We start from the raw sequence: 50,753 nt of genomic DNA, 5'->3' as shown, positions 1-50,753 counted from the left end.
GGGGGCCGGGGGGGGCCGCCCCCCCCCGGCCGGCCCCGCCCGGGGGGCGGGGCGGTGTGGGGGGGCGACCGGGCGCACGGAGGCGGCGAGCGCCTCCAGGTCGGCCTCGCTGGCGCCACCCGAGCCGGCGCCGTCATCGATGATCACGACCGCGTCGCCGACGGCGCGGGTCAGCGCCAGGTGCCCGTCGTCGGAGCGGCGCTCGTCCCAGGTCTGGCCGTCGATGGCGCGGTGGCCGGTGACCGGGCGGTTGCCGAGCAGGCGCTGCACGGCGTCCGGCGCGTTGCTCACCTCGTACCGGGCGTACGCCCGGTCGTCCTCGCGGTCGACCACGTAGCCGATGGACAGGGTGGCCACGTCCGGGTCGGCGCCGGCCGTCGAGCCGGGGACCTGGACCCGGAGCGAGGTGGGCTTCCACAGGTCCTGGCCCAGGCCGCTCGGCGCGAGTACCTCGTAGGGGGCCTGCCGGGCGAAGGCGGTGACGGTCGTCGAGGTGTTCTCGACCACCTTGACGGCGTCCTCGCCGTCCCCCCGCGGGAGGACGAAGATCACGAAGAGGAACACGCCCGCCATCACCACGGCGAGCGAGAGCACCATGTCCCGAACGGTCTCCTGACCACGCGTGCGCGCCACGCTCCCATCATCCCGGTTGGTGGCGCGCCGGGTGGCCGGGGGAACGTGGTACGGGCCACGCGGCTGGCGACGCAACCATCCGGCCGAGGCCGGCGTCTGACCGGTCGCGTGGGTGACCGTCGCGCGGAGGGGGCATGACGGTCGCCCACGCGGCCGGGTGGCGGGTGGCTGGCCGGGGTGGTAGGTGACGGTCACGACCAACCGGGGGCGGCTGACGGCCGCGCGAACTAGGCTTTCCGCTGTGGCTACTGAACCCGGGGCCGTCCCCGAAACGCTTGCCGTGCAGGGCCAGGCGCCCGACCGCAACCTGGCGCTCGAACTGGTCCGGGTGACCGAGGCCGCCGCGTTGGCCGCCGCCCGGTGGGTGGGCCGCGGTGACAAGAACGGGGCCGACGGCGCCGCCGTCGACGCGATGCGCCGCCTCGTGGGCACCGTCTCCATGCGTGGCGTCGTCGTCATCGGGGAGGGCGAGAAGGACGAAGCCCCGATGCTGTTCAACGGCGAGGAGGTCGGCTCGGGCGAGGGCCCGGAATGCGACGTCGCCGTGGACCCGGTGGACGGCACGACCCTGACGTCCAAGGGCATGAACAACGCCGTCTCGGTGATGGCCGTCAGCGAGCGCGGCACGATGTACGACGCGAGCGTCTGCTTCTACATGGAGAAGCTCGTGACCGGGCCGGAGGCGGCCGGGGCCGTGGACATCGACGCCCCCGTCGAGGACAACATCCGGGCGGTCGCGAAGGCCAAGAGTGTCCACCCGCGCGACGTCACCGTCGTCGTGCTCGACCGCCCGCGGCACGCGGACCTCGTCGCCGAGATCCGGGCCTCCGGCGCCCGGGTCAAGCTGATCTCGGATGGTGACGTGGCGGGCGCCGTGATGGCTGCCTCGCAGGACACCGGCGTCGACCTGTTGCTCGGGATCGGTGGCACGCCGGAGGGGATCATCGCGGCGTGCGCGGTGACCTGCCTCGGCGGCGTCATCCAGGGCCGCCTCTGGCCGCGCGACGACGTCGAGCGGGCGAAGGTCGTGGCCGCGGGCCTCGACGTCACCCGGGTGCTGACCACCCGCGACCTGGTGAACAGCGACAACGTCTTCTTCGTCGCCACCGGAATCACCGACGGTGAGCTGCTCGCCGGGGTGCGCTACCGCCCGGGCGGCGCGAGCACGTCGTCGCTGGTGATGCGCTCCCGCAGCGGGACCATCCGCCGGGTCGACAGCCAGCACCAGCTCACCAAGCTGCAGGCGTACTCGACCGTCCCGTTCTGATCGGCGCTCGCCGCCTGGCGTGGGTCACCGGGCGTCCGGGTCATCGCTGCCGCCTGTGGCCGCGCGTTCGCGCGATCAACCGGGTGTCCTCGCCGATTCCCTCCTCGCGGCGCCATCCGACGCGCGGGGGGCGTTCCTTCGCGGGACGGTCAGGTTCGGCGGATCCGGCCGAGGCGCCCGCGCGCCGGGAACCGCCGCGGTGACCCTGCTCGGCGCGCGCGAACGGCAGCCGGGACAGGGACATGGTCACCTCCGACACCCGGGACAGGGACATCGTGACGTTCGCGTCCACCAGGCCGGAGTGCTGGGGCAGGACCATCGAGGGCAGGGGAGTGGGCCGCCAGGTCAGCACCATGGTCTCGTGGGTGTCGGACGCGGCGGCCGGCGCCGGGACCGGGGCGGGCGCGCGGTCGCGGGCCTCGTCGAGCAGCACGCCGAGTGTGACGACGACATGCGCGGCGGCCCAGGCGAGCCCGGCGCCCGCGAGACCCACCAGCTGGCACAGGGCGAGCGCGCCGGCGGGCACGAGCACGGCGAGCGCGAGGTGGACCCGGACCACCCAGCCGATCCGTCGCTCGGCGCGGGCCGCGCACATCGCCAGGACGACCAGCGCGCGCGGCACGGACGCGAGGATCAGCAGCCGGAACACGGTGGTCGCGTCATCGGCGTACTGGGCGCCGAACACGCTCAGCAGGAGCGGGGCGCCGAGCTCGCAGACGGCGACGATGCCGCCCAGCATGAGCAGGACGCGGCGCCGCAGCGCCCGGTACAGGGCCCGGACGTCGGCACCCGGCTGGGAGCCCTCGACGACCAGCGAGGAGCCCATCCCGTACACGAGCGCGTCGAGCGCGTTCGTCATCATCCAGGCGAGGCCGAACGCGGCGCCGGCCTCCGACCCGACCATCGCGACGACCAGCACGGGCAGCAGCGTCGTGCCGAGCTGGTCGAGCACCATCGCGGTCGACTCGCCGGCCAGGAACCGCCGGAACGCCGTGGCGTCCGAGCCGGGCAGCGGCGGCTCCTTGCTGGGCAGCACCCTGGTGAAGAGCAGATAGCTGACCGGCAGCAGTGCCAGTGCCGCGGGTGCCACCCACGACTGGATGACCGCGAGGGCCGAGCCGCCACCCAGCAACGCCAGCAGGCCGAACTTCGAGACGTTGTACGCGGTCATCTCGATCGGGACCCAGGTCGCCCTGCGCAGCCCGGTGAGCACGGAGTCCTGGAGCGCGAAGAGGGACCAGACGGCGACGCCGACGCCGAAGAAGACCGCCAGCCGGGCGTCGTGCAGCGAGCTGAACGAGGAGCTCACCCGGGGCGCGACGACGGCGAACCCGAAGCCCAGCAGGAGGCTGATCGTCACCGCCGCGAGATAGCTGCCGCCCACGAGCCGGGCGCGGCGGCTGCCGGCGACGGGGAGGAAGGCGGCGAGCGCGGGGCCGAGGTTGAGCTGGCCGAGCATCGACAGGCCCATCAGCGCCGAGACCAGCGCGGTCGCCTGGCCGAGCTCCGCCCGCGGCACGCTGTGCGCGGCGAAGACCCAGAACCCGGCGCCGAGCACGGCGTTGAGCGCGCTCGCGAGCGCGAGCGCGAGCCCGTTGCGGTACAGCGAGCGTTGATCGGCCTTGGTGGCCTGGTCGGCCTTGGCGGTCTGGTCGCCGTTGGACGGCGCCGCGGGTGACTCGGCTGCCTGCCCGGCCTCGAGGCCGGGCAAGCGCTCCTCGGCCCGGCGGCCGCGTCGAGGACGCGGGGCCGGCTGCCCGGGCGCCTCGTAGAGCGGCTCGAGCATGTCGTCCATCCCGCTCATCCGTGCTCCGCGCCGGGGGTCCTTGCCAGGGCGCGGCGGATGTCGTCGAGCAGGACCAGTGCCGAGAGCGTGCCCAGCGCGAGGCCCGACGCGACCGGATACCACTGGCGGGTCCACACCATGAGCAGGCTCGCGACTATGGCGACGGCAAGGCTGAGCGCCATGGCGAGCCCGAACCAGACCGCCAGGTCGGCGGTGCGCAGCCGGGTGAGGATCGCGGCGCCGGGGAGCAGGACCACGGCCACCAGGGTGGCCACCAGCCGGACCGGGCCCGTGACGTCCATCGCCGCCAGGCCCGCGGCCAGCGCGAAGACGGCGACGAGGCCCGCGTGCAGGGCGACTCTGATGCGCGTGTCGGTCATGATGCGACGGCTCCGAGATGACGTGCGCCGGCCGGCGGCGTGCCGGGCAACGGCCGGGGTACTGGGTCCGGGCGCTGGGGTGGTGGTCCTGGCGGGCCGGCCGGCGGCGTCACCGGGCCGATGGCCTCCCCGGCGCGGACCGTTTCCTGAGCTGGTGGGGCACGCCGGCCGCGAGGGTCGCCCGCGGGCCGGCGGCGGTCCGCGCGGCGCCGGGCGAGCCGTTCGGCCTGGCCACTCCGCCGGTGCGCAGGGCCACCAGGCCGCGGCCGTAGCCGGCCGCGGTGACCGCGACCCCCGCCACGACCGCCCCGGCGCGAGGCCAGTCCTCGCGTGCGCGCAGACTGCGCGCGACCGCGCGCGGAAGGGTGCGCCGGACGTAGGCCCGCTCGGCCTCGAGCGCCGCCGTGGCGCCGACCGAGTCGGTCACGATCGCCTTCGAGATGCCCTCGGCGAAGCAGCGTCGCTGGAAGTAGGTCCAGCGGGCGCGGGCGCCCGGCACCCGGTGGTGAACGACCGCGCCCGGCACGTGCAGCACGGAACAACCCGGGAGGGCCCGGCGAAGCCGGATGTAGAACTCGGTCTCCTCGCAGCCAAGCGGAAGGGCGCCGACCCGGCCGATGCCGTCGGAGAACCCGCCAACCAGCGGGTACACCCTCCGGCGGAACGACATCGCGGCGCCGATCGGGTTGCGGATCTCGCTCACCGTCGTGGGCAGGCCCACGTAGCTGCACCCGACGACCCAGTCGAACTCGGGGGGAAACCAGTCGGGGCGGCCCGTCACCCAGTCCGCCGTGACGGTTCCGCCCACACCGACGACATTCGGGTCGGCATAGGGCGCGGTCAGCTTGCTGAGCCAGTCCGGGGCCGCGCGGGCGTCGTCGTCGATGAACGCGACGATGTCGCTCGTGGCGCGCTCGACGCCGGTGTTGCGTGCGCCCGACAGCCCACGCGGCTGCTCGTTGGGGACGACGGTGCTGCCCGGAAACGCGGCCCGCGCGCGCCGCAGCAGCGCGTCGTTGTGGTCGATGACCAGGATGACCTCGGCCGCCGGCCGGTCCTGGGCCCGGATGCTGCCCACCGCGGCGGCGATGTCGCTGAACCGCTCCTCGGTGTAGGCGCAGATGATGACCGACACGGTCGGCGCGGGGAACTCGTTGCCTGCCTCGTTGCCCGCCTCGGCGGGTGCCGCGGGGCCGTCCGGCGCGGCCCGGCCGGCGGCCGTCATGCCGGCTCCGACTGCGCGACATCCGGGGCCGTCCCCGTGTGCGACGCGGGCAACGCGCTGGTCGTCGGCCGGGTCCGCTCAGCCGCGGCGGTGGAGCCGTTCTCGCCGTGTGGCGAGCCCGCCGGGGGATCGACCAGGTTCAGCCGGCGCCGAGTCTTGAGGCGCGCGAGCACGACCTCGCGCCGGGCGCGGGCCGGCACCGGCCGGAACGCCTCGGCGAAGATGGTCCGCAGCACCCGCAGGCCGTCGGAGGCGGCGTTGAGGTTGCTGACCCCGATCAGCCGCGGGTACTCGTAGCTGGGGACCTCGACGATGTTCAGCCCGCCCAGGGCCGCGCGGATGTTGATGAGAGTCTCGATCTCGAAGCCGTCGCCCCACCGCGGCTCGCCGCCGCGCTCGCCCGGCTCCAGGCCGAGAACCGGCAGGCAGTACCGCCAGAACGCGTTGTAGCCGTAGCACAGGTCGGTGAACCGGTGCCGCAGCAGGATGTTGACCAGGGTGCTCAGCCAGAGGTTCCCGCGGCCGCGCAGCCTGGTGATGTCGCTGCTGCCCCCACCCTGGACGAAGCGAGATCCCTTGGCGAAGTCGGCGCCGTCGACGAGCGCCCGCACGAAATACTCGATCTCCCTGGGGTCCGCGGACCCGTCGGCGTCCAGCATGACGATGATGTCGCCGGTCGCCGCCGCGAATCCGGAGGCCAGCGCGTTTCCTTTGCCCCTGCGGGTTTGGTGCACGACGACACAGTCCGGCCGCATGGCCCGGGCGACGTCCTCCGTGCCATCGGTCGAACGCCCGTCCACGACCACGATCTCGGCATCGGCCGGCAGAATCTGGAAGACGTGCGGAAGATTGCGTGCCTCGTTCAGCGTCGGGACGACTATGCTGACCGTCGGCCTTCCTGGTGTGGCTGACAAACTTATATCCCCCATGTTCGCCCGGAATCCCCCGCGGCCGGGCGGTCAAGGTCGTGCCGGCGAGCCCGGCCCGGAACCGACGCCATCCGAATGAAAGCAGAAATCGCCTCGCCCAGTGCCGCCGGCGCGGAAATGGCCTGGTGTGTGCCGACGGTTACTGAGGGAGGTAAAGCGGCCACGCCCAAGATTGTCCGGAGGGTGATGTCACCTGCACGCTTCGGAGTCGAAGATCTGTGTGCCGCGGAAGTCCGTCGCCGTGCGCAGCCACCTTTCTCCGTTACTTTTCCCGCGACTCCTGGCCCCGGGTATCCCACGGCAGGACACGGTAGCAGCGATGTTCCGCGCGTTCACCGACTCGTGATCTGGCTGGCTGATCGGCCCAGGCCCGTGGCCAGGCGGCGCGGGCCGGACGCGAATATCCCTCCGGCGCTGGTCCCATAACTATCCCGCCGCGTCGCCGCGGCGGAGGCCGGGACACCGCTCGCCCCGCGGGTGACGTTTGGCGACCGGCCCGAGATGGCGCGCCGCGCGGCGCGGGCTATCCGGGCGGGACCGGGCGGTCCGTGGCGCCGTCGCGGTCGGGACGCGCGGGGTGCTCGGCTGGCGGGCGCCGCGTGGTCCAAGGCGCCGAGACCTGTCGTGGAAATACCCTGGAAAGGCCGCGCGGTGGCGTTCCCGCGAGTTTCTCGCCCGTGGGCGCCCAGGCCGCGCCACCCGCCGGCCTCCGGGCCGGAAATCTCCCGCGGAGACGCGAAAAACCGGCGCAGCCGCACGCGCCGCAGTCCGCCCCGGGGCGGTAATGGCGGTGCACCTGGCGCACATGGCCGCAGGAACAGGTCCGCAGCCAGGTCGACACCGGCCCCCACGACGGGTCCGGGCCCGGAGATTTCGCGGACACGTCTTCATGCATAACATGCCGCCTGGCACGGGACGGGCGGTTTTGGAGGACCGCATGTTGTCCGCGTGTGCCCCCGCCGGCGGGCGCCGGCGGCCGGGCGTCAGCGGTGGCCGGGCGGATGCCCGCCCGGGCCGCTCAGCGCGAGGGGCCGCCCTCGCGGCGGGCGCGGGCCGCCATGGCGCGGGCGCGCTCGCGGCGGGCGACGGTGGCGCGCCGCGCCCGCACCAGCGCGATGACGATCACCAGCAGCTCGGCGATGAGCAGGCTGGGCGCGCGCAGGATGAGCTCGGAGCCGATGTCGATGGCCTTGGTTCGCAACCCGCCCCCGCTGCCCGTGGCCGGGTGCAGGAAGCCGACCGCCACGGTGATGGCCGCGTAGGCCAGCGGCGGCATGATGACGACGCCGACGAGGTCGTCGACATGGGTGCGCAGCGCGGTCCCGAGACACGCGAGCACGAACAGAACCCCGAAGATCCACCCGAGCGACCCGAAGACGGCCACGTCCGCGACCGCGCCCACGGCGCCGATGATCAGCGTGACCAGGGCGGCCCCGAACGCGGTGAGCCCGCGACGGTTGTTGCTGATGACCGTCGTCGGCTGCAGGGTGGGGCGCCGCCGTTGCCCCGAGGAGAAGCGGTCGGCGGGCCCGCGGGGTCGCTCGGCACGGCCACGCGGACCAGCGGGGTGCCTGTCGGGCAGACTCACGTGGGCAAGGTACCGCTCCATGTTTAAGAGTGCGTCAGAACGATAGGTCGGCGCTGTACCGCGTACCGAACAACTCAACCATCGGTGTGGTTGTAGCCACCGTGGGTGGCCGTCTCCACGGTGGGTGCGCCACCGGTGTCGGCCCGTGTCAGAGCCGGCTCGGCTTCGGCGGGCGCCGTGGCGCCCATGAGCAACTCGGCGGCCGTCAGCGGCCGGATCCCGGAGTCGACCGGCTTCGGACTGGTCAGCTCGCTCTCGACGACCTCCAGCGCGGCCAGCCGGCGGGCCGTCACCAGGACCCGGCCCTCCAACGACCCGACGGCCGCGTTGTAGTCCTTGACAGCCCGCCCGAGCGAGGACCCGAGCCGGTCGACATGCTCACCGAGCGTGCCAAGCCTGCCGTACAGCTCCCGGCCGAGCTCGTAGACCTCCTTGGCCTTGGTCGTCAGCGCGTCCTGCGTCCAGGCGTACGCGACCGTGCGCAGCAGCGCGATCAGCGTGGTCGGCGTCGCGATCACCACGCCCTTGCCGGCGGCGTACTCCAGCAGGCCCGGGTCATGGTCGAGCGCCGGCGCGAGGAAGGCCTCGGCCGGGATGAACAGGACCACGAACTCCGGTGAGGACAGCCGGCGCCAGTACGCCTTGGACCCGAGCGCGTCGACGTGCGCCCGGACGTGCCGGGCATGCGCGGCCAGCCGCCGCGCGCGGGTGTCCTCGTCGGCGGCCTCGGCGGCGTCGAGGAACGCGGCCAACGGCACCTTCGAGTCGACCACGATGCTGCGCCCGCCGACCAGGTGGACGACCATGTCCGGCCGCTGCGTCGCCTCGCCGTCCTCTCCGGCGACCGTGTGCTGCTCGCTGAAGTCGCAACGGGCCAGCATGCCGGCGACCTCGGCCACCCGGCGCAGCTGCAGCTCCCCCCAGGCACCGCGGGCCTGCGGCTTGCGCAGCGTGGTCACCAGTTCGGCGGTCTGGGCGCGCAGCGCGTCGGAGGCGTCGCGCACCGAGCGGACCTGCTCGACCAGCGTGGCGTACGCCTCGGTCCGGGCGGACTCCAGCTCGCGCAGCCGCTCCTCCATCCGGGTCAGCGTCTCCCGCAGCGGCGTGACCAGGTGCTCCACGGCGGTCCGCCGGGCGTCGAGGTCGGCGGACGCGCGGACGCCGGCCTCGTCGAGGCGGGCGGTGGCGAGCTCCAGGAACTGCCGGCTGGCCCCCTCGAGCGCCCGGGCCGACAGCGCCTGGAAGGTCTCCGCGAGCCGGCGCTGGCTCTGCTCGACGAGCGCGACCCGCTCGGTCGCGGACTTCCGCTCGTAGTCGAGCGCGGTCCGCAGGCCGGCGAGGTCGGCGTCGTCCGCCGCCCGCCGCGCGGCGAGCCGGAGCACGGCGGCCCGTCCGCCCACGATGTACCCGCCGGCCGCGCCGACCAGGAGGCAGATCAAGGCGACCAGCGCCCCCGAGGCGTCCATGGTCACAGGCAACCATGCCGGACCGACACCCCCCGTCCCCGGGTGCCACCCGGCGCGTGCTGGTGACGGCGCATCGGCGCTGTGCCAACGCAACCACCTCACCGACCCGGGACGAGCCGGGCCACCGTCATATGCGCCGGCCCGGGACCAGGAGGGGGTGGGCGCGGAGCGCCCGACAGGACCGGGCGCTGCGCGCCCGATCCGTAGACTCGGCCGCATGGGTCTGTCGATCGGCATCGTCGGGCTGCCCAACGTCGGTAAGTCGACGCTGTTCAACGCGTTGACCCGCAACGACGTGCTGGCGGCCAACTACCCCTTCGCGACGATCGAGCCGAACGTCGGCGTCGTCGGCGTCCCCGATTCCCGGCTGGGGCGGCTGGCCGAGCTGTACAGCAGCCAGCGGATCGTGCCGGCCACCGTGAGCTTCGTCGACATCGCGGGCCTGGTGCGCGGCGCCTCCGAGGGGCAGGGCCTCGGCAACAAGTTCCTCGCCAACATCCGCGAGTCGGACGCCGTCTGCCAGGTGGTCCGGGTGTTCTCCGACCCGGACGTGGTGCACGTCGAGGGCCGGGTCGACCCGGCGGACGACATCGCCACGATCAACACCGAGCTGATCCTCGCCGACCTGCAGACCATCGACAACCGGCTGCCCAGGCTGACGAAGGAAGCCAAGCTCGACAAGACCAAGCAGCCGCTGCTCGCCGCCGTCGAGGCCGCCAGGGCGGTGCTCGACGAGGGCCGGCCGCTGTCCGCCGAGCCGTCCGTCGACCGGGCGCTGCTGCGCGAGCTGTTCCTGCTGACCGCCAAGCCATTCCTGTATGTCTTCAACGTCGACGAGGACGTGCTCGCCGACGACGCCAGGCGCAAGGAGCTCGCCGGCCTGGTCGCGCCGGCCGACGCGGTCGTGCTGTGCGCCAAGGTCGAGGCGGAGCTGCTGGAGCTGCCGGAGGAGGACGCCGCCGAGCTGCTCGCCTCGCTCGGCCAGACCGAGAGCGGCCTCGCGGCGCTGGCCCGGGTCGGCTTCCACACCCTCGGCCTGCAGACGTACCTCACCGCCGGTCCCAAGGAAGCCCGCGCCTGGACCATCAGGAAGGGCGCCACGGCGCCCGAGGCCGCCGGTGTCATCCACACCGACTTCCAGCGCGGCTTCATCAAGGCCGAGATCGTTTCCTTCGACGACCTCATGGCCGCCGGTTCCATGGCCGCCGCTCGCGCCGCGGGCAAGGTCCGCATGGAGGGCAAGGACTACGTCATGGCGGACGGCGACGTGGTCGACTTCCGCTTCAACGTCTGACCGGCGGGCGTGTTCGCGGGTCGCGACGGGTGCCGCCGGCCGGGCGGGCCCGGCCGCGGCGGTCGACCACCGGGGGCCGCCCCGAACGTGGACCGGCTGGCCGCCGGCGAGAGCACGCTCGCCGGCGACCAGCCGTCGTCACGCGGGTCGTCCGCACGCGGGTCGTCGTCACGCGGTGGTCGTTGTCAGGCGGATCGTCGTCAGACGACGGGCGCGCCCTCGCCCTTCTGCCGGGCGCCGCGCTCGATGTGCTCGCGGTAGGCGGCCTCGACCTCCTCGGTCGTGATCAGGCCGTCGGCGGCGCGCATCGCCGCCTCGTCGACCGGGCCACCGTCCGCTCCGGTCACGGACTCGTCCCTGCGCCGGCCCTCCTCTGCCTCGGCAAACGCGTCGGGGTTACGGAAGTCGAGATCGCGGTCCGGGTTCGGCATCGAATCGGCTCCTCTTCCGGAAGGCTGTGCCGGATGGCTGTGCCCACGTGTCTGCGCACCTTCCCGGCAACGCCACCGTCAACCCGGTCGGAGCCGGTGATTCCCGACCACCCGGGCTCCGGCCCTACCGGCCGCCGTCACCGGGCCGGTCGCCGGCGCCCCGCCCCCGGCCGTCGCCGGCCGGCGGGGACACGCCCGTGGTGGCGACCTGGACGAAGGCCGCGACGGCGGCTTCCAGCGGGCCGCGCAAGCCGGTCAGGCGCCACAGGGACGCGATGACCAGCGCCGGAATGATCTGCCGCAGGTACAGCTCGTCGTAGCCGCCACCCTGGGACAGGTCCGTGGACATCAGCCAGGCGTGCAGCGTGTACCAGGTCAGCGTCATCGCGCCGAGGCCGGCCAGCGGCCACAGCGCCACCCGGCCGGCCGCGCCCAGGTGGGCGACGAGCAGGGCCACCCCGAGCAGGGCCGCCGCCGTGCCGGTGGTGTGCAGCAGGTCCAGCGGCGCGGTCGTGTGCGGCGAGTCGACCGCCAGCCACCACCAGGACTGCGTCGGCGTGCTGCCGTACAGGCCGCCACCGTCGAGCACGTGCCCGACGTCCTGGGCCGACATCAACCCGACGCCCGGGATCACCGAGTCCGAGGCGAGCAGCGCGTCGCGGCCCCCGAGCGGGCCGAGCAGCAGCGACGACAGCCCCGCCGCCGCGACGGCCAGCGCCGCGCCGCCGCCGACCAGCCAGCCGGCCACCCGCGCCGAGCGCAGGTCGAGCCGGCCGATCAGCATCCCGGCGGCGAGGTAGCCGATCCAGGCCAGCGCCGGGTAGTAGCCGGTCAGCGTCAGCGTCAGCGTCAGGTTCACCGGCGAGAGGAACGGGGTGCTCAGGCTGGGGTTGGTCAGCAGCGGGTCGGGCAGATGCGGCCGGACGAGCTGGCTCAGCACGGGCTCGACCGCGAACGCGCCGGCGACGACCGCGGCGAGCACCCAGCGGGGCGCGCGCAGCAGCGGCAGCGCCAGCAGGAAGTAGACCGCGTAGTACGGCAGGATCACCGCGAGCGGGGTCTGGGTCATCCCGAGGACCAGGCCGACGATGCCGATGCACAGCGCGCGTATGAACGTCGAGCCACGCGGGTGCGCGGAGCGGGCCGTCACCAGGGTGAGCGCGACCCCGGCGAGCAGCGCGAACGCCGCCGCGGCCCGGCCGCCGGCGATCAGGTGCGCGGTGGTCAGCTCGCCGTCGTCACTGAGTTCCGGCACGATGTGGGTGGCCGCCATCCCGAGCAGCGCCGCGCCGCGCGCGGCGTCCACCCCCACGATCCGGCCGCGCGTCACGGCCGCGCTGGCCACGGCGCTGGCCGAGGCTGGCGCGGGGGCGGGGACGGCTCCCCAGGGGGCCCGCTCGGGCACGTCCGACATGCCGTTAACCCTCTCAGCCCTGCTTCCCTTTGACCATGCTCTCGTGGTCAGCATCCCGGTCGTCGCCGCGGGGCGCGGCGCTGTTCCAGGAACGGCGGGCGCTGTTGGGTCATTGGTCCCGGTTGGGTGAGGGTCGCTACACGTGGTGCACCGGCGGTCTGGGAAAGTCACCAGTCATGGAACCCGAGCTGGAGGCTGGTCCCGTGCTCGACGACGCCGCCGCCGCCGACGCCGGGTCCGAGGCCGCGGCCCCGAGCGGCGGTGTCCAGCCAGGACGGGACCGCGCCAGGCAGCCCGGCAGGACAGGCGCCGCGAGTGCCGCGGACGCCGGGGTCTCTGCCCGGTCCTCCTCGCCGGCAGGGGAGGCCCGCGCCGGTCGCGGCCGGCTGGTCGTCGCGGTGGCGCTGGTCGACGAGGCGCGCCGGGTGCTGGCCGCGCGGCGCACCTCACCGTCCGCCTACGCCGGCATGTGGGAGTTCCCCGGCGGCAAGGTCGAGCCGGGGGAGGACGAGCTGGCCGCGCTCGCGCGCGAGTGCCGGGAGGAGCTCGACGTCCAGATCGAGGTCGGGCCGGTGCTGGGCCAGGTCGACCTCGCGAGCCCCGGCTGGCGCCTGCGGGTCTGGATCGGCCGGATCCGGGCCGGGATGCCGCGTGCCGTCGAGGGTGGCGAGCTTCGCTGGCTGTCGGCCGCCGAGCTGGACGATGTCAGCTGGCTGCCCGCCGACCTGCCGCTCGTCGAGAGCCTGCGGCAGCGGCTCGCCGACCCGGAGCCGATGGCCTTCGGGGCCGGCTGACGCTCCGGAGCCCTGGCCCGTCGCGCCGCCGGTCTCGCCGCCGGCCCGCGGCCCGGCGGTTCGCCCCGCCTCGCCCGCTCAGGGTCGTCCTGTTGTTGAAATCTCGTTGGCGAACGAGTGTCCAGGCTCTCGCGTGAGGTAGCGCCGGCACACGAGTCCGTACCATGGAAGGCGCGCCCTGACCGGAACGGCTGACCAAACCAACTCCGTCCGCCGTTCGGCGGTGGCTCAGCCTGTTCGCCGCCCCTGTGGGGAGGCTTCCGTAGCCCGGACGGGGCTGCACGTTCCAGTCAAGACCATCTCGGGGTCGAGTGCCCCCAGTCCGCCCCGGAGCTCACCACCGTGTCCACCAGCAAGCCGAGCGCCACCGTCAGCCGCGACGACCTGCGCAACATCGCGATTATCGCCCACGTCGACCACGGCAAGACAACCCTGGTCGACGCGATGCTGCGTCAGTCCGGCGCCTTCAGCGCGCACGCGAGCGAGGACCTCACCGACCGGGTGATGGACTCGATGGACCTGGAGCGTGAGAAGGGCATCACGATCCTCGCGAAGAACACCGCGGTCCGGCACGGCGACAGCACCATCAACATCATCGACACCCCGGGCCACGCCGACTTCGGCGGCGAGGTCGAGCGTGGCCTGGCGATGGTGGACGGCGTGCTGCTGCTCGTCGACGCGAGCGAGGGCCCGCTGCCGCAGACCCGGTTCGTGCTGCGCAAGGCGCTCGCCGCCCGGCTGCCGGTGATCCTCGTCATCAACAAGGTCGACCGGTCCGACGCCCGGATCGCCGAGGTCGTCGACGAGACCTACGAGCTGTTCCTCGACCTCGACGCGGACGAGGAGCAGATCGACTTCCCGATCATCTACTGCAACGCCAAGGCGGGCCGGGCGTCCACCACCCGCCCGGCCGACGGCGAGAGCCCGGACTCCCCGGACCTCAAGCCGCTGTTCGACCTGCTGCTCGAGACCATTCCGGCGCCGACCTACACCGAGGGCGCGCCGCTGCAGGCGCTGGTCACGAACCTGGACGCGTCGCCCTACCTGGGCCGGCTCGCGCTCTGCCGGGTGCACAACGGCACGATCCGCCGCGGCCAGCAGGTGATGCTCTGCCGCGCCGACGGCTCCCAGGAGCGGGTCAAGCTGTCCGAGCTGCTGATGACCCAGGCGCTGGAGCGCTCGCCCGCCGAGGAGGCCGGCCCCGGCGACATCATCGCGGTCGCCGGCATCCCGGACATCATGATCGGGGAGACCCTCGCCGACGTGGACGACCCGCGTCCGTTGCCGGTCATCACCGTCGACGAGCCGTCGATCAGCATGACCATCGGGGTCAACTCGGCCCCGCTGGCCGGCAAGTCCGGCAAGAAGCTCACCGCTCGTCTCGTCAAGGCGCGTCTCGACGCGGAACTGGTCGGCAACGTGTCGATCCGGGTGCTGCCGACCGAGAGGCCGGACACCTGGGAGGTCCAGGGCCGGGGCGAGCTCCAGCTGGCCGTCCTGGTCGAGCTGATGCGCCGCGAGGATTTCGAGCTCACCGTCGGCAAGCCGCAGGTCGTCACCCGGGAGATCGACGGCAAGGTGCACGAGCCCGTCGAGCGGCTCACGATCGACGCGCCGGAGGAGTTCCTCGGCACGCTCACCCAGCTGCTCGCCGTCCGCAAGGGCCGCGTCGAGCAGATGGTGAACCACGGCACCGGCTGGATCCGCCTGGAGTACCTGGTGCCGGCGCGCGGCCTGATCGGCTTTCGCACCGAGTTCCTGACGGAGACCCGGGGCACGGGCCTGCTGCACCACGTCTTCGAGGGATACGAGCCGTGGTTCGGCGAGCTGCGCACCCGGCCGACCGGCTCGATGGTCGCCGACCGGTCCGGCCCGACCACCGCCTACGCCCTGTTCAACCTGCAGGAGCGCGGGACGATGTTCGTCGGCCCGATGATCGAGGTCTACGAGGGCATGATCGTCGGTGAGAACTCCCGGGCGGACGACATGGACGTCAACCCGACCAAGGAGAAGAAGCTCACCAACATGCGTTCCTCGACCGGCGACGAGCTGGTCCGGCTGACCCCGCACCGCCAGCTCTCCCTGGAGCAGGCGCTGGAGTTCTGCCGCGAGGACGAGTGCGTCGAGATCACCCCGGCCGCCGTCCGGCTGCGCAAGGTCGCCCTGGCCGCCGCCGAGCGCGAGAAGCTGCGCTCCCGCCGCCGGGTGAGTTGACCCGGGCGGCCGCTGGCCCGCTTGGCGGCCGGTGGTGGGGGCCGTGCGGCGGGGCTCACAGGGCCGGTCGGTACGGTCGACCTGGTTTGCTGGCATCCGGCGTGCAATGACGCCGCCGGACCGGAGAAACGGGTGAGCTGTGTCATCGGTGGCCAAGAGCGGGCCGGAGGGCGCGACGCCGGGGAGTGCGACGCCGGGCGAGACGGTGTTGGTGACGGGCGCGGCCGGGTTCATCGGGTCTCACACCTGCGTCGACCTGCTGACCGCCGGCTATCGGGTGGTCGGGGTCGACAACTTCGTCAACAGCTCGCCTCGAGCCGTCGAGCGGATCCGCGAGGTCGCCGGACCCGCCGGCGCGAACCTGGAGTTCGTCGAGCTCGACGTCCGCGACAGCGCGGCCCTCTCGAAGCTGCTTGCCGTGACGCCGGTGGCCGCCGTGGTGCACTTCGCCGCCCTCAAGGCGGTCGGCGAGTCGGTGGCGCTGCCGGTCGAGTACTACGACACGAACCTCAACGCGACGCTGCGCCTCGTCGACGCGCTGCGCGAACACGGCCCGCGCCGGTTGATCTTCTCCTCGTCGTGTTCGATCCACGGCGACGTCGACGTCCTGCCCATCCGGGAAGACGCGCCGAGCAGGCCGACGAACCCCTACTCGCGCACCAAGGCGATGTGCGAGCAGATCCTGGCCGACCTGTGCGTGGCCGAGCCGGACTGGCATGTCGTCGCGCTGCGGTACTTCAACCCGGTCGGCGCCCATCCGTCCGGGCTGCTCGGTGAGGACCCGCGCGGGACCCCGAACAACCTGATGCCCTACCTGCAGCAGGTCGCGGTCGGCCGGCGGGAGTTCCTGACGGTGTTCGGCGACGACTACCCGACCCCGGACGGCACTGGCGTGCGCGACTACATCCACGTCGTGGACCTGGCCGAGGGACACCGGGCGGCGCTGGAGCACCTGGCGGACGCGGCCGGTTTCCGTGCCATCAACCTCGGCACGGGCGTGGGCACGTCGGTCCGCCAGCTGTTGGAGGCGTTCGGCGCGGCCTGCGGCCATGAGCTGCCGTACCGGGTGGCCGGCCGGCGCGCCGGCGACGTCGCCGAGCTGTACGCCGACCCGTCCCACGCGGCCGAGACGATCGGCTGGCGCGCGAGCCGAGGGCTCGCCGAGATGTGTCGTGACGCGTGGGAGTTCCAGCGGCACAACCCGGGCGGCTACGACGGGGCCGGGGCATGAGTGTGCCGTCCGCCCCGCCGCCCGCCGGTCGGCGAGCGGTGAACCCGGCGCGCCGGGTGCTGTTCGTCCATGCCCACCCGGACGACGAGGTGATCGCGACCGGCATCAGCATCGCCGCCTACGCCGCGGCGCCCGACACCCGGGTCACGCTGGTCACCTGCACCCTCGGCGAGCTGGGCGAGGTGCTCGTGCCGGAACTGGCCCACCTGCGCAGCGACCTCGGCGACCAGCTCGGCGGCTACCGGATCGCCGAGCTGGAGCGCGCCTGCGCGGCGCTCGGCCTGACCGACCAGCGTTTCCTCGGCGGAGCCGGCCGGTTCCGCGACAGCGGGATGATGGGCACCCCGGGCAACGACGACCCGCGCTGCCTGTGGCAGGCGGACCTCACCGAGGCGACCGTCGAGCTGGTCCGGGTCGTGCGCGCGGTCCGGCCCCAGGTGCTGGTCAGCTATGACGCGAACGGCGCCTACGGTCATCCGGACCACATCCGGGCGCACCAGATCACCGTCGCGGCCTTCACCGCCGCCGCCGACCCCGGGTTCGCGCCGGCCGCCGGCCCGCCCTGGGCGCCGTCGAAGCTGTACGAGACGGCGACGCCGAAGTCGTTCATCCAGGCGGGCATCGAACACTTCGCGAACGATGAGAACAGCCCGTTCCCGGGGGTGGCCGACGCGGACGAGGTTCCGATGGGAGTGCCCGACGAGCTGATCACGACCAGGATCGAGGCGCCGGAGTTCCTGGGCGTGAAGATGGCGGCGATGCGCGCGCATCGCACTCAGATCGCCGTCGATGGGTTTTTCTTCGCGCTCGCCGACGGGGTCGGCCAGGCCGCCTTCGGAACCGATCACTACGTCCTTACCCGTGGCACGGCGGCTCCCGCCACCGAGGGCCCGAACGCCGGGTACGAGACCGACCTGTTCGCGGGCCTGGAGCTCTGACGCCGGGAACGGGCCATTCCGGCGTGTCCGGGTCCTCGCGGGTGTCCTCGGGGCCGCCGGGCGGCCCATTCCGCGGGCGATACTGTCGACGTATGCCTCGCCCCAGCACGGGTTCGTCGTCACCCGCGCCCCGCGGGACCGGCGCGGGCGCTGGCGCCGGCGACCCGGCCTCCTCGGTCGCCGCTCGGGTGGTGGGTCTGGCCGATCCGCCGCCGCCCGGCGCCCCGTCGTGGGTGTTCCTGGGCGTCGCCTACCTGTTCGCGCTGGTGGCCGGCGTCCTGCTGGCCGTCTACGGGGTGGTCTCGGTGCCCGTCGGCCTCCGCTTCAGCGGGCTGTTCGTCTCGCTCGGGGTGCTGGTCGCGGGAGTGGGGAACACGGGCGTCTCCCTGCTGACCCGCTGGCTCACCGGCACGCGGCTGGGACCGGTGATCGTGCTGGTCGGCTGGGTGCCCGTCGCGCTCGCGCTCGGGTCCGCCCGTCCGGAGGGCGATCTCATGCTGCGCGCCACGCTCTCCGGCTACCTGTTCCTGGGGGTCGGGCTGCTGGCCCCCATCGTGGTGGCCGTCGTCGGCCCCGCTCGCCGAGGGCTGACCGCGTTCACCCTGCCCCCGCCCGGAGGCGGCCGGCGCGGGCCAGGCACGCGCTAGCGGGCCGGGGCCGGCCCGTCAGTTGAGGCGGGCACGGGCGGCGATCGCCGCCGCGCGGGCCGCCGCGGCGGCCGTTGGCTCGGCGACCTCGACCGCGTCGGCGAAGGTGACGAGGTCGCGCGCGCCGCCGAGGAAGTCGCCCCGGCGGATCCGCAGCTCGCCCCGCTCGCGGCGCAGGCTCGCCGGGTGGTGTGGCAGCAGCAGTGACAGCTCCACTGCCCACAGCCTGGTCACCGTCGCGTCGGCGCGGGCCGCCAGCACCCGGATGTTGCCGAGCACCCGGGCGAGCAGGTCCTCGGAGCTCATCGGCGCGAGCTGCGTCCGGCTGAACGGCACCCCGGCGGCCCGAACCCGGGCGGCCGCGTCGTGCACCGTGATCCGCCGGCCGCCGACGAAGGGGTCGACGAGGACGTTCTCCCGCGGGGTGCCGATGGCGACCACCATGTGGCCAGGCAGCCCGACCGGGTACGCCGGCACGTCGAGCCGAGCCGCGACCTCCAGCCAGATCACCGACAGAATGATCGGAAGGCCGTGCCGGCGGCGCAGCACGGCGGGCAGCAGCGAGGACCGCAGGTCGTCGTAGTCGCCCTCCAGGCCGGCGAACCCGGCTCGCAGGCCGAGCGACTCGTGCAGTGTCGCGGCGGCGTCCAACGGGTCCGGGACGGGCGCCCGCTCCGCGCCCTCGCCTTCCGCCCGCTCCGCGGCCCCTCCGCCGGCCCGGCCCGCGGCCTCGCCGCCCGCCTGGCCCGTGGACGCCTCGCCCCCCGCCTGGCCCGTGGACGCGCGGTCCGACCGCGTCGCCGCGAGTCTGGCGGCCAGCAGCGGCCGCGCCTCGTCCGCGAGCCGGTCGAGCGCGCCGGCGACGTCGGCCGTCTCGGCGTCCGGGTCGGCCTCGGCCGCGATCAGCTGGCAGGCCAGCGCGAGGTCGATCGGTGTCCGCCGCACGACATCGGCGAAGCGGGCACGGCTGCGGACGCTCATCGGCGGACCTCCACGGTGGCCTCGGCCGCGATCAGCTGGCGGGCCGGCGCGAGGTCGATCGGTGTCCGGCACCCGACATCGGCGAGGTGGGCATGGCCGCGGACGCTCATCGGCGGACCTCCGCTCCCGGGCCCTCGGGTCCTGAGCCCTCGGGTCCCGAGCCCTCGGTGCCCCGGTCACGGTCCCGCGCCGGGTCCCCGACCTGCTGGTTCGGCTCCACCAACCCAGCGGTCCTGGGCCGCCGCGCGGGGGGTGGCGGGACGACCTTGGCCGCGACGAGGTCGCTCTCCGGAACGGTGATGACCTGGCCCTCCGCGTCCGTCACGCTCAGGACCCCCGCTGTCCACGACGTCAGGGTTCCGATAACGTCCGTCAGCGGCACCGGCCCCGCGATGCGGCGCCGGATCACGACCCGCGCGCCGATGTCGGCCCGAGTGATGCGGACGACATACACGACCAGCGAACGCCCTTGCTGTCGACACGGAACGGTCGAGGTCGATACTAAGGAATCAGTCGCCCGTGAGCCGAGGAGGAACATCCGGTGACCTACGTCATCGCTGAGCCCTGTGTCGATGTCAAGGACAGGGCTTGCATCGAAGAGTGCCCGGTCGACTGCATCTACGAAGGCGGACGGATGCTCTACATCCAGCCTGACGAGTGCGTCGACTGCGGTGCGTGTGAGCCGGTCTGCCCGGTTGAAGCCATCTACTACGAGGACGATGTGCCCGATCAGTGGAAGTCGTACACCGAGACGAACGCGGGCTTCTTCGAGGAGCTCGGCTCGCCTGGTGGCGCGTCCAAGGTCGGTGCCCTCGACTTCGACCCGCCGGCCGTCGCCGCGCTGGCGCCGCAGGGTGAGCACTGAGCGCAGGAGGCAACGAACGTAGGTCACGTCTGAGCGGAGCGAGGACGGGGCAGGAGTTCGTTGCGGACGGAGCGAAGCGGTGGCGCTGAGCGGCCCCACGGGGGCGCCGACATCCTCCCGGCTGGCGAGCGGGCGGGCCAGGGTCCGGCTGCCCGACTTCCCGTGGGATCTCCTTGCCCAGTACAAGGAGAAGGCCGCCCAGCATCCGTACGGTCTGGTCGACCTGTCCGTGGGAACGCCGGTCGACCCGGTACCGGCGGTGGTTCAGCACGCGCTGGCCGCCGCGGCCGACTCGCCCGGCTACCCGCTGACGTGGGGCACGCCGGAGCTGCGGGACGCGGCGGCCGGCTGGCTCGCCCGCCGGCTCGGCGTGCTCGTCGACCCGTCGGCGGTGCTGCCGGTGATCGGTACCAAGGAACTGGTCGCCCACCTCCCCAGCCAGCTCGGGCTGGGGCCGGGCGGCCGGGTCTGGGTGCCGACGCCGGCGTACCCGACGTACGAGGTCGGCGCGCTGCTCGCCCACTGCGAGCCGGTCTACGGGCCGGCGGACGGTGTGGGGCTGGTCTGGCTCAACTCGCCGTCCAACCCGACCGGCCGTTGCCTGACCGTCGACGAGATGCGCGCGGTCGTCGGCTGGGCGCGCGAGCGCGGCGTGATCGTCGCGAGCGACGAGTGCTACATCGAGCTGGGCTGGGAGGCCCGGGCGGTCTCGGTGCTGCACCCGGACGTCTGCGGCGGCTCGCACGAGGGCCTGCTCGCGGTGCACTCGCTGTCGAAGCGTTCGAACCTTGCCGGCTACCGGGCCGGGTTCGTCACCGGGGACCCGGCGCTCGTCCGTGAGCTGCTGGAACTGCGCAAGCACTCCGGGCTCATGATCCCGGGGCCGGTTCAGGCGGCGATGACGGCCGCGCTGGCCGACGACATGCACGTCGCCGACCAGCGCGCGCGCTACGCCAACCGGCGCGCGGTCCTGGCCGCGGCGCTGGCCGTCGCCGGGTTCACGATCGAGAACAGCGAGGCCGGCCTGTACCTGTGGGCCACCCGCGGCGAGGACTCGTGGGCGACCGTGGATGCCCTCGCCAGCGTCGGCGTGCTGGTCGCGCCCGGCGCGTTCTACGGCGAGGCCGGCCGTCAGCATGTCCGGGTCGCGCTCACCGCGCCGGACGCGCAGGTGGCGACGGTGCCGGAGCGGATGGCCATGCTGCCGCCGCCGGGTCCGTCCGGGCCGCGTACGGGCGGGTATCCCGTCCCGGCCGCCGGCCAGGCGCCGACGGCCGGCCAGCGGCCCGACCCGCCCGTGGCCTACGGCGGTCCCGGGCCGGGCGGGCAGCCGCCCGGGTATGGCCCTGGCGTGCCCAGGACGGGCGGCCAGCCGGGGTACGACCATCCCGGCCAGCCGGGTCACGGTCATGCCCAGGGCGGGCCGTGGATGGGAGCGGGTTCCGCGCCGTCGGCGCAGGGCCACACCCCACACGGGGCCGGCCCCGGCCACCCGTCCGCGCAGGAGGCCGGCCGCCGCGCCGGCCAGCGCGGGCAGGGCCCTCCGGTGTTCGACAACATCGCCGGGCTCGCCGACACCTACGGGGCGGCCCCGGCCGCCGAGGCGGGCTGGCCGGCGGAGCCACCCCCCGACATCCGCTGATCCCCGGCGGGTGGCCGCCGACGGAGCTGCGCGGTCGAAGCGATGATCGCGCAGCTCGTGGCGTGCCCGGGCCGGCCCGGGCGGGCCGCCACGACGGGTGGCCGGACAGCTAGGGTCGGGCGGGTGAGCACCTCGTCTTCATCCTTCGTGTCCCCGCTCGACCCAGGCATCGACGAGCTGTGGGAGCGCCGGGCGGACATCACCCCGGACGACGCCGACGCCCGCAAGGCCGTGGTCGCGGCCGTCGACGCCATCGACGCGGGCGAGGCCCGGGTGGCCCAGGTCGCCGCCGACGGCTCGGTCGTCGTCGACGAGCGCGCCAAGCGGGCGATCCTGCTGTCGTTCAAGGTCCTGCCGATGGTCGAGTCCGCGGCCGGGGGCTTCCAGTACCACGACCGCATGCCGCTCAAGACCCGCTTCGACGGTGTCCGGGTGGTTCCCGGCGCGATCGTCCGCTGGGGCGCGCACATTGCCCCTGGCGCCGTGCTGATGCCGAGCTACACCAACATCGGCGGCTACGTCGACGCCGGCACCCTCGTCGACACCTGGGCCACCGTCGGCTCGTGCGCGCAGGTCGGCAGGAACGTCCACCTGTCCGGCGGCGTCGGCCTCGGCGGCGTGCTCGAGCCGCCGAACGCGGTGCCGGTCGTCGTCGAGGACGACGCGTTCATCGGCAGCCGGTGCATGGTCGTCGAGGGCGCCCGAGTGCGCCGCGGGGCGAAGCTCGGCGCCGGCGCGATCCTGACCTCCTCGACGCACGTGTTCGACGCGAACACCGGCGAGGAGTACGCGCGCGGCGAGATCCCGGAGCGGGCCGTCGCCGTCGGGTCGAGCAAGATCAAGAGCTTCCCCGGCGGCGAGTTCGCCATGCCCTGCATCCTCGTGCTCCGCGTCCTCGCCGAGGGCGAGATCCACGACAAGCTGGCCCTCAACGACGTTCTGCGCGAGCACGGCGTCTCGGCCTAGCGCCGGGCGGCCTCGCCGTAGGGTGCGGGCATGGAGCTGGATATCGCGGCGCCGGCCGGGGAGCTGACCAGGGCGCTGGTGGACGTCGCGTCGGTGAGCGGCACCGAGGGGCCGCTCACCGACGCGGTCGAGAAGGCGCTGGGCGGCGTGGCTGGCCTGACCGTCGACCGGGACGGCGACGCGGTGGTGGCGCGCACCCAGCTCGGCCGGCCCTCCCGGGTCGTGCTCGCCGGCCATCTGGACACGGTCCCGATCGCCGACAACCTGCCCGCGCGGCGTGACGGTGACCGGCTCTACGGCTGCGGCACCTCGGACATGAAGGCCGGCGTCGCGGTCATGCTCCACCTGGCCGCGACCATGCCACCGGCCGGTCTGGCGCACGACCTGACGTTCGTGTTCTACGACAACGAGGAGGTCGAGGCGGCCCGCAACGGGCTGCGCCGGCTGGCCGCCCGTCACCGCGACTGGCTGGACGGCGACCTGGCGATCCTCATGGAGCCGACCTCCGGCGAGATCGAGGCCGGCTGCCAGGGCACCCTGCGGGTGGTCGCGACGCTGCCCGGCCGGCGCGCCCACTCGGCCCGTTCCTGGCTCGGGGACAACGCGATCCACCGCGCGGGCGACCTGCTGACCCGGCTCGGGGCCTACCGGCCTCGCCGGGTCGTCATCGACGGCTGCGAGTACCGCGAGGGCCTCTCGGCCGTCCGCATCGCCGGCGGGGTCGCGGGCAACGTCATCCCGGACCGGTGCGAGGTGACCGTGAACTTCCGGTTCGCCCCGGACCGGGACGAGGCCGGCGCCCTCGACCATGTCCGCGAGGTGCTCGCCGGCTACGAGGTGGCGGTGACGGACAGCGCCGGCGGCGCGCTGCCTGGCCTCGCCAGGCCGGCCGCCGCCGAGTTCGTCGCGGCCACCGGCCGCGTCCCGCGCGCGAAGTACGGCTGGACGGATGTGGCCCGGTTCGCCCAGCTCGGCATTCCGGGGGTCAACTACGGCCCGGGCGACCCGAACCTGGCGCACACCCGGGACGAGTACGTCGAGCTGCCTTTGGTGGACGAAGCCGCCCACGTGCTGCGCGCCTACCTCACGCGGGTGGCCTGACGGGGGTCGCGGGCGCGCGCCGGGCGCCGGTGTGGGACGGGTCATGGAAGGCTCCCGCCCGCGGCGCGTCCCCCGGCGGCGACAGTGGCAAAGCGGGCGGATCGGCGGTGGGCGGTCACGCGGTGGATACCGCCGGCGCCGGCCGGTCGGTGCCCGCAGCGCGCCCGTCTGGTCGGCCTGCCGCGCCCGTCGCCAGGTGGCCTATGGTGCCGTGGTGACAGCCTTCAAACCTGGTGAGCCCGCCCAGCCGGCCCAGCTCGCGGCGGACGGTCTCGCGGCGGCCGCGGCCGAGGCGGTCGACGAGCTCGGAGCCCCGGTACCCGCGGACGGCCCCGTCGGCGACCATGAGCCGGCCCGTTCCCGCGGCGTGGCCGCGCCGCCCGAGCAGCGCCGCGGGCCGCAGATCGCCCGTCGCGGCCAGATCAAGCACTCCACCCACGACCAGCGGCTGCTGGCCAACGGGGACTCCGGCGAGTTCATCCACTCCGACCCGTGGCGGGTGCTGCGCATCCAGAGCGAGTTCGTCGAGGGGTTCGGCCTGCTCGCCGACCTGCCCCGGGCCGTGACGGTGTTCGGTTCCGCCCGGGTGCCGAGCGACCATCCGGACTACACGGTCGGCCGTCGCCTCGGCGCCGGGCTGGCCGAGGCCGGCTTCGCGGTGATCACCGGGGGCGGGCCGGGCGCGATGGAGGCGGCCAACCGTGGCGCCCAGGAGGCCGGCGGGCTGTCGGTCGGGCTCGGCATCGAGCTGCCCTTCGAGCAGCGGCTCAACGACTGGGTCGACCTCGGGGTGAGCTTCCGGTACTTCTTCGTCCGCAAGACGATGTTCGTGAAGTACGCGGAGGCGTTCGTGATCCTGCCGGGCGGCTTCGGCACGCTCGACGAGCTGTTCGAGGCGCTGACCCTGGTGCAGACCACCAAGGTCACCAGGTTCCCCGTGGTGCTGATGGGCACCGAGTACTGGCGCGGCCTGGTCGACTGGCTTCGCTCGTCGGTCGCCGGGACCGGCCGGATCAAGGAGTCCGACCTGGACCTGTTCTCGCTGACCGACGACGTCGACGAGGCGGTCCGGCTGGTGGTCGAGGGCACCGTACCGGTGCGGCCTCCGGCGACCGGGCCGTCGGCCTGATGACGCGCCCGTGCCCTGGGCGCCTTCCCAGCGGGCCGGCCGAGACGATGCGCCCCAGGGGCGCGCGGGACCCGATGGGACGCTCTGCCCCATGAGAGTGTGCGTCTACTGCTCGTCGTCGGAGCGGATCGACCCGGCCTATGTGCTGCTGGCCGGCCAGGTGGGCGCCCTGCTGGCCGAACGAGGGCACACGCTGGTGTCCGGCGGTGGCTCGATCTCCTGCATGGGCGCGGTGGCGCGGGCGGCGCGGGCCGGCGGCGCGCACACCCTCGGTGTCATCCCGCGCAAGCTGATCGAGCTGGAGGTCACGGACACCGACGCCGACGAGCTGATCATCACGGAGACCATGCGGGAACGCAAAGCGATCATGGACAGCCGGGCGGACGCGTTCCTCGCGCTGCCCGGTGGCCTGGGCACGCTCGAGGAGCTGTTCGAGGTCTGGGTGGCCGCGATGCTCGGCATGCACGCCAAGCCGATCGTGGTGTGCGACCCGGACGGGGTGTTCGCCCACCTGCACACGCTCGTCGACGGGCTGGTCGACCAGGGCTTCGTCCGCCCCGACGCCCGGGCCCTGCTGCGCTGGGCGACCACCCCGGCCGAGGCCATCGACTTCCTGGAGGCCGCCGTGGCCGGGCCGCCCGCTCATCCCAGCCCCGAGGAGGCGGTCGAGGCGGCCGCGCCACCGATCGACTAAGGACCGCGGCCGGGGGCCGGCCGCCGACGTGGCTGGCGCGACCGGACCGCGGCCGGCTCTGGCAGGCTCGGAGGCGTGCATCGTGACCTCGCCGTGTCCGGGAGCCCGCTCGAGCCGACCGCCGGGGCCCCGCCTGGCGACGGCGCGCGGCAGGGGCCGCTGCGGCTGGGAACGCGCGTGTTCGGGCCGACCGAGCCGGTGGTCATGGCGATCGTGAACCGGACGCCGGACTCGTTCTTCGACAAGGGCGCGACCTACGGCGAGGCGGAGGCACTCGCCGCCGTGGAGCGGGCCCTCGCGGAGGGCGCCGGGATCATCGACATCGGCGGCGTGAAGGCCGCTCCCGGCGGCGAGGTGAGCGCGGCCGAGGAGCTGCGCCGGATCGGCGGGTTCGTCGCCAGGGTCCGCGCCGCTCACCCGGACGCGGTGATCAGCGTCGACACCTACCGGGCCGAGGTCGGCCGGGTCGTGGCGAGCGAGGGGGCCGACCTGCTCAACGACGCCTGGGGCGGCGTTGATCCGGAGCTCGCCGAGGTCGCCGCCGCCAGCGGGGCCGGGCTGGTCTGCACCCACGCCGGCCACCTGCCGCCGCGGACCCGGCCGCACCGGATGAGCTACCCGGACGTCGTCGCCGACATCGTCGCCACCACGAGCGCGCTCGCCGAGCGGGCCGTCGCCCTCGGGGTACGCCCGGATGCGGTGATCATCGATCCGGGGCACGACTTCGGCAAGAACAGCCGGCACTCGCTGGAGGCCACCAGGCGGACCGGCGAGCTGGTCGCCACCGGGTGGCCGGTGCTGATGGCGATGTCGAACAAGGACTTCGTCGGCGAGGCCCTGGACACCCCCGTCGAGGAACGCCTGGAGGGCACGCTCGCGGCGACCGCCGTCAGTGCCTGGCTCGGGGCCCGTGTCTTCCGCGCCCACCAGGTGGCCGCGACCCACCGCGCGCTGCGCATGGTCGAGGCCATCCGCGGCACCGCCGACCTCGCGGTGGCTCGTCGCGGCCTCGCCTAGTCGCTGTCTCGTCTGGTCGGGTCTCGTCTGGTCGGGTCTCGTCTGGTCGGGTCTCGTCTGTCGGGGTCTCGCCGGCTCCCGGTGTCGTCTGGGCCGTGGTGCCGTCCGGGTCGCGGTGTCGTCCAGGAGACCGGCGGTGACCCGGCGCCGGGGCCGGCATGGCACGATCGGAACGTGGTACTCGTCATCGAGGTCCTTGTTGTCGCCGCGGTGGTGTTCGTCGTCGCGGCGCTTGCCGTCGGCTGGTTCGACCGAATGGCCCCGGCTCCGCCGGACGCCGCGCCGACCGGTCTGCCGGAGCGCGGCCCGGTGACCGCGGCCGAGGTCGGCGGGATCCGGCTCAACATGGCCTTCCGTGGCTACCGGATGGCGGAGGTGGACGCGCTGATCGACCGGCTGGCCGGGGAGCTGGCCTGGCGGGACGAGGAGCTGGCGCGCCGCGACGACGAACTCGTCCGGTTGGCCGCGTTCGCGCACGTGGACGCCCCCGTGGTGGCCGATCCGGGCCCCGGCGGGGCCGCCGCGCCGACGGGCGTCGACGGGCGGACGCCTTCGTCACTCCTCGACGGCGCCGCCGACTGGCCGAGGACTGACTAGCTTCGGTTGTGCCGGAACGGGTCCCGGACACGCGCTACCCACCGCGCGCAACATCGACCGCCGACCGTTGTGGCTCTGCGGAGGGCCATGTTTCGGTTTGCCGGCCCGGCTACGGGATAATCGTCGGCAGACGTAGGTCCGACGGCAGGAAGAGGTGCACCGATGGCGGCCATGAAGCCGCGGACGGGTGACGGTCCGCTCGAGGTCACCAAGGAAGGGCGGGGGATCGTGATGCGGGTCCCGCTCGAGGGGGGCGGCCGGCTCGTCGTCGAGCTCACCGCCGACGAGGCGAGCGCGCTCGGCGACGCGCTCAAGTCCGCGGTCGGATGACGCGGTCGGGCTTCTTGTCCGCCGCCGATGGGCGGCGCTCCGAAGGCCCGCGTCAGGTATCCATCCGGGAACGGCTTCCCTACCGGCCCGCTCGCGCGGACCAGTAGGGATTCCTGTTCCCGGACGTCGATCATCGCTCGACCCTGGTGATCCACCCGTCTCGACCGGCCGGCGAACCGTCTATGCCCGGCGTCAGCTGACCGTCCTTGGACGAGGGAAGTGTGACTATCTCCATCCATGATGGTGACGCGAGGCGCGTCCCGGTGGTCACCCTACGACCCGGCGGGCCGGCCGCGCCGGATTCGTCCGTGCTCGCTGTGGTCGTGCTGTCGTCCGGCGGCCCGGAAGCCGACGGAGAGGCCGACGACCGCGACGGGTCCGACGCCGGTTCCGGCAAGGCGATCGGCGTCGTCAGCCAGGTGGCCGGATCCGCCTGCGCCGACCTCGGCATGGACCTCGAGACGCTGCTGACCGCCCACACCTTCGGCGGGGACGCCGGCGCGGTCCTGGTCGTTCCGCTCGCCCGCGCCGAGCCGCCCACCCGGCTGCTGCTGGTCGGCGCGGGCACCGGCTCCGTGGCCGACTGGCGTGCGGCCGGCGCGGCACTCGCCCGCCGGGCGAGCGGCGGGGACCGGGTGGCGTTGGCCGCCGACCCTGCCCCGGTGGCGCTGGCGGCGTTCACCGAGGGCCTGATACTCGCCTCCTACCGGCAGCCGCGCCGCGCCGGCGACACGACGCCGGTGGCCGCCGAGGCCGCCTCCCGGGACACGGCCGATCTCGCGGACGACGTCGAGGCGGGTGACCCGGCTGCCGGCCAGACCGACCTGGCCGCCGGCGAGCGCGCCGCCGGCGAAGGCGCCGAGGCGCGGGGAGACGAGCTCGAACCGGCCGTCGGGGACGGCCCCGCGGCGGATCCCGCCGTCGGCGACGAGGCGGCGGCCCGCGGGGCCGGCCTCGAGGAGGTCGTCGTCTGGACCTCGCGGGCGCTGGCGCCCGCGGAGCTCGCCGAGGCCACCGAGGCGATCCGGCGGTCCGGGGTCATCGCCCGGGCCGTGCTGACCGCGCGTGATCTGATCAATACGCCGAGCCTGTTGAAGTCGCCGGAATGGTTCGCGCGGCGGGCGGTGGCCCTCGCGCGCGCCGCCGGGCTGGACGCGACCCTGCTGGATGTCCGCGACCTCGAGGCGGGTGGCTTCGGCGGCCTGGTCGCGGTGGGCGGTGGATCCGTCCGCCCGCCCTACCTGGTCGAGCTGCGCTATGACGGCCCGCCGGCCGAGGACGGCGCGGCCCTGGGCCACCGCGTCCTGGTCGGCAAGGGGATCACCTTCGACTCCGGCGGGCTCTCGCTCAAGCCGGCGGGGTCGATGATCAGCATGAAGACCGACATGTCGGGTGCCGCCGCCGTGCTCGCGACCATGGCCGCGCTGCCGGAACTCGGGGCACCGGGCAAGGTGACCGGGCTGCTCTGCGTCGCCGAGAACATGATCGGCGCGGCGGCCATGCGGCCGGGCGACGTCATCACCTGCTGGGGCGGGCGGACGGTGGAGGTCCTCAACACCGACGCCGAGGGCCGGCTGGTGCTCGCCGACGGGCTGGCATACGCCGCGGGCGCGCTCGGCGCGGACGCGCTCGTCGACCTCGCCACCCTGACCGGGGCGATCTCGGTCGCGCTCGGCCGGCGGACCGCCGGGCTGTTCGCCTCCGACGACGAGCTCGCGGGCGCGCTGACCGCCGCCGCCGAGGCCGCCGGCGAACGGGTGTGGCGGCTCCCGCTGGTCGAGGAGTACCGGCCCGCGCTCGAGTCACCGGTCGCGGATCTCGCCAACATGGGCCGGGCGCTGGAGGTGGGCGGCGGCTCGATCACCGCGGCGCTGTTCCTGCGCGAGTTCACCGCGGGCGTGCCGTGGGCACACCTGGACATCGCCGGCACCGCGCGCGCGGACTCCGATGACGCCGAGATCACCCGCGGCGGCACCGGCTGGGGCGTGCGGACCCTGCTGCGCTGGCTCGCCGCCGGGACCGCGTCGGCCTCCGCCAGCCCTCCGGTCCCGGCCGGAGCCGCCGCCGGTTGAGCACGGGCCGGTCGCCGTCCGGCCCGAAGGCCCCGCCGGCCCGCGTGGTCGCGCGTTCGGGGATGGGAACGGCGCCCGGGCGAGGGGCTGGTTGGCGGCCACGAGGGCCGGGAATGTCACGCCCGTGAACATCCAGGAGTTCTACACGGCCGACCCGCGCCGGCGGGAGTCGGAAGAGGTCGCCTTCGGCGAGGGCTGGACCGAGCATGCTGACCCGGCGTCGACCTACCGGCTGAGCTGGGTCGAGCAGACCCAGGAGATCTACGCGGTGCGGGAGCCCCATCCTGGCGGCGGCCTGCTCGCGCCCGTCCTCGACTACTACAACGTGCACCAGGCGGACGTCGACGAGCTCCGGGTGGACATCCTGGCCGTCGCCGACCTGGCCAGCGTCGACGCGGCGCTGGCGGGCTGGCACGACCAGCTCGGTGAGCGCGACAGCCTGCGCTGGGCGCGGCAGCGGCTGGCGGCGCTGCCGCGGCCTGTGCCCACGCGGCCCGCCGACCGGGGCGGCGTGGCTCAGCCTTGACGCGGCTCAGCCTTCCGGGACGGTGGCGGCCGTCGGGGCGGTGTCCGAGGGCGCCGAAGTGGCGAGCGTGGCGAGCGCGTCCCCGTAGGCCTTCGCGTCTTCCTTGGTGAGGTACTTCGACACCCGCAGGACGACGGTGCCCTGCCGGTAGTCGAACTCCTGGAGCAGCTGGCTGGAGGAGCTGACCGCGCTCAGCTCCTCCACCCGGGAGCTCGCCGCGGCCTCATCGGGGAAGACCTCGATGCTGCCACCCTGCTCGATCGGATCCCGTGAGGTGACGGTCGCGACATTCACGCCGGTCCGCTCGTCGGAGAAAGCGATCTTGCTTGTGTAGCCGCCGGGCTTGCCCAGGAGCTGGTTCGGGTCGTCGGTCGCGGTGTAGACGACCCTGGTTCGCAGCGGCATGCCGGCGCCGGCCAGCCTGATCGCCACATCCTCGGCCGAGAGCCCGGTCAGCTGGCTGGGCGTGGCGGCCCCGGGTGGGGGCGCCGAGTTCGTGGCGACGGCGCCGGGCGTGCCCGAGTCGTCAGCTGTGATCTTCTGGAGCGCGTAGCCGATCAGCCCGGCGATGATGGCCACCCCCACCAGGAAAGCGGCCATTGATCCGTTGCTGCCCTGGTCCCGGCGGCGGCCACGCGCGGGGCGACGCGCGCCGCCGACGCGGTTCCGCTGGCCCGACATGATCGTCCCCCAGGAGGTCACAAGTTCCCACCGGCCCGCCCGTCTGCCTGGCGGCGTGGGTCACGGTGCTCATGGGCTGACCGGGCGAATCGGTGGAAAGCCCCCACCAGCATAGGCCCGCCTGCCCTGGAGCCGTCGACAGGGTTGATCATCTGCCTCGCGGGACCGGTGCCCGCGCGCCGGTCCGGCCACGGGGCGCGTCGCCGCCCGTGAGCGCCTGATCTCGAAGAGCGGGGGGTGCGCGCGCCCCGGCCTGCGCGCGGTAGCCCGGCGGTGTCGGATTAGCGACACGGCAACCCTGGCTTCAGGTACGCCTAAGGCAACGGGAGTGAGCTGGACGCATGACAGCGCCTCCCTCGGCCGACGAACCGCCAGGACTACCCGACGGGCGACGACTTGGCGACGGCCGCGACCAGCAGGCCGTCCCCGGCGTTCAGGAGCATCGGGGTGAGGCGGGCGTCGTCCCGGACGGCCGTGGCGAGCTCCCGGATGGCCATGATCTCCGGGCCGCGCGCCGCCGGGTCGGCGGCCAGCCCGTCGAGCAGGATCCCGGCGAAGGCGACCACGCCGCCGGGCCGCAGCAGCCGCAGCGCCTGCATGAGGTACTCGGTGCCCTCCCGCCGGTCGGCGTCGCAGAACACCAGGTCGTAGGCCCCGTCGGTGAGCCTGGGCAGCACGTCCAGGGCGCGGCCGGTGATGAGGCGGCCACGGTTGGGCGGCATCCCCGCTTCCAGGTAGGTGCGCTTGGCCAGCCGGAGGTGCTCCGCCTCGACGTCGATCGTGGTCAGCGTGCCGTCCGGCCGCATCCCACGCAGCAGCCAGGTACCCGAGACGCCGGTCCCGGTACCGATCTCGACGACGGCGCGGGCGCCCACGGACGCGGCCAGAAAACGCAGAACCGCCCCGGCACCAGGGCTGATCGGGACTATCCCGACCTCTTCAGCGCGGGCGCGGGCAGTACGAAGAATCGGGTCTTCCAACAGGAAGCCCTCGGCGAAGGCGGCGGCTCGATCGTGTGCGCCGATGTCGGTGTCCTGCATGACAAACGCAGCCTACGGGAACGGCGCACGATAGAGGCGCGTTGCTCCGGTCAACGAATGCCGTGTCGCATCCGGTCGCGCCGCGTCACCGCGCCGTTCTAGCTGGACGAGGGGAGAACTGCTCGTGTCCGCAGCGGGGATTGCCGCGCCATGGCCCGCCCGTCGAGTACGGTCGTCGTCCAGATCTGACCGAGAGGCAGTCGTGACCGGACAGGACGGCACGCCGTCCGCCCATGTGGCCGAGGCGGCGGCGCCCAGCGCGCCCGCCCCCGACGTCGCGTGGGTGCCGCCGTCCTGGGAGGACGTGGTCCGCGAGCACGGCAACCGGGTCTACCGGCTCGCCTACCGCCTCACCGGCAACGCGCACGACGCGGAGGACCTCACCCAGGACGTCTTCGTCCGGGTCTTCCGCTCGCTCGCCGACTACACCCCCGGAACCTTCGAGGGCTGGCTGCACCGGATCACCACCAACCTCTTCCTCGACCGGATGCGCCGCCAGCAGAAGATCCGCTTCGACGCGCTCCCGGAGGACACCGAGCGGCTGGCGGGCCGGGAGGCGAGCCCGGAGGCGGTCTACGCGGAGGCGCACCTGGACGCGGACATCGAGGCCGCGCTGGCCGCGCTGCCGCCGGACTTCCGGGCGGCCGTCGTGCTCTGCGACATCGAGCAGCTCTCCTACGAGGAGATCGCGCAGACGCTGGGCGTCAAGCTCGGCACCGTGCGCAGCCGGATCTCCCGCGGCAGGGCGATGCTGCGGGCGGCACTCGCCGACCGCGCGCCGCGTGAGTCGCGGCCCGTCGACCCGGCGGCCCCCGTGGTGGTCATGGCTTCCGAGACCGACGCGGACGCCGAGGGTGCCGCCCCGGTCCCGTCACCGCCGTCGACGGCGGTCCCGGCCGCGCGGGAGGGGGGTACGCGACCCCGGGCGCGTCGCCGCCGGGCGGCGGCTGGCGCCGTCAGCGCCGAGGTCGGCGCGGAGACGCGGGCGTGACGTCGCATCTCGGGGATCGGCTCTGCCCGCTCGTCGACGGCCAGCTTCGCCACGACGAGCGTGACCACGCGCTGGCGCACCTGGCGCACTGCGCGTCCTGCCGGGCCGAGGTCGCCGAGTACCGGCGGATGAAACAGCGGCTGGCCGGTCTCCGGGAGCCCGCGCTGCCGGACTCGCTGGCCGACCGACTGCTCGGACTGGGCGCGGCCCGCCCGGGCCCCGGTGGGCTCGCGAACCTTCCTGGCGCGGCGCGCCTCGCGCGGCCAGGCGGCGCACCGCCCGGCGCCGCGTCCCGGCATGGCGCGGTGACCCGACAGCGCCTGCCACTGGCCGGGGCCGCGCGCGCCGTCGCGTTCGGGCCGTCGCCGCGCCCGGAGCCCCCGGGGCTCCCGCCGGATCGGCCGAGCCCAGGCTTCTCGCCGGATCCGGGGTTCCTGCCCGACCGGCTCCGTCGATCGGGCAGGTCAGCGGGCCGAGCGGGCGCAGCCGCGGCCCGGCCCAGGCTGGTGGCGCCGCCGGGACGGCCGGGCTGGTCGGTCGCCGTGGTCGCCGTGGTCGCCGAGCCCGTCTTCCCCCCGCGCGCGCTCGCGCCCGCGGTCCCTCCCGGCCCGGCGGCCGGGTTCGCGCCGGATCGGCGGAGCCGGTCGGACAGGCCTGGAAGCCGATCGGGGAGAGCCGCCGGGAGGCCGGCGATCGGGGAGATCCGGCTCGCCGGCGGCCCGGCCCCGGGGCGGCCGGCGAGGACCGCCCGTAGCCGTCGCGGGGCGCGGGTGCGGCGCACTCTGATCGGTTCGGCCGCGCTCATGCTCCTGACGGTGACCGGCGCCGCGATCGGGGACCAGCCACGCGGCGGCACGACGGCCGTCCGCCCGGCCGCCCCGGCCACGCAGCTACCAACGAACAACGGCGGCGGGACGACGCCGCTGGTCTCGACGGTCTCGTTCGCCACCAGGCGCTGATTCGGCTCGCCCGTAACGCTGGGGTAACCACCAGTGGCGTACATCCGTCACATTTAGCCCTACTGTTGGCGAGTCGGCCCGTGGATGTGGTTTGGCTGTTCATCCGCCGTGGGTGGGGTTCCGAACAGGTCTTACCGTATATTTCGCGCGCGTCGCCTTGGGCTGGCCGGCCCAGGGGAGATCAAACCTCTTCCGAGCGGTGCGCGCGTGATCGGAGGGCCCGTGGGCGTGACCGGCGGCGAGTCTCGGCGCCACGACACCACTCCTACGAGCGCGTTGGGCCGGGTCGCGCTGGAGCGAGCGCAGGCACTCGCGGACGCGGTGCACACCGCGGATCTCGTCGGCGACGCCGGCCGGACGGGAGGCCCGCGCCCCGCGACGTCGGCGCCGGCTACCACCGTCAGGGAGCCCGCCACCGTCAGGGAGCCCGCCGTCGGGCGGGCGGCCTCGTCGGCCGCGGGGGAGCCCGAGGCGAAGCCGGACGTCGCCGCCCAGCCGGAGCCGGCGCGGGCGCCGGCTCCCGGGCCGGCGAAGGAACAGCCAGCGGCCGGGACGGCGCGCCGGCCCAGGTCCGAGCCCGCGGCCGAGGCCGCGTCGCCGGCGGAGCCCCCGGCGCGCGCCAGGGTACGCGGCCCGGAGCGGCCCGCCTGGTACCGCGGTTCAGGCGCCGAGCAGGAGCCCGGCGGCTCCAGCGGCGCGGCCGGCTCCGGGGATTCGGCGGCGCCCGCCGAACCGGCGGCCACGGACCTCGCCTCGCCCACGGCCACGAAACCGGCCTCGCCGGACAGGCCGGCCGACCCCGTCTCGCCGGAGGGCAGGCCGGCCGAGCCCGCCTCGCCGTCCGGGCACGCCCAGCCCGCCGCGCCAGCCGCGTCCGCCACGGCGGCGGCGCCGGCCAAGCCCGCGGTGCCAGCCAAACCGGCGGTGCCGGCCAAACCCACGGTGCCTCCGCCACCCCCCACCTCCCCGCCACCCGGCGAAGGACCCGCGCGAGCGTCGTCGGAGCGGCGCGCTCCGGCACCGTCGCGGCCGACGGTGGCGCCGCCCACCGAGCCGCCGCGCACCGAGCCACCGCCGGCCCAGAAGCCCTCGGCGCGGCACGCCGCGGGTGCTGGCCCGCGGCCGCCGGCCAGCCCCGCCAGGACCACTCCGGCGGGACAGCCGGGCCGCGCGGCGCACGCGGCCCGGCGGGCGTCCTCGCCGCGCCAGGACGCGGCGACGGGCGCCCCCGCGGCACCCCGGGAGGCGCCGCGGACCTCCCGGATCGCCGACCCGCCGGCGCACCCGTCGGACCGGCTTCCGGACCTGCCCGATCGGCTCCGCCGGTCCGGCAGGAACCCCGGAGCCGGCGGGGACCCCGCGCTTCGCCGATCCGGCGGGAACGCGGCCGCCGGCGCGGCGGAAACCCCGGGTGGAGCCAGGAGCGAGCAGCCCGCGCCCGCCGGGTCGGCGGGCGCGGGCGGACCGGCCCGCCCGGGGCTTCTCCAGGACGGCTCGCGGCGGTTCAGCGCGCGCGTGCTCGTGGCGACCGCGCTGGTGGCGAGCCTGGTCGGCGGCGTGCTCGGCGGCGCGGTCTACGCCTGGGTCGCCCGGGACGACTCCGGCGCCAGCCCTGCTCTGCCGGCCAGCGCCCAGGTGCCGGTCGAGAGCCCCGGATCGGTCGCGGACGCCGCGGAGCGCGCGCTGCCCTCGGTGGTGACGATCGGGGCGCGGGGCGAGCCGACCGGGGCCGGCACCGGCGTGATCATCAGGTCGGACGGCTACATCCTCACCAACAGCCATGTCCTCGCCGGGGCGCTCAGCACCAATCGCCAGATCGTCGTCACCCGCTATCAGGACGCCACGCAGATCCCCGCGCGGCTCGTCGGCCAGGACGCGCAGTCGGACCTGGCCGTGATCAAGATCGATGTCGCGGGCCCGCTGCCGGCGGCGACGCTCGGCCGGTCCGACTCGCTGCGGGTCGGTTCCCAGGTCATCGCCATCGGCACGCATCTCGGTCTTCCGGGCACCGTCACCACCGGGATCGTCAGCGCGCTCAACCGTAGCCCCACGGAGCCGGTGGCCGGCCTGAACACGGTCCTGTCGGGCGCGATCCAGACGGACGCGGCGATCAACCCCGGCAGCTCCGGCGGCCCGCTACTCGACGCGCTGGGGCAGGTTGTCGGGATCAACACCGCAATTGCCGCGGTTCCCGGTGATCCGGGCGGCAATGACGGCCAGACCGGCAGCATCGGGGTGGGCTTCGCGATACCGATCGACCAGGCGCGGCCGATCGCCGAGCACCTCATTCAGTCCGGAGGCGGGTGACCGCGCACCCCCGGTGGGTGGACGGTCACCGTCGCCGCGCGGGTAGCCCATTCGATACCTGCTTGTCATCGCGATGCTCCTCCGGAACGCGGCGGGGGAGGTACGCTCAGGCCGTGTTCAACGGGCTCGGATGGGGTGAAATCGCTGTCCTGCTGATGATCGGACTATTCGTGTTCGGCCCGGACAAGCTTCCCCGGGTCGCCCGCGACGCCGGCAGGATGCTGCGGCAGCTGCGACAGATGGCGAACGGCGTGCGTGACGACCTACGGACCGAACTTGGGCCGGAGATAGCCGATCTGGACATTCGAGATCTGCACCCGAAGACGTTCGTCCGCAAGCACCTGCTGGAGGACGACGACGACCCGATCTTCCCGACCTATCGGGACAAGAACGGCAAAATCGATCTCTTCGGCGAGGACTCTCCGGCGGGCCCTTCGCTGACCAAGGACCGCGCCCCCGGCGGCGCCACCTCCATGACCAAGACCACCAGCGGCAAGGCGACCACCCAGCTCCACCCCCAGCAGGAGGCGGCCGCGGCCACGCCGTGGGACACCGACGCGACCTGAGCGGGCTTCCCCGGCCAGGGGCGCCCGGGCCCGAGGGCGTCTGCCCGGCCGGCCGGGCAGCTCAGGCCGCCGGGCCGCCGCCTATGGCCCGGTCCTCCTGGCCGCAGGCGCCGGTCGCCTCGGCCGGGGTGGCGAGGCGGCCGAGCAGGTCGCCGAGCAGCTCCAGCTCGGTGGGGGAGTAACGCGACAGCACGTGGCGGGCGACGCCGCGCAGATGCGTCCCTGAGGCCGCGCGCAGCCGCGCGAGCCCCGCCGGGGTGAGCACCGCGAGCGTGCCTCGCAGGTCGGACGGGCAGGACTGGCGCTCGACGAGGCCCTCGCGGACCAGCCGGTCGACGAGCCTGGTCAGCCCGCTGCGGGACAGCAGCACCGCGTCCGCCAGCTCGCTCATCCGCAGCGCGCCGTTCGGCGCCTCGGCCAGCTGGACCAGCACGTCGTAGGACGCCAGCGGCAGCTTGTGCGCCTCCTCGAGCTCCGCCTCCAGCACCCGGGTGACCTGCGCATGCGCCCGCAGCAGGCCCCGCCACGCTCGCATCCCGCGGGCGTCGACCCGCTCGGCCACGGCGCCGGGCCCGGCGTCGTCCTCCTTCGTCGCCCGCACGGCCGGCTCCTGCGTGGCCTTCGTCTCCTGCATGGCGTTCGTCTCCTGCCTGGCGCGCGGTGCCCTAGGCGCAGGATTGGTAGACATGGCTGGCTGGTTCAGACCTCCTGGCCGAGCGAGGCTCGACGTCGGGGAAGTGGGGACCCTCGGGGACCGGCGCCAGCGGATCTCCGAGAAGCCCGTCCCTCAGGGCGGACAGTGCGGGTCGCGCGGAAGCCGACCGTCGGTCGGAGAGCAGCGGGCCCCGTCCCCTGGCGGTCGGGAGATCGACCTCCCGGGAGGGAACCGCGCGCGGGCTCATTCGATCAGAGTACGTCGATGGCGCGCAGGGATGCGGGCCCACGGCGCGCGGGTGCGCGCCGGGCCCGTCGGCGACCGGCGTCGGTGAGCCCGGCGCGGGCTATGGTGGAAGTCCGTACGTGTTCGCCAGTCCGGCTGGCGGGGCTCGACGGGCCCGCTCGCGGCGCCATCCGCCGCGCCAGGGCGCGCGGTCACGTCCTGTCGGCGAGGCGGTCACGGCACGGTCGGGGGCAGCGATGCCGACTTTCGTGGCCCGCGCGGCGGGTGACGTTCGGCGCACCGGCCGCCACAGGGATGGCAGCTACCGCTTTCCCGATGCCGGGCTTCGCCCGACACTGACAGTTGTCCCGTTCGATCGACAATCCGCGGTGCCGCCGCTCGGCGGTGGTAGCCAGACGGCTGAGGTTCCGTTGTCAGCTTCCAGCCCTTCCTCCGACGCGATCCAGGCGGCCCTCGCGACCGTCCTCGACCCCGAGATCGGGCGCCCGATCACCGAGCTCGACATGGTCGAAGCCATCCAGGTCCGTGGCGACGGCTCGGTCGACGTGGTGGTCCTGCTCACCGTTTCCGGCTGCCCGATGCGGGACGAGATCACCGCGCGGGTCGACCGGGCGGTCCGGACCGTGGACGGCGTGACCGCCGTGCGCGTCACACTGTCCGTGATGACGGCCGAGCAGCGGGCGGCGCTGCACGAGAAGCTGCGCGGCGGCGCCGCGCCGCGGGTGATCCCCTTCGCCCAGCCGGGCTCGCTCACCCGGGTCTACGGGGTGGCGAGCGGCAAGGGTGGCGTCGGCAAGTCGTCGGTCACCGTCAACCTCGCCGCCGCGATGGCCCGTTCCGGCCTGAAGGTGGGCGTCCTCGACGCGGACATCTACGGGCACTCGGTGCCGCGGATGTTCGGGATCGACCGCCCGCCGACGCAGGTCGAAAAGATGATCATGCCGCCGCAGGCGCACGGCGTCCGGGTGATCTCCACCGGCATGTTCACGAAGGGGAACCAGCCGGTCACCTGGCGCGGGCCGATGCTGCACCGGGCGCTGGAGCAGTTCCTGTCCGACGTCTTCTGGGGCGACCTCGACGTCCTGCTGCTCGACCTGCCGCCGGGCACCGGGGACATCGCGATCTCGCTGGCCCAGCTGGTGCCCTCGTCCGAGCTCCTCCTCGTCACCACCCCGCAGGTGGCCGCCACCGAGGTCGCGGAGCGCGCCGGCACGATCGCCGCGCAGACCCGGCAGAACGTGGTCGGCGTCGTCGAGAACATGGCCTACCTGCCCTGCCCGCACTGCGACGAACGGATCGACCTGTTCGGCTCGGGCGGCGGCGGCGCCGTCGCCGAGCGGCTCACCAAGGTGCTCGGCCACGACGTCCCGCTGCTGGCGCAGATCCCGATCGACGTCCGGCTGCGCGAGGGCGGCGACGCGGGCATGCCCCTCGTCGTCATCGACCCGGACTGCGAGGCCAGCAAGCAGCTGCGCACCGTCGCCGACCGGCTCGGCCATCGCTCCCGTGGCCTCGCCGGGCGCTCGCTCAACCTCAGCCCGGCCAAGGGGTTCAGCGCGCCCAAGCACGCGCACTGACCTCGGGCCGGCCCGGCCGGGCGGCCGTGGGCAGCCCCGCCCCGGCCCCCGGGGGGGGGGCGGGGGGCCCCCGGCCGGGGCAGCCGGGGGGGGGGCCGGCGGGGCCGCCCGGCCCTCGGCCCCGCCGGCCCGGGAACAGCGCGCCGGGCGGGCGCGCTGATCAGGGATGAAGCGTCGCGGCACCGGGCCGCCCGCCTGGAACGGGGAGGCCGCGCTGCCCGGGATCGACCTGCACACCCATTCGACGGCGTCCGACGGGCTGCTGGCGCCCGCCGCGCTGGTCGCGGCGGCTGCCGAGGCCGGGCTGTCGACGATCGCGCTCACCGACCACGACACCACGGGCGGGATGGCGGCGGCCGAGGCCGCGTTGCGCCCGGGCATGACCCTGGTACCAGGCGCCGAGATCTCCTGCGAGGTACGCGTCGCCGAGGACCGCGTGATCAGCCTGCACGTGCTCGGCTACCTGTTCGACCCGGCCGAGCCCGGATTCGCCGCCGTCCGTGCCCGGCTGCGCGGCGACCGTGAGCGGCGAGCCCGGCGGATGGTCGACCTGATCGCCGCCGACGGTCATCCGGTCACCTGGGAACGGGTCGAGGAACTGGCCGGCGGGACGGTCGGCCGGCCGCACATCGCCGCCGCCCTGCTGGAGGCCGGGCTGGTCGCCGACTTCGACGAGGCGTTCACCCCGGACTGGATCGGCGGCCGTGCCAGCCGGTACTGGGCAGGCAAGGAGCAGCCGGACGTCGCCGAGGCGCTGCGGCTGATCCACCAGGCCGGCGGGGTGAGCGTCTTCGCCCACCCGTTCGCCGCCGCCAGGGGCCCGATCGTCGAGCCCGAGGTGATCGAGGAGATGGCTCGGCTCGGCCTCGCCGGCGTCGAGGCGGACCACCCCGACCACCCGCCGGCCGCCCGCGCCCGGCTGCGCGCGCTGGCCGCCGACCTCGGCCTGCTCGTGACCGGCTCGAGCGACTTCCACGGCACCAGGAACGGCCCCGGCCGCGGCATCGGCGCGAACGGCACCGCCCCGGCGGTCCTCGCCGAGATCGCCGACCGCGCCACCGGCGACGCCCCGCGCGCGAGGGCGGCGTAGCGCCGATCAGCCAGGTCCGCCCGGTCTCGGACTTGTGCCGCGACCAGGGCCGGCGAAGAGTCCGCTGAATCGCGAGCCCTGGCTCGCGTTCTGGCGGACTCTTCGGGCCCGCCACCCGCGGGACGGATGGCCAGCCGAGGCCCTGGTCGTTGGCCTTGGCGCGCTCGATGCCCTCCTCGCTGCCAGGACCGGTCTCGACAAGAACCTTCTCCAGCTCGGCCTGCCCCGCTTCTTGGAAGAGGTCCGGCCACTCGGCGCGGCGCACGCCGTGGCGACGATGGTCGAGAAACGGCGGGGGAGTGGCGCCGGCCGTTCCGGTCAGCCGGCGGGTGGAGCGAGCAGGCGCAGCGCGCCCGGGCGCAGGACGATCTCGGTCGGCAGGTCCGCGACCGGGTCGCCGTCGGCGTAGACCTGGAAGGGCCGGTCGGCGTCGACCGTCAGGTGGCGTGCGCGCAGCACGGTCACGTGCTTCGTGTCGACGTGGGTGCCCTTGAAGACCTTGTGGAAGAGGAGCAGCAGGGTCAGCCGGCTCATCTTGTGGAGGAAGACCACCTCCAGTTGCCCGTCGGCGATGTCGGCGTCCGGGGCGTAGCGCATCCCGCCGCCGTAGAACGGCGCGTTCGCCGCGCCTACCGACCAGCCGACGACCTCCTGTGGCTCGCCACCGTCGAGACGGACGGTGAAACGGGCCGGCCGCCACGGCAGCAGCGCCCGCATCGTCGAGTACGTGTAGACGCTCTGGCCGCGCAGGAACCGGGTCTTGTTGGCGATGACCTGGACGTCCGAGTCGAAGCCCAGGCTCGCGATGCCGATGAACGCCCGGCCGTTCGCCTCCGGCAGGTCGACCCGTCGTTCGACGGCGCCCGCCAGCGCGGCCGCGGCGGCCACCGGGTCGCGCCCGATCCCCAGCCCGCGGGCGAAGTCGTTGCCGCGCCCGCCGGGCAGCACGGCGAGCAGGCCACCGGCCGCCGCGGTGGCGCCGGCGACCCGGCCGACGAGCCCGTCCCCGCCGAGCGCGACGGCCACCCGGCCGCCCGCGGCGGCCTCGGCGGCCAGCTCGTCCGCGTGCGCGATGTCGCGGGTCGGCGTCACCTCGACCTCGGACGCCCATGCGCGCAGCGCGGCCTCGACGCCCGGGAGCATCCGACCCGCGCGCCCGCCTCCCGCGCTCGGGTTGACGATCACGTGCAGCCGGCCCGTGTCCACGGCCGCGGCCGGCGGCGGACGCCAGTCCCGCGCAAGGGTCCCACCATCGCCGGCTCCCGGCGGGAGCCCCTGGACTCGCGTCGCCGCGGCCTGGGGCGCCGGGACCGCCGAGCTGGCTGAGACGGGCCCAGCGGTTTCGGTCATGGCCGTCGCCCTTCGCTCGGATTCCCTCCAGCAGCGGGGCTGTCGGCCCGCTGAGTGTGCCAGAGCCTAGCGCGGGCGGGAGTCCCGCTGCGCCCGCCGAGCATGATCGACGAAGCCGTGGCCCATCCGCGCGGGCAGCGGTCCGGGCAGTGGACGAGGCCGGGAGCCAGGCCCGGAGCCGGCCGTCAGGAGGGCCCGGCTTCCGGGCGCGCCGCCGCCGGGGTTCGCAGTCGGTCGGTGGGGGCGCCGAACAGCAGCCCGCCGGCGAGCGTCGGCCGGTCGCGCAGGTCCTCCAGCACGAGATGCTCCAGCAGCAGCAGCGCGGCGTCGGCCGGCCAGAGCAGCAGCCAGAGCCACACGCCGCCGGCCTCGCCGACGAACGCGGCCCGGTCGGGCGGCGACGCCACCGGCCACAGCGCGGTCGGGTGGCCGGCGGCCTCGACCTTCGCCTCGGGCAGCGCGTCCAGTTGCTCCGGGTCCGGCCCCGGGAGGCCGGCGAGCCGGGAGCCGAGGCCGGTTCCCGGCGCCTCGGCGACCAGCAGCATGTCGGCGGGTCCGCCGACCGGCGACGGGCCGGCGGTCGCCAGCGCCGACGACCGCGCGCCCGCGCGGTCGTCACCGGCCCAGCCGACACCGCCGACGTACCAGTGCACCGGCATCGGGGACGGCACCCAGACGGGCACCGTCGCCGTGCCCGCCAAGGCCCGCAACGCCTCCTCCGGCGCGACCGTCGCCTCGTGCCAGGGGGAGACGTCGCCGTGCTCGTCGCACCGCCACTGATCGCTCCACAGGTCGGGCGGCCGTAGCCGGCCGAGGCAGCGGGGACAGGCGGATGCGCTCGTCACCTGGCTCCTCCTGAACTCACTCGACGTCCCGGGGCCGCATTGACCGTGCACCCGGTGTGCCCAGCCGTGCGCCGACAAACCCGGGACAACGGGAGCGGTCCGCGCCAGGCTCGGATATCGAACTCGGACGCCGAACGGAGGAGTTGGCGAAGGAGAAGTTCGGTCGAAGCGTCAGGACTCGACCGGAACCGGGCGACCGGGCTGCTCCCCGCCGCGGGCCGCGCCGTAGGAGCGCTTGGGAACCATCACCTTGCGGCGGTAGATGCAGACCACCACGCCGTCCTGGTTGTAGCCCCGGGTCTCCACGGTGACGATGCCCCGGTCGTCCTTGCTCTTCGACTCGACCTTGTCCAGGACGGTCGAGTCTCCGTAGATCGTGTCCCCGTGGAACACCGGCTTGACGTGCCGCAGCGACTCGACCTCGAGGTTCGCGATCGCCTTGCCGGAGACGTCCGCGACCGACATGCCCAGCAGCAGCGAGTAGACGTAGTTGCCGACCACGACGTTGCGCTTGAACTGCGTCGTCTCCTCGGCGTAGTGCGCGTCGATGTGCAACGGGTGGTGGTTCATGGTGAGCAGGCAGAACAGGTGGTCGTCGTACTCGGTGATCGTCTTTCCTGGCCAGTGCTTGTAGACGGCACCGACCTCGAACTCCTCGTAGTAGCGCCCGAACTGCATGGTTCCTCCCGTTGCGTCGTGTTTGTTCACTTGCGTTTGCTTTTGGTCGTGTTTCGGGCGTTTGTGGTCGGGCCTGGTCTGGCAGGCAGGCCTGGTCCGAGGTCTGCCTGCCGGCCGAGGTTCTGCCGGGTGGGGTTCCGCCTGATGATCGAGGCTGTGGGCTGGCGCTCGCGAGAGGCGCTCCCTAGGCTGCGGCGGCTGGTGGGCCTGCCATGGCGGGGGCTTCGCCCCGGTCGCGGCGCGGCGGGCGGGGATGCGGCGGCCCGGTGGGCCGCCGATGGCTGGTTGCGAGGAGCGTAGGCGTCTCAGCGCGGAGCGTTCCAACGGTGGCGAGCAACATCACTTCGGGTGGCGCCGGCGGTCCGGCCCTCGCCACGGCGGCGGTGCCGGCACGGTGGCGGTGCCGGCACGGCCGCGGCGGCGGCACGGCCGTGCTCAGCCCAGCCGCGCCTCGCGGCGGACGGGGTCGCGCAGGTCGAGCCCGTCCGCCAGCCAGCGTTCGCGCAGGGCCGCCGCGCCGTGTACCCGCTTGAAGGCCGACTCGTTCGGCGTCATCGGGAACAGCGGCAGGAAGCGGACGGGGGAGTCCGGTGCCGTCCCCGTCCCCGTCGTCTGGCCGTTCTGGCCGTCGCGGCCGGCGGCCGTGAGATCGGCGAGATCGGGGAGATCGGCGAGATCGGGGAGATCGGCGAGATCGGGGAGATCGGGGAGATCGGGCACGAGGCCGCCCGGCTCGCCGACCAGCACCGAGTGGAACCGGGCGCCGTCCCACAGCGGCTCGCCCAGGTCCAGGCCGGCGCCGGCGACCACCTGGATGCCCTCGATCGCCGGGATCGCGGCCAGCACGGCCAGCCGGCGCGCCACGCTGTCGCGCGGCGCGCGCAGCGAGAGCACGAGCTCGGCTCGCGGCCCGGCGGGGTCGCGTACCGGCGCGGTCGGGTCGCTCATCGGCTCAGCCGACATGCCGATCGTCGCGTAGCGGTAGAAACCGTCCGGGTGGGGCCCGAAGCGCAGCACGTCGACCGGCTCGGCGCCCAGGAAGGTGACGCCGGCTCGGCCGCTGATCGGCCCGAACGTCTCCACCAGATGCCGTTCCACCGCCACACGCCTGTCCACGCGCAGGATCGTAGGCAGACGGCGGACGATCGGCGCGGGCCGGACCATGACCGCGGCACTTGAGGCGACGGCCGATCGAGGTACCCGGGATGACGGCCGCGGGGCCGGACAGCGACGTGTTCACCCGGCGGCGTCGCCTGGTCGTAGGGTCGCGTTGTCGCGCATCGACGGGATTTGGGCCGCCGGCCCGAGCACGGGCTGGTCGCCGCGGGGTGCGTCCCGGGGTTGGGCTGTCCTGACGCGGGCGTCATCTGGAACGATCGGGACCAATGGCCGCGTTGGCTCGAAAGATGTAAGGCGAGCACGGGAGGAACCATGGCTGTGGTGTTGAGCAAGGGGGCGAATGCGCCTCTGCCGACGCCGGACGTGCGGGTGGAGGTTTCCTCGTCGACGCCCCTGGACATCGCCGCGTTGCTGCTGACGCAGTCGGGCAAGGTCCGGTCCGACGCTGACTTCGTGTTCTTCAACCAGCCGACCGGGCCGGGGGTGCGGCTGGTGCCGCCCTCGGGTCTGGAGTTCGCGCTGACCGCCGTTCCGGCTGAAATCGACAAGGTGGTCGTGACCGGCAGCCTGGACGGTTCCGGTCCGCCGACGTTCGCGGCCGTGGCCGGGCTGACGGTGATCGTGCGGGACGGCCGGGGCGGAGAGATCGCCCGCTTCACCCCGTCGGGCCTGGGGAACGAGACCGCGCTCATCATGGTCGAGCTGTACCGGCGCGCGGGGGCGTGGAAGGTGCGGGCCGTCGGCCAGGGCTACGCCTCGGGCCTCGCCGGCATCGCCACCGACTTCGGCATCGCGGTGGACGACCCGGGCGCGGCCGCGGCTTCCGCGCCGGCGCGGCCCGCCCAGCGGGCCGCGGCCCCACCCGCGCCCGCCGGGCCGCCAGCTCGCAACGACATGTTCGACGCTCCCACCCAGGTGGTCCGGCCGGACGCGCCGCCGGCCCCCCAGCCCGCGGCCCCGCCCCCTGGCCAGCAGTGGGGCCCGCCCCCGGGCGCCCCTCCCGGTGGCCAGCAGTGGGGTCCCCCGCCGGGGCAGCCGGGGTACGGGCAGCAGCCGCCCGGGTACGGCCAGCCCCAGTGGGGTCCCGCGCAGGGCCCGCCTCCCGGCCAGCAGTGGGGCCCGCCGCAGGGCGCCCCTCCCGGTGGCCAGCAGTGGGGTCCCCCGCAGGGCCCACCCCCCGGTCAGCAGTGGGGCCCGCCGCCTCCCGGCGGTCAGCAGTGGGGTCCGCCCCCGGGCGGCACGCCGGCCCCCGCGGGCGCGCCCGGCGCGGTGAACCTGGACAAGGGCCGGGTGTCGCTTCGCAAGGGCGAGGCCGTCTCACTGGTCAAGACCGGCGCTCCGCCGCTGACCAGGGTGCGGATGGCGCTCGGCTGGGACCCGGCGGCGCACGGCCGGTCCATCGACCTCGACGCGTCGTGCATCCTGTACGACGCCCAGGGCAAGGACGTGGACAAGGTCTGGTTCATGTCGAAGAAGGGCGCCAAGGGTGCCGTGCGCCACTCCGGGGACAACCTCACCGGGCAGGGGGAGGGCGACGACGAGACCATCTTCGTGGACCTCGGCGCGCTGCCGCCGGCCGTCACGACGCTGGTGTTCACCGTGAACAGCTTCCAGGGCCAGCGGTTCACCGAGGTGCGCCGGGCCTACTGCCGGCTGATTGACGACCTGACCAACCAGGAACTCGTCCGGTTCGACCTGTCGGAGTCCAAGCCGTCGACCGGCCTGGTGATGTGCAAGGTGCAGCGGGTGCCGAACGCGCCGGTCTGGACGATGACCGCGATCGGCGAGTTCCACGACGGCAAGACCGTCCGCGCCATGGTCGACCCGGCCCGCCGGACCTACCCCTGGAGCTTGTAGTCCTTCAGCAGGGCGCGGCTGATGATGCGCTTCTGGACCTCGGACGTGCCCTCGCCGATCAGCATGAACGGCGCCTCGCGGAACAGCCGCTCGATCTCGTACTCCTTCGAGTACCCGTAGCCGCCGTGGATGCGGAAGGCGTCGGTGGTGACCTCGGAGCAGTACTCGCTGGCCAGGTACTTCGCCATCCCGGCCTCGACGTCGTTGCGCTCGCCGCGGTCCTTCTTGCGGGCCGCGTTGACCATCATGAGGTGGCCGGCCTCGACCTTGGTCGCCATCTCGGCCAGCTTGAACGCGATCGCCTGGTGGTCGGCGATCTGGTGGCCGAACGTCTTGCGCTGCTGGGCGTAGGCGATCGCCAGCTCGAAGGCGCGGATCATGATTCCGCAGGCCCGGGCGGCGACGTTTACCCGGCCGACCTCGACGCCGTCCATCATCTGGTAGAAGCCCTTGCCCGCGCGCTCGGGCCCCCCGAGGATCGCGCTCGCCGGCACGCGGTGGTTGTCGAGCACCATCTCGGTGGTCTCGACGCCCTTGTAGCCCATCTTCTCGAGCTTGCCGGGAATGGTGATCCCGCCGGTGGTGCCGAATCCCGGCTCCTTCTCCAGCAGGAACGTCGTCATGTTCTTGTAGACCGATCCGGCGCCCTCGTCGGTCTTGACCAGGGTGGCCACGATGCCCGCCCGCGCGCCGTTGGTCAGCCACATCTTCTGGCCGTTGATGACGTACTCGTCACCGTCCCGGTCGGCCCGGGTGGTGATAGCCGACACGTCCGAGCCACAGCCCGGCTCGCTCATCGAGAAGGCGCCGCGGATCTCGCCGGTCGCCATCTTCGGCAGCAGCCGCTGCTTCTGCTCCTCGCTGCCGTGCTGGATCAGCAGATAGGCGAGGATGAAATGGGTGTTGATGACGCCGGACACGCTCATCCAGCCGCGGGCGATCTCCTCGACCACCAGCGCGTAGGTGAGCAGCGACTCGCCGAGCCCGCCGTACTCCTCCGGGATCGTGATCCCGAAAAGGCCCATCTCCTTCATCTGCTCGACGATGGCCTCCGGGTACTCGTCCTTGTGCTCGAGTTCGGTGGCGTGCGGCAGAATCTCCTTGTCCACGAAGGTGCGCACCGCCGACAAGATGTCGGCCTGGACATCGGTCAGACCGTCGGTCTGCGCGATCCTGCCCATTTCCGGTCCTTCCTCCTCTGGCCTGGTTTCCTGTCGGGTTCTCAGGCGGTCGGCGGCTCGAACTTCTTGGTGCGCTGCATGCCCGCGGCCCGGCCCTTGCCGGCGATGACCTGGGCCATCTTGGCGCTGGCCTCGTCGATCATCTCGTCGCCGAGCATCACCGCGCCGCGCAGGCCACCCTCGTCGGAGGTGTGCCACGCGTACGCGTCGAGGATGAGCTCGGCGTGGTCGTAGTCCTCCTGGCGGGGCGCGTAGATCTCGTTCGCCGCGTCGATCTGGCCCGGGTGCAGCACCCATTTGCCGTCATACCCGAGCGCGGCCGACTTCTTCGCCACCTGGCGGAACGCGTCGACGTCGCGGATCTGCAGGAACGGGCCGTCGATGGCCTGCACGCCGCGCGCGCGGGCCGCCTCGAGAATCTTGAACAGGACATAGCCGAACGGGTCGCCCGGGTAGTCGGGATTCAGCGCGCCGACTACCAGCGACGGCATGTTGATCGACGCCATGAAGTCGGCCGGCCCGAAGATGATGGTCTCGATGCGCTGGCTGGCGAACGCGATCTCCTTGACGTTCGACAGGCCGAGCGCGTTCTCGATCTGCGCCTCGATGCCGATTCGGCCCACCTCGAAGCCCATGGTCTGCTCGATCTGGGTGAGCAGCATGTCGAGCCACTGCACCTGGGCGGCGGTCTGGACCTTCGGCAGCATGATGCAGTCGAGGTTCTGCCCGGCGCCCTCGACCACGGCGATGACGTCGCGGTAGGTCCACTTCGTCGTCAGGTCGTTGACCCGGACCACCCGGGTCTTGCCGGTCCAGTCGCCCTCGTTCAGCGCGGCGACGACGTTGTCGCGGGCCGACTCCTTGGCGCCCGGGGCGACGGAGTCCTCCAGGTCGCAGAAGATCTGGTCCGCGGGCAGGCCCTGGGCTTTGCCGAGCATCTTGGTCGACGAGCCGGGAACCGCGAGACAGGAGCGGCGGGGACGTAGCGACATGATCGAGATAGTAGCCGCAGGGCCCTGCCGGCGCCCGGGATCAAGGCTGTATTCGATCATGTTCCGGTGTGGGTTGCCTCACCGTGCCGACGCGAGTTCCCCAATGTCGTGTCATCGCGAATGTCGGTCATCGCGTCGCGGCCGCCCGCCGCCCGCGTCGCTAAACAACTATTGGCTGCCTCGCGCGATTAATTAAGAATTGGTCCGTCGGCCGGCGGACCGGCGCCCCGGCCAGGCGCGTCGCGGTAGCGTTGCGTGGTGAGAAGGCACGCCATTGCCCTGCTCGTAGGCCACCGCCCGGGCAGCCGCGCCGCCGTGGGGCCGCGGGCCTCGGCGGAAGCCGTGGCGCCGTGACCAGCACGGGGGCGCCGGCCCCTGCCCGGGTGTACTGCCGGCGGCTGGCCGCGCTGCTGGTGCTCGACCCGAACGGCGACCAGGTCGGCCGGGTCCGCGACGTGGTGGTGGCGCTGCGTCTCGGGCACGCCCCGCCGCGGGTCCTCGGGCTGGCCGTCGAGGTGCAGCACCGGCCGATCTTCGTGCCGGTCAACCGGGTCACCGGGGTCGAATCGGGCGCGGTCATCCTGTCCTCGGCCCGGCTGAGCTGGCGCCGGTTCCAGCAGCGGCCCGGCGAGACCCTCGTCCTCGGCGAGCTGCTCGACCGCCGGGTGACCGAGGTGGGCACCGGGCGGGAGGTGACCGTCGTCGACGCCGCGATCGCGCCCGTCCGCGGCGGTGAGTGGATCCTCGACCAGGTCGCCGTCCGGGTGGGCCGCGGGCGGCGCGGCGAGGTGCGCACCGTCGGCTGGGACGAGGTCAGCGGGTTCTCCCTGCCGGAGGACGGCCAGGGCGCGGCGAACCTGCTGGCCGCCTTCGAGAAGCTGCGCCCGGCCGACCTCGCGTCCCTGCTGCACGACCTGTCCCACAAGCGGCGCGCGGAGGTCGCGGCCGCCCTCGACGACGAGCGGCTCGCCGACGTGCTGGAGGAGCTGCCCGAGGACGAGCAGGTGGAGCTGCTGGGCGGGCTGGCCGACGACCGGGCCGCCGACGTGCTGGAGGCGATGGGGCCGGACGACGCCGCCGACCTGCTCGGCGAGCTGCCGGCGGAGGACGCCGAGCGGCTGCTGCGGCTGATGGAGCCGGAGGAGGCCGCCCCGGTACGCCAGCTGCTGCGCTACGCCGACGACACCGCGGGCGGGATGATGACCAGCGAGCCGGTCATCCTCGCGCCCAGCGCCACCGTCGCCGAGGCGCTCGCCCGGGTGCGCGCGCCGGAGCTGTCACCGGCGCTCGCGGCCCAGGTGTACGTGGCGCGCCCGCCCTACGAGACCCCGACCGGGCGTTACCTCGGCCTGGCCCACTTCCAGCGCCTGCTGCGGGAGCCGCCCGGCACGCTCGTCGGCGCGGTGATCGACGTCGACACCCGGCCGTTGCGGCCGGAGGCCCACCTGGCGGAGGTCACCCGCCACCTGGCGTCCTACAACCTCGTCGCCGCGCCGGTGCTCGACGACGCCGGCCGGTTGGTGGGCGTCGTCACGGTCGACGACGTCCTCGACCACATCCTCCCGCCGGACTGGCGCGAGCGGCAGCTCGACGACGACGACGCGGAGCACCCGGCCCTGGGCGCCGAGGAGGCCGGGCGCGGGCCCGTCGGCGGACGGCCGGGCCTGGACGGGCCGAGCATGGCCCGTCCAGGCCCGGCCGAGGCCTAGCCGGTCGAGATCCAGGCAGGCGGGCTTCAGGTAAGCGAACCGCGGCAGAGGGTGAGGACCGCGAGCGCGATCTCGACGCCGCGCGGGCCCAGGTCGTCGGCCCAGGCCGCGATGATCTCGTTCTCCCGGCCGTGCTGGACGCGCGGGCCGCCCTCGCCGGTGCGCAGCGTCTGGATCTGCCGGGAGATGTCCCGGCGGACCGCCACCAGGGCGCGCAGCTGGACGTCGATGTCGTCGATCAGGCGGCGCCCCTCGTCAATAGAGGCGATGGTCGGCGCAGCCGGGGTGGCCGGGGCCGGGGCCAGAGAGCTGTCCAGTCCGGCGTCCATGGTGTTGCTCACGGGAGAACCTTTCGGGTCTGGGCTCGGCTCGGCCCAGGCTCGGTAGGCCCGGGGCGTCCGGGCCTTCGGTCGTGGGGCTGAGAGCCGCGTGAGATCAGCGGCACAGCGGGGACCGAGCCCGGCCCCCATAAAAGTGACGCAGTGGCTCGTGGACGACCACCAGCTCACCGCGCTCCATGGGGTGCAGCATGCCAGGCTGTAGCCATTACGTCCAGTTACGCAGCGCGCCCTCACGGCGACCCCACCCGGAGCACGGCCGTGACCGGCCGTGTCGGAGCCGCTCGCCGGGCGCCGGACGCCCGGGTGACGTGGCGTTGTGAGTCGGCGCGTCCCCGCTCCGGCCCCGGTCTGCTCGGCCGCGGCCCGGCCTCGCCGGGCGGGCCGGACCAGGAGCCGAACTGTCGGTGGCCGG

General features: G+C 74.1%; 47 protein-coding genes. 26 read left to right on the top strand and 21 right to left on the bottom strand.

Annotation, left to right across the window (positions count from 1 at the left end; all coding sequences use genetic code 11):
• A partial coding sequence (locus I6A81_RS35175; RefSeq protein WP_203010420.1) for a DUF4245 domain-containing protein occupies window positions 1-633 on the bottom strand: 633 nt, incomplete at its 3' end.
• A gap of 280 nt (window positions 634-913) precedes the next feature.
• Here I6A81_RS35175 and glpX point away from each other — a divergent pair.
• Window positions 914-1,900 carry a class II fructose-bisphosphatase gene (gene glpX / locus I6A81_RS35170; RefSeq protein ID WP_307875132.1) on the top strand — a complete coding sequence of 329 codons (987 nt, stop codon included), beginning with the start codon at window positions 914-916 and terminating at the stop codon, window positions 1,898-1,900.
• A 40-nt stretch (window positions 1,901-1,940) separates the two neighbouring features.
• Here glpX and I6A81_RS35165 read toward each other — a convergent pair whose 3' ends face one another.
• The 6 genes from I6A81_RS35165 to rmuC form a co-directional block, all read right to left on the bottom strand.
• A complete protein-coding gene (locus I6A81_RS35165) occupies window positions 1,941-3,704 on the bottom strand; it encodes a lipopolysaccharide biosynthesis protein (protein WP_203003573.1) in 1,764 nt (587 codons plus the stop codon).
• The gene (locus I6A81_RS35160; RefSeq protein ID WP_203003572.1) at window positions 3,701-4,066 is read right to left on the bottom strand and encodes a hypothetical protein; all 366 of its coding nucleotides are present in this window, start codon (window positions 4,064-4,066) and stop codon (window positions 3,701-3,703) included. Before I6A81_RS35160 ends, I6A81_RS35165 begins: the two co-directional genes overlap by 4 nt.
• A gap of 109 nt (window positions 4,067-4,175) precedes the next feature.
• Window positions 4,176-5,291: a glycosyltransferase gene (locus I6A81_RS35155; protein WP_203003571.1), complete on the bottom strand. Its 1,116-nt coding sequence runs from the start codon at window positions 5,289-5,291 to the stop codon at window positions 4,176-4,178.
• Entirely contained in the window at window positions 5,288-6,220 is a 933-nt protein-coding gene (locus I6A81_RS35150; RefSeq protein ID WP_203003570.1) for a glycosyltransferase family 2 protein, read from the bottom strand. Before I6A81_RS35150 ends, I6A81_RS35155 begins: the two co-directional genes overlap by 4 nt.
• Before the next feature lie 1,018 nt (window positions 6,221-7,238).
• Entirely contained in the window at window positions 7,239-7,808 is a 570-nt protein-coding gene (locus I6A81_RS35145) for a DUF6542 domain-containing protein (protein ID WP_307875130.1), read from the bottom strand.
• 74 nt (window positions 7,809-7,882) lie between these two features.
• Window positions 7,883-9,274, bottom strand: coding sequence for a DNA recombination protein RmuC (gene rmuC / locus I6A81_RS35140; RefSeq protein WP_203003569.1), 1,392 nt, complete (start codon window positions 9,272-9,274; stop codon window positions 7,883-7,885).
• 217 nt (window positions 9,275-9,491) lie between these two features.
• On the opposite strand from rmuC, the gene ychF reads away from it, so the two are divergent.
• Window positions 9,492-10,568, top strand: coding sequence for a redox-regulated ATPase YchF (ychF, locus tag I6A81_RS35135; protein ID WP_203003568.1), 1,077 nt, complete (start codon window positions 9,492-9,494; stop codon window positions 10,566-10,568).
• Window positions 10,569-10,768: 200 nt separating this feature from the next.
• Here the strand turns inward: ychF and I6A81_RS35130 are convergent, their stop codons facing one another.
• Window positions 10,769-10,999, bottom strand: a complete 231-nt coding sequence (locus I6A81_RS35130; RefSeq protein WP_203003567.1) for a hypothetical protein — start codon at window positions 10,997-10,999, stop codon at window positions 10,769-10,771.
• 124 nt (window positions 11,000-11,123) lie between these two features.
• Window positions 11,124-12,413 (bottom strand): heparan-alpha-glucosaminide N-acetyltransferase domain-containing protein, encoded by a 1,290-nt coding sequence (locus I6A81_RS35125; RefSeq protein WP_203003566.1) that lies wholly within the window; start codon window positions 12,411-12,413, stop codon window positions 11,124-11,126.
• Between the two features lie 176 nt (window positions 12,414-12,589).
• Here I6A81_RS35125 and I6A81_RS35120 point away from each other — a divergent pair, with 176 nt between their 5' ends.
• The 5 genes from I6A81_RS35120 (at window position 12,590) to I6A81_RS35100 (ending at window position 18,237) form a co-directional block, all read left to right on the top strand.
• Entirely contained in the window at window positions 12,590-13,207 is a 618-nt protein-coding gene (locus I6A81_RS35120) for a (deoxy)nucleoside triphosphate pyrophosphohydrolase (protein ID WP_307875129.1), read from the top strand.
• Window positions 13,208-13,549: 342 nt separating this feature from the next.
• A complete protein-coding gene (gene typA, locus I6A81_RS35115) occupies window positions 13,550-15,421 on the top strand; it encodes a translational GTPase TypA (protein ID WP_203003565.1) in 1,872 nt (623 codons plus the stop codon).
• Between the two features lie 205 nt (window positions 15,422-15,626).
• On the top strand, window positions 15,627-16,652 hold the full coding sequence (gene galE, locus I6A81_RS35110; protein ID WP_203003580.1) for a UDP-glucose 4-epimerase GalE: 1,026 nt from the start codon (window positions 15,627-15,629) through the stop codon (window positions 16,650-16,652).
• Window positions 16,649-17,590 carry an N-acetyl-1-D-myo-inositol-2-amino-2-deoxy-alpha-D-glucopyranoside deacetylase gene (gene mshB, locus I6A81_RS35105; RefSeq protein ID WP_203003564.1) on the top strand — a complete coding sequence of 314 codons (942 nt, stop codon included), beginning with the start codon at window positions 16,649-16,651 and terminating at the stop codon, window positions 17,588-17,590. Before galE ends, mshB begins: the two co-directional genes overlap by 4 nt.
• Before the next feature lie 92 nt (window positions 17,591-17,682).
• Window positions 17,683-18,237 (top strand): DUF6113 family protein, encoded by a 555-nt coding sequence (locus I6A81_RS35100; protein WP_238429273.1) that lies wholly within the window; start codon window positions 17,683-17,685, stop codon window positions 18,235-18,237.
• An 18-nt stretch (window positions 18,238-18,255) separates the two neighbouring features.
• On the opposite strand, the gene I6A81_RS35095 is transcribed toward I6A81_RS35100, so the two are convergent.
• Together I6A81_RS35095 and I6A81_RS46530 are read right to left on the bottom strand one after the other, a co-directional pair.
• Complete coding sequence (locus I6A81_RS35095) at window positions 18,256-19,218, bottom strand: transglutaminase family protein (protein WP_203003563.1); 963 nt, start codon at window positions 19,216-19,218, stop codon at window positions 18,256-18,258.
• Between the two features lie 106 nt (window positions 19,219-19,324).
• Window positions 19,325-19,756 (bottom strand): putative acetyltransferase, encoded by a 432-nt coding sequence (locus I6A81_RS46530; protein WP_456319695.1) that lies wholly within the window; start codon window positions 19,754-19,756, stop codon window positions 19,325-19,327.
• Window positions 19,757-19,759: 3 nt separating this feature from the next.
• Between I6A81_RS46530 and fdxA the strand changes: the two genes are divergently transcribed.
• The 11 genes from fdxA (at window position 19,760) to I6A81_RS35035 (ending at window position 30,157) form a co-directional block, all read left to right on the top strand.
• Window positions 19,760-20,083, top strand: a complete 324-nt coding sequence (gene fdxA, locus I6A81_RS35085) for a ferredoxin (RefSeq protein WP_203003561.1) — start codon at window positions 19,760-19,762, stop codon at window positions 20,081-20,083.
• A gap of 85 nt (window positions 20,084-20,168) precedes the next feature.
• Window positions 20,169-21,725, top strand: a complete 1,557-nt coding sequence (gene dapC, locus I6A81_RS35080; RefSeq protein WP_203003578.1) for a succinyldiaminopimelate transaminase — start codon at window positions 20,169-20,171, stop codon at window positions 21,723-21,725.
• Between the two features lie 123 nt (window positions 21,726-21,848).
• Window positions 21,849-22,691 (top strand): 2,3,4,5-tetrahydropyridine-2,6-dicarboxylate N-succinyltransferase, encoded by an 843-nt coding sequence (locus I6A81_RS35075; RefSeq protein WP_203003560.1) that lies wholly within the window; start codon window positions 21,849-21,851, stop codon window positions 22,689-22,691.
• A gap of 30 nt (window positions 22,692-22,721) precedes the next feature.
• Window positions 22,722-23,792, top strand: a complete 1,071-nt coding sequence (gene dapE / locus I6A81_RS35070) for a succinyl-diaminopimelate desuccinylase (protein WP_203003559.1) — start codon at window positions 22,722-22,724, stop codon at window positions 23,790-23,792.
• 367 nt (window positions 23,793-24,159) lie between these two features.
• Window positions 24,160-24,921, top strand: a complete 762-nt coding sequence (locus I6A81_RS35065) for an LOG family protein (protein WP_203003577.1) — start codon at window positions 24,160-24,162, stop codon at window positions 24,919-24,921.
• Window positions 24,922-25,012: 91 nt separating this feature from the next.
• Complete coding sequence (locus I6A81_RS35060; protein ID WP_203003558.1) at window positions 25,013-25,615, top strand: LOG family protein; 603 nt, start codon at window positions 25,013-25,015, stop codon at window positions 25,613-25,615.
• A 204-nt stretch (window positions 25,616-25,819) separates the two neighbouring features.
• A complete protein-coding gene (gene folP, locus I6A81_RS35055; protein WP_307875131.1) occupies window positions 25,820-26,632 on the top strand; it encodes a dihydropteroate synthase in 813 nt (270 codons plus the stop codon).
• 174 nt (window positions 26,633-26,806) lie between these two features.
• Window positions 26,807-27,229 carry a DivIVA domain-containing protein gene (locus I6A81_RS45880; RefSeq protein ID WP_203003557.1) on the top strand — a complete coding sequence of 141 codons (423 nt, stop codon included), beginning with the start codon at window positions 26,807-26,809 and terminating at the stop codon, window positions 27,227-27,229.
• 162 nt (window positions 27,230-27,391) lie between these two features.
• Window positions 27,392-27,559, top strand: a complete 168-nt coding sequence (locus tag I6A81_RS35045) for a DUF3117 domain-containing protein (RefSeq protein WP_203003556.1) — start codon at window positions 27,392-27,394, stop codon at window positions 27,557-27,559.
• Window positions 27,560-27,867: 308 nt separating this feature from the next.
• On the top strand, window positions 27,868-29,631 hold the full coding sequence (locus tag I6A81_RS35040; RefSeq protein ID WP_307875128.1) for a leucyl aminopeptidase family protein: 1,764 nt from the start codon (window positions 27,868-27,870) through the stop codon (window positions 29,629-29,631).
• A 124-nt stretch (window positions 29,632-29,755) separates the two neighbouring features.
• Entirely contained in the window at window positions 29,756-30,157 is a 402-nt protein-coding gene (locus I6A81_RS35035; RefSeq protein WP_203003554.1) for a hypothetical protein, read from the top strand.
• Between the two features lie 6 nt (window positions 30,158-30,163).
• Here I6A81_RS35035 and I6A81_RS35030 read toward each other — a convergent pair whose 3' ends face one another.
• Together I6A81_RS35030 and I6A81_RS35025 are read right to left on the bottom strand one after the other, a co-directional pair.
• Window positions 30,164-30,757 carry a PGRS family protein gene (locus I6A81_RS35030; protein ID WP_238429271.1) on the bottom strand — a complete coding sequence of 198 codons (594 nt, stop codon included), beginning with the start codon at window positions 30,755-30,757 and terminating at the stop codon, window positions 30,164-30,166.
• Window positions 30,758-31,215: 458 nt separating this feature from the next.
• Window positions 31,216-31,878, bottom strand: a complete 663-nt coding sequence (locus tag I6A81_RS35025) for an O-methyltransferase (protein WP_203003552.1) — start codon at window positions 31,876-31,878, stop codon at window positions 31,216-31,218.
• Window positions 31,879-32,080: 202 nt separating this feature from the next.
• On the opposite strand from I6A81_RS35025, the gene sigE reads away from it, so the two are divergent.
• The 4 genes from sigE (at window position 32,081) to tatB (ending at window position 36,701) form a co-directional block, all read left to right on the top strand.
• The gene (sigE, locus tag I6A81_RS35020; protein ID WP_407661430.1) at window positions 32,081-32,869 is read left to right on the top strand and encodes an RNA polymerase sigma factor SigE; all 789 of its coding nucleotides are present in this window, start codon (window positions 32,081-32,083) and stop codon (window positions 32,867-32,869) included.
• Window positions 32,866-33,828, top strand: a complete 963-nt coding sequence (locus tag I6A81_RS35015; protein WP_203003550.1) for an anti-sigma factor family protein — start codon at window positions 32,866-32,868, stop codon at window positions 33,826-33,828. Before sigE ends, I6A81_RS35015 begins: the two co-directional genes overlap by 4 nt.
• Window positions 33,829-34,035: 207 nt before the next feature.
• Window positions 34,036-36,135, top strand: coding sequence for a S1C family serine protease (locus I6A81_RS35010; RefSeq protein WP_203010418.1), 2,100 nt, complete (start codon window positions 34,036-34,038; stop codon window positions 36,133-36,135).
• A 113-nt stretch (window positions 36,136-36,248) separates the two neighbouring features.
• A complete protein-coding gene (tatB, locus tag I6A81_RS35005) occupies window positions 36,249-36,701 on the top strand; it encodes a Sec-independent protein translocase protein TatB (protein ID WP_203006468.1) in 453 nt (150 codons plus the stop codon).
• Between the two features lie 61 nt (window positions 36,702-36,762).
• On the opposite strand, the gene I6A81_RS35000 is transcribed toward tatB, so the two are convergent.
• On the bottom strand, window positions 36,763-37,236 hold the full coding sequence (locus tag I6A81_RS35000; protein ID WP_238430593.1) for a MarR family winged helix-turn-helix transcriptional regulator: 474 nt from the start codon (window positions 37,234-37,236) through the stop codon (window positions 36,763-36,765).
• 776 nt (window positions 37,237-38,012) lie between these two features.
• Here I6A81_RS35000 and I6A81_RS34995 point away from each other — a divergent pair.
• Together I6A81_RS34995 and I6A81_RS34990 are read left to right on the top strand one after the other, a co-directional pair.
• The gene (locus I6A81_RS34995) at window positions 38,013-39,179 is read left to right on the top strand and encodes an Mrp/NBP35 family ATP-binding protein (protein ID WP_203006469.1); all 1,167 of its coding nucleotides are present in this window, start codon (window positions 38,013-38,015) and stop codon (window positions 39,177-39,179) included.
• Window positions 39,180-39,345: 166 nt separating this feature from the next.
• The gene (locus tag I6A81_RS34990) at window positions 39,346-40,269 is read left to right on the top strand and encodes a PHP domain-containing protein (protein ID WP_203006470.1); all 924 of its coding nucleotides are present in this window, start codon (window positions 39,346-39,348) and stop codon (window positions 40,267-40,269) included.
• A 318-nt stretch (window positions 40,270-40,587) separates the two neighbouring features.
• On the opposite strand, the gene I6A81_RS34985 is transcribed toward I6A81_RS34990, so the two are convergent.
• From I6A81_RS34985 to I6A81_RS34970, 4 genes are all read right to left on the bottom strand, one after another.
• Window positions 40,588-41,619 (bottom strand): diacylglycerol/lipid kinase family protein, encoded by a 1,032-nt coding sequence (locus tag I6A81_RS34985; protein ID WP_203006471.1) that lies wholly within the window; start codon window positions 41,617-41,619, stop codon window positions 40,588-40,590.
• 185 nt (window positions 41,620-41,804) lie between these two features.
• Window positions 41,805-42,464, bottom strand: a complete 660-nt coding sequence (locus I6A81_RS34980; protein WP_203006472.1) for a DUF6758 family protein — start codon at window positions 42,462-42,464, stop codon at window positions 41,805-41,807.
• A gap of 171 nt (window positions 42,465-42,635) precedes the next feature.
• The gene (locus tag I6A81_RS34975; protein ID WP_203006473.1) at window positions 42,636-43,142 is read right to left on the bottom strand and encodes a MaoC family dehydratase; all 507 of its coding nucleotides are present in this window, start codon (window positions 43,140-43,142) and stop codon (window positions 42,636-42,638) included.
• A gap of 435 nt (window positions 43,143-43,577) precedes the next feature.
• Entirely contained in the window at window positions 43,578-44,258 is a 681-nt protein-coding gene (locus I6A81_RS34970) for a suppressor of fused domain protein (protein ID WP_307875126.1), read from the bottom strand.
• A gap of 315 nt (window positions 44,259-44,573) precedes the next feature.
• On the opposite strand from I6A81_RS34970, the gene I6A81_RS34965 reads away from it, so the two are divergent.
• Window positions 44,574-46,118, top strand: coding sequence for a TerD family protein (locus tag I6A81_RS34965; protein ID WP_203006475.1), 1,545 nt, complete (start codon window positions 44,574-44,576; stop codon window positions 46,116-46,118).
• Here I6A81_RS34965 and I6A81_RS34960 read toward each other — a convergent pair.
• Together I6A81_RS34960 and I6A81_RS34955 are read right to left on the bottom strand one after the other, a co-directional pair.
• Entirely contained in the window at window positions 46,100-47,299 is a 1,200-nt protein-coding gene (locus tag I6A81_RS34960; RefSeq protein WP_203006476.1) for an acyl-CoA dehydrogenase family protein, read from the bottom strand. The genes I6A81_RS34965 and I6A81_RS34960 overlap by 19 nt on opposite strands.
• 41 nt (window positions 47,300-47,340) lie before the next feature.
• Entirely contained in the window at window positions 47,341-48,291 is a 951-nt protein-coding gene (locus tag I6A81_RS34955) for an HpcH/HpaI aldolase/citrate lyase family protein (protein ID WP_203006477.1), read from the bottom strand.
• A gap of 350 nt (window positions 48,292-48,641) precedes the next feature.
• On the opposite strand from I6A81_RS34955, the gene I6A81_RS34950 reads away from it, so the two are divergent.
• Complete coding sequence (locus I6A81_RS34950; RefSeq protein ID WP_307875125.1) at window positions 48,642-50,000, top strand: magnesium transporter MgtE N-terminal domain-containing protein; 1,359 nt, start codon at window positions 48,642-48,644, stop codon at window positions 49,998-50,000.
• Window positions 50,001-50,026: 26 nt separating this feature from the next.
• On the opposite strand, the gene I6A81_RS34945 is transcribed toward I6A81_RS34950, so the two are convergent.
• Window positions 50,027-50,329: a chorismate mutase gene (locus tag I6A81_RS34945; protein ID WP_203006479.1), complete on the bottom strand. Its 303-nt coding sequence runs from the start codon at window positions 50,327-50,329 to the stop codon at window positions 50,027-50,029.
• Between the last annotated feature and the right edge of the window lie 424 nt (window positions 50,330-50,753).

This window comes from Frankia nepalensis (assembly GCF_016786325.1).
Lineage (GTDB): Bacteria > Actinomycetota > Actinomycetes > Frankiales > Frankiaceae > Pseudofrankia > Pseudofrankia nepalensis.
The sequence above is the reverse complement of the archived record's forward strand: the minus strand, read 5'-3'. Positions and strand labels throughout refer to the sequence as shown.

What these genes read in the sequence shown, in the direction of transcription:
- I6A81_RS35165 (WP_203003573.1), bottom strand. Translation starts at nt 3,704, where the DNA reads ATGAGCGGGATGGACGACATGCTCGAGCCGCTCTACGAGGCGCCCGGG.
- I6A81_RS35160 (WP_203003572.1), bottom strand. Translation starts at nt 4,066, where the DNA reads ATGACCGACACGCGCATCAGAGTCGCCCTGCACGCGGGCCTCGTCGCC.
- I6A81_RS35155 (WP_203003571.1), bottom strand. Translation starts at nt 5,291, where the DNA reads ATGACGGCCGCCGGCCGGGCCGCGCCGGACGGCCCCGCGGCACCCGCC.
- I6A81_RS35150 (WP_203003570.1), bottom strand. Translation starts at nt 6,220, where the DNA reads ATGGGGGATATAAGTTTGTCAGCCACACCAGGAAGGCCGACGGTCAGC.
- rmuC (WP_203003569.1), bottom strand. Translation starts at nt 9,274, where the DNA reads ATGGACGCCTCGGGGGCGCTGGTCGCCTTGATCTGCCTCCTGGTCGGC.
- ychF (WP_203003568.1), top strand. Translation starts at nt 9,492, where the DNA reads ATGGGTCTGTCGATCGGCATCGTCGGGCTGCCCAACGTCGGTAAGTCG.
- I6A81_RS35130 (WP_203003567.1), bottom strand. Translation starts at nt 10,999, where the DNA reads ATGCCGAACCCGGACCGCGATCTCGACTTCCGTAACCCCGACGCGTTT.
- I6A81_RS35125 (WP_203003566.1), bottom strand. Translation starts at nt 12,413, where the DNA reads ATGTCGGACGTGCCCGAGCGGGCCCCCTGGGGAGCCGTCCCCGCCCCC.
- I6A81_RS35120 (WP_307875129.1), top strand. Translation starts at nt 12,590, where the DNA reads ATGGAACCCGAGCTGGAGGCTGGTCCCGTGCTCGACGACGCCGCCGCC.
- mshB (WP_203003564.1), top strand. Translation starts at nt 16,649, where the DNA reads ATGAGTGTGCCGTCCGCCCCGCCGCCCGCCGGTCGGCGAGCGGTGAAC.
- I6A81_RS35100 (WP_238429273.1), top strand. Translation starts at nt 17,683, where the DNA reads ATGCCTCGCCCCAGCACGGGTTCGTCGTCACCCGCGCCCCGCGGGACC.
- I6A81_RS35095 (WP_203003563.1), bottom strand. Translation starts at nt 19,218, where the DNA reads ATGAGCGTCCGCAGCCGTGCCCGCTTCGCCGATGTCGTGCGGCGGACA.
- I6A81_RS46530 (WP_456319695.1), bottom strand. Translation starts at nt 19,756, where the DNA reads ATGTTCCTCCTCGGCTCACGGGCGACTGATTCCTTAGTATCGACCTCG.
- dapE (WP_203003559.1), top strand. Translation starts at nt 22,722, where the DNA reads ATGGAGCTGGATATCGCGGCGCCGGCCGGGGAGCTGACCAGGGCGCTG.
- I6A81_RS35060 (WP_203003558.1), top strand. Translation starts at nt 25,013, where the DNA reads ATGAGAGTGTGCGTCTACTGCTCGTCGTCGGAGCGGATCGACCCGGCC.
- folP (WP_307875131.1), top strand. Translation starts at nt 25,820, where the DNA reads ATGGCGATCGTGAACCGGACGCCGGACTCGTTCTTCGACAAGGGCGCG.
- I6A81_RS35045 (WP_203003556.1), top strand. Translation starts at nt 27,392, where the DNA reads ATGGCGGCCATGAAGCCGCGGACGGGTGACGGTCCGCTCGAGGTCACC.
- I6A81_RS35030 (WP_238429271.1), bottom strand. Translation starts at nt 30,757, where the DNA reads ATGGCCGCTTTCCTGGTGGGGGTGGCCATCATCGCCGGGCTGATCGGC.
- I6A81_RS35025 (WP_203003552.1), bottom strand. Translation starts at nt 31,878, where the DNA reads ATGCAGGACACCGACATCGGCGCACACGATCGAGCCGCCGCCTTCGCC.
- I6A81_RS35000 (WP_238430593.1), bottom strand. Translation starts at nt 37,236, where the DNA reads ATGCGAGCGTGGCGGGGCCTGCTGCGGGCGCATGCGCAGGTCACCCGG.
- I6A81_RS34990 (WP_203006470.1), top strand. Translation starts at nt 39,346, where the DNA reads ATGAAGCGTCGCGGCACCGGGCCGCCCGCCTGGAACGGGGAGGCCGCG.
- I6A81_RS34985 (WP_203006471.1), bottom strand. Translation starts at nt 41,619, where the DNA reads ATGACCGAAACCGCTGGGCCCGTCTCAGCCAGCTCGGCGGTCCCGGCG.
- I6A81_RS34975 (WP_203006473.1), bottom strand. Translation starts at nt 43,142, where the DNA reads ATGCAGTTCGGGCGCTACTACGAGGAGTTCGAGGTCGGTGCCGTCTAC.
- I6A81_RS34965 (WP_203006475.1), top strand. Translation starts at nt 44,574, where the DNA reads ATGGCTGTGGTGTTGAGCAAGGGGGCGAATGCGCCTCTGCCGACGCCG.
- I6A81_RS34960 (WP_203006476.1), bottom strand. Translation starts at nt 47,299, where the DNA reads ATGGGCAGGATCGCGCAGACCGACGGTCTGACCGATGTCCAGGCCGAC.
- I6A81_RS34955 (WP_203006477.1), bottom strand. Translation starts at nt 48,291, where the DNA reads ATGTCGCTACGTCCCCGCCGCTCCTGTCTCGCGGTTCCCGGCTCGTCG.
- I6A81_RS34945 (WP_203006479.1), bottom strand. Translation starts at nt 50,329, where the DNA reads ATGGACGCCGGACTGGACAGCTCTCTGGCCCCGGCCCCGGCCACCCCG.